The following is a 56,653-nucleotide window of genomic DNA, read 5'->3' on the forward strand; positions in this document are numbered from 1 at the left end:
GTAAGCGTGCAGTGAGAACCGTATTGACGAAGTGAAGCTGGTCAGGCAGGCAGAGTAACCCGCCACGGGAGCAGAGCACCCACCCGGTTCACAGGCCAGTCGGCGATGACATCAAGTACATGATGCAGATAGCGTTCCGGATCCACGCCGTTTAATTTGCACGTCCCGATAAGACTGTACAGTGACGCACCGCGCTCACCACCATGATCCGAGCCGAAGAACAGCCAGTTTTTTCTCCCCAGACTGACCAGTCGTAGGGCGTTTTCGGCAATGTTATTATCCACCTCCACCCAGCCATCTTCTGCATAGCGGGTCAGCGCCGGCCACTGGTTCAGCGCATACCCGAACGCCTTCGCCAGTTCTGAGTGCCTTGAGAGGGTTTTCTGTTTCTCCCGCAGCCACCCCTCCAGTGACGCCAGCAGCGGCAGCACTTTTTGGTGCCGGACTGCCTGCCGTTCCTCTGCTCTTTTACCTCTGAGCTCCGACTCGATGGCATACAGCTCGCCGATCCGTTTCAGCGCCTCCTCCGTCAGGGCTGACGGGGTACGGACGTGAACATCGTGGATTTTTCGGCGGGCATGGGCCCAGCACGCGGCTTCCTTTATATGGCCGTCGCGGTAGAGCTCGTTGAACCCGGCGTAGGCATCAGCCTGCAGTACGCCACTGAAGCCTGCAAGATGGGTCTGAGGGTGGATACCTTTTCTGTCCGGGCTGTAAGCGAACCACACTGCGGGGGCCAGCGCTGATCCGGCGTTGCGGTCGTCTCGAACGTACGTCCATAAGCGCCCGGTCTTCGTCTTCTTATTGCCCGGCAACAGCACCGGGACAGGCGTATCGTCAGCATGGAGTTTGCCGTCGGTCAGGACATAGTGCTGAAGGGCTTCATCCAGCGGTGCCAGCAGACGACAACACGCATCCACCCAGCCCGACAGTACAGAACGACTCAACACTACACCCTGGCGGGCATAGATCTCCGACTGGCGATACAGCGGTGTGTGCTCTGCATACTTTGAGGTCAGCACTCGGGCCAGCAGCCCCGGTCCGGCGATCCCCCGTTCGATGGGGCGCGAAGGAGCCGGGGCCTGAACGATGCGATCGCACCGACGGCAGGCATGCTTTTCACGGACTGTCCGGATAACCCGGAAGGCGCTGCGCATCAGCTCCAGCTGTTCGGCGGCATCCTCACCCAGGTAACTCAGCGAACCACCGCACTCCGGGCAACACGGCTCAGTCGGCAGCAGCCGCTTCTCATCCCGTGGGAGTGACTCAGGGAACGGTTTGCGGGTGCGGGTCTGACGCAGCGGGCGCTGCACTGCCGGGTCATCCACCCGGCCGGTCAGCGTATCGCTTTCCTGCTGCAGCAGGTTCAGGTCAGCTTCCATTTGCGCGATACGGCGAGATACCTTTTCGGAACGACTGCCGAAGTTCATCCGGCGCAGCTTATCCAGTTGCGCCTGCAGATGGTCTATTTCGCGTTCCCGGTTGCTCAGCTTTTCCTGCAGGGCGTGGATCAACGCTTCCTGTTCGGCCAGGCGCTGTTTCAGCAGAAGGATGTCGTCAGAAGAGGTATCGTTCATAATCCTGTATTTTACCAGGCTTATTCTGCGACAACCAGGATAAAGAGCGCTACAACATGGTCAGGGATGTCAGTAACCGCTTTGGCTGTCGCCAGTCGATACCTTCCATCAGCATCGCCAGTTGCGCCGGCGTCAGGAACACTTTGCCATCGCGGGCTGAGGGCCAGGCGAAGCGACCACGTTCCAGTCGCTTTGTCAGCAGGCACAGACCATCGCCGGTGGACCAGAGCAGTTTTACCTGACTGCCGCTGCGTCCCCGGAAGATGAAGACGTGGCCGGACATCGGGTCATCTTTCAGCGCGGTCTGCACCTTTGCGGCGAGGCCATTGAAGCCGTTGCGCATATCGGTGATACCGGCAACCAGCCAGATTTTTGTGCCTGCGGGAAGATTTATCATACCGGCCCCCGCATCAGTTCGCGCAGGACAGTGCTCATGAGTTCAGCAGAGGGATGAGTCAGTGTTATTTCTCCTCCCCGACATTTTATGTGGCAGGTAGCGGGAGGAGAGCAGGATGGTAGTTCGAAGGTTGGGAGAGAAGAGCCCGCCTGAAGCTGCACGGGTATCAGGGCAGGAAGCGACGATGAGTTTTTTCGGGGCCGACAGACCCGCCCTTCACGCTGCCAGAGCCTTATCCATTTAAAGAGCAGGTTATCATTGACGTCATGTTTCCGGGCCAGTGCGGCAATACTGCCTTCTTCTTCAAGAGCCAGCCTGACCAGTTCCATTTTGAATTCAGGGGAATAGTGTTTCCGGGGAAGTCTTTCTTTAGCGCGCATGAGGTGTCCACCTGCAAAATAAGTGGGTGCTTAAGTTACAGGATCCTGGATTCGGGACCAGACGGTACTCAGACGACGCTTACTTTACGGCCAGGATAACCGCCGGAATATGTGTTGAATAAGCATTCTGATATTTGGGGTCCACCGATACCGCATCGCCACCAGTTATAGCCTTAAGCCCGGCGCCGTCGCCGCTCCACTTCTCCTGATCAGGCAGGCGAATAAGAGAAAAACCTATCAGAGCCGCACGTTCTCGCGGGGACTCCAGCGTTTCAATGGTCGCAGAGGTGGCGTTATCCTCTCCAGCAAGCATGGTCGCAATTTCAGCCAGAATACTTTTGCCACTTCCACCAGGGCCAGTCACTTCCAGAAAGAGCTGCCAGTCATAGCGATTCGCCAGCACCATAAATAACGCCGCAAGAATAATGTCGCGTTTTTCTGGCTTGTGTCCGGCAGCCCGGTCCAGCCAGCGCCAGAATGCCGGGGCATGAGTTTCAAGCGTTTCCCCCTCTACCGGTGGCGTGAAATCGACTTCACACAGGGTACGCAGCCAGTTCTCTTTACAGTGCGGACTAAACAGCCCTGTTCGCGTATCGAGGACGCCATTACGAAAACCGATCAGATGACGTGCCGGATTTTGCTGCTGCGGAACAATTAACTTTAATGTTTCCACCAGTGAAGCAATTTTTCCTGAGGAAAACGGTGCACCGAGGCGCTGGAAAAGGGCTGCGACATCTCGGGCAAAATCTGACTGAGAAATCACTTTCCACGCTCCAGACTCGTAGCGGGATAAAAGCTGCCCGTTCGGATCAACCGCCAGTGCATCCCTGTAATGCTCCCGAACCCTCTGAGCTTTTTCGCTGACACTCATCGCTGTGAATTCTGCTTCACTCATTGTGTCGAAAGGACTGGCGTTATGTGGCTTCAAAGCCTCAAGAATTGCCTTCCGGGTGGATTCCTCTCCGTATTGGGTAAGCGCATCATTCCAGTCACCAAAAACCGGTGGCAGCACAATGTCACACTGACACGCTTTTGCAGCAGTTTCAGCCCTGTTCTGGCCTGAACCATTCAGATCGCGGTCCGCTGCAATAATTAACTGATATCCCGGATACTTGTTATGGGCAACGCTGGCCAGAGAAAGAAAGTTGACCGACGAAAATGCCACCATGACGGCTTCTCCTGTCAGATGACGAATGGTAAGCGCCGTGGCGTAACCTTCCGCAATCCACATCCTTCTTACAGAACTCCCGCCCCCTTCTATCAGATGATAGGCCTCCTTAACCTGACCTCCTTTAAGAAAACACTTGCTACCATTGCCACTGATAAGCTGAATATTCACCAGTTCCCCGTCAGCGTTATAGAGCGGGACGATCAAATCACCGGGGTGGAACATCACCCCACCGGTTTTATGACCTGAAGTCAGCTCATGGCAAATATGCTCCGGGAAACCTTTATGTGTAAGATAAGTATTTCCGGCAGATTCACGCGAGGCTTGCAGTAGTCGCGCGGCAAGTGCTGCTGCCGCCTGTTTCCCGCCATCTGTATCTGCGGTTGACGTCCAGACTCCAGAAGAGGCTGAAGACAGACTATGTGTCAGTCCATGTATCCTGTCTGCTGCTTCACTGATATCCACATTCAGTACCTTGCTGACAAGCGCTAAACCGTCCCCAGCCCCGCACTGGTTGCAGAACCATGTTCCACGTCCTTCCAGATCGTCGAAGCGAAAACGATCTTTACCGGCGCAGACCGGACAAGGCTGATGGCGATTTTTCAGTATGTTCATACCCAGCGCTGGCAAAATCCGCGCCCAGTGACCGCGGGCAGCCTTCACGGCCTGACTGACTTTCATTCCTGACATGATGCAGTTCTCCCTCAGTGTAAAACCGGCTTTATAATGTGACGGACGCATAACTCATCCATTACGGCTATTCCGAGCTGGGAGAGTGCGGGGCAGGACATTAGAGGACCGGATTCCATCAGGTCTGAAAGCAGGGCGCAGGCGATTTCCATGCCTTTTGTTTGCCCGTGCTGTCGCAGATAAAAACCTTCAAGCTCACGGGCAATGGCGGTTTCAATTTCATCCAGAGTGAGCTGCAGGTGGCGGTTGTGCTGATGGCAGATACTCAGCCAGGCGCAGGCAACCGCGCGGCGATATAACGCCAGCCGAAGTGAGAGGGGAAGAGTGCGTGATTTCATTGCACCACCTCCTTGTTCATCAGGTCATCCTGGCAACGCTGTACCACGCCATCAAGCTGTTCTGTCATCAGATAAATCAGGGAAACCAGTTGCTCACATTGAGCACCTGCAGGTTTTTCATAGCAGTCCTGAAGAACAGCCATTCCGGTGACAAATTCCCCCACGTTACGAAGATGCTTGAGGCGGACAATATCGTCATAAGAAATTGCGGCGTGATTCATCACATCACCTCCCCGGCAGGCAGCCGTGCAGAAAGGGAGAGCACATAATCACGGACCAGCGAAAGGCGTGCAAAGCGCTCATCGCAGGCCACGGTGCGAAGCATACAGATGCGGGGTTGAGTGTCAGCACGGCGGATTGCGGCAAGCACAAAGACATATTGCGGGTAAAACGGGGTGAGGGTTGTAGCCATGATGGCAGCCTCCATTGAGTAGCGGTTATTGCTACCACCGGAAACGCCAATTTCACTGGTGGCAGCCCGAACGGGGTTGGCGTAACCGGCCTCAATGGATACCGGCCAGCCCGAAGGCTGCCCCGCCCGGACTGCCATTATCTCGAAAGAACCACGGTGTACGCATAAACACCACAGCCTGGAAAATGGGTGTGCCAGAGCTTCGACGAAAAAAAAGACGCTTGGCGCGTCTGGTGTCGCCATTGAGTTTCGCGGAACGCCAATTCCGGCTGCCGATTTTGCGGCAGCGGAAAAACTATACCTGGAAATGACTGCAGGATGCAAGCCAGAAAAATGGGGATTAATGCGTTCAGGCATCATTATGCATCACATCCCCGTCCGCGGGCACTTATACGATCCGCCATCCATGCGCTTACCTCTGACTGTGCCCAGGCAACATTTTTACCACCAAGCGGGATCTGCTTCGGGAAAGCATCGCGGCTTATCAGGTCGTATATAGTTGAGCGGGACAAGCCGCATAAATGCATCACCTCGGGAAGACGTAAAAATCGCTCATGCTGGTTCAGCACAGGAAATAATGGCGCAGCCGGAGCTGGCGCAGAAACAGAAATATCATGCATTTATCTACCCTCTTTAATTCCTTCATCAGTCCGGATAAATCCCCCCGGATTCAGGTAGTTCCTTATTATGTATATATTTCTCGCTTACGCACCCATTATTTATTTAGCGTCACATATTGATTTAATGGAATTTAAAACTATATCAAACCACATAAAATGGCATGATAGATATTATGTCTGCGAACTATAAATACAGGGACATTAATAGGAACTAACTTTCATCCAGGGGTTACTACCCCATAAGTCATAGAACTTAATGGTACTGAAACCGCAACCCATTCAGCAGGGATGCACAATTTCTACATATGGCTTTACATTGCAAACCTAACTTCAGGATATACTCATGAATTGCATCAAGCTCAGAAGAATTAGAACCGCATAAAATCAATAACCACGCATTCTTAACCTAAAAATATATCCAAATAAATTCATAAAAGACCGAGCAGTTCTAGTTTTATAAAAATCAGATTGAAATGCAACACCAGGGAAAGGGGGGAATCATGTTATTTCCCGGCAAAGAAAAATCGTCTATTTCATCATCTGTTGAATACTACTGAAGAGTGGTGAATAGTTGTGAGGAACAATAATGAAATAATCATTCGGAATAAAAATTTCACTTTTGATGAAAAAAAATCATAAATCACGCTACCTTCCGATGAACACTCATGAACAGTCACTGAATACTGCCTTGTCAACCCTTCACCTCTTAACTAGCTGTATTATCAATTTTTTTATCAAAGTGAACAGTAGTGAATAGTATTTATTAAAGGAAAGTTGAAGATCAGACATGACACATTTCTCTGGCTAGCCAGAACAAGGTCATTGTTCTGTCACTGACACAATCCCCCTCGGTAGTGCGCTTGTATGGGCATCGGCACAATTGACACGACAACAAAACACTACCGGAGCATTCATGACTACTGTTAACCAGATCTCTGATGCAAACATTACATCCTCCCTCCCGCCGAAAATTCGCGAAGCGGTGGAAAAAGTTAAGGCAGCAAAAGCTGTCTGGCAGGAAGAACGGCGAAAACAAACTGAAGCTGCTGCAATGATTGAAACTATCCGTAAACGTCAGGAAGATACAAAAACGGAAACGCAGGCGCTTAATGATGAATGGCGAAACCTGTTTCGTGAGAATCAGGGAAATATGACACCACGCATGAAAAAACTGCGGGCAGAAATCGCCCTCGGACGCGAAACATTGGATGAGTTCGAAGATTTGCTGGCAGCTCAGGTGGCAGAAAATGAATTCCTGCCCTGGAAAACTGCGGATGCTGCAAACCACTACATCAGCGAACATAATCGCCTGATTGAAACTCATGCAGTGTGGCTCTGGAATGAGTTTATGAAGGAACACGGCCAGAAACTTATTCAGATCCTTGGACTGTTGAAAATGACTCTGGGCCGAAGCGCTTCTGCTGTTATCGGTGTAGTTCATACCGTAAACGACCCCGAAAGTGTGCTGAAGCAATTTATCAGCGAGCAACTCACCACTCCGGCACTGTCCTGTAACGTATCTTCAACGGATGATATTACCCTGCCGGGGATCAGCATTTATGCGGACGATAAAGCCATCCAGGATGCCAGACAATCCCCCAGCCCTGCAGCGCGTTCACGGATGCTTAAACAGCGTGACATGGTTAAAGGGGGCGAGAAGAAATGAATGCCGGAACCATTACTCAGGAAGCTCTCAACGATTACCGCTCGGCGATAAAAAGCTGGCTGACACTACGTAATACGCAAAGTACCTACCAGCTTCGTCTGGCGGCTCTGCTGAATACTGAAGAAAAACCGGCAGCATATGCCAGCCAGCTTGAGGAGCTTCGTGAGCGTCTTGCTGTCCTCGAATGGCAGATTAACTGTGCTGCACGGGATGGTCTTTATGCTCACCAGATTGTGCTGGAGAGTTGTGTTACAAGCGCAACGGAAAACTTCATGAGCGAGCATGGTGATGCACTCACTGACGCACTGGCTCCTTTTCTTTGCGCTCCATACGGGCTTGAGGCGGCAATGAAAATATTACGAACCGCTGTAGCCCGACAAACGGAAGTGCGTACTCCGGTAATTTCAGCAGCATACAAGAGCATTATCGACGAAACCGGATTAACGGTGGATGCATCAATGTACGCTGATGCTTCAACCAGTTTCACCCCGGCACAACATAAAGTTTTCCTGGCCCGCCTTAACCGACTTAATGAAAAAGGAGGGTACTGATATGGCCCTGAAGTGTCCTGAATGTGGGACGGTCGCTCACGCCAGAACCAGCGCCTATGAAGCTCCATCGGTTAAACGCTCATGGTATCAGTGCCAGAATCTGGAATGTTCCTGCACATTTACCGCTCTGGAAAGCGTGGATACGATAATTATGAAGCCTTGGCGCAATGAACAGGAATCAGACAAAGAACAAATGCCAGAAAAACAACAGCAAACTCTCAACCGCTATGGCTCCGCGTCAAAGCTGTCAAGCCGTCAGCTAATTCCTGTCTGATTAGCAAAATACGCCCACGTAGTCCCGGTCCAGTACCGGGATTTTTTACGCCTTTTCCCTGGCTGGCCTGAAGGCGTATGAGTGCATATCTATAGCGCATGAAAACGCATGAGTCTCATGCGCCATTTTTGACGCGAAAGCCCTTGTGTGGTGGCTTCTGAGACGATTTACGGGGTGCATGAAAACCAGTCTGTTAAGCGAAGCGGGCAGGCGGGCGGGGCAGCGCACGCTGTGTATGGTCAAAGTAACTTTTAACTTTCAATGAGTACCTGATTGAAAGAATCGTTTATCACGTTAAAGCGATAACAATGATTTTAAGCAGCGAGTGTGGTGTAAGTATCATTGTCGAGTAAAAATGTTGCAAGCTATTGAAATAAGTATATATTGCAAATGATGAGGAAAATAAAATATGCAAGGACCTACTCATGGATGCACTGCATGTCGCGCTTGAAAATCTGATTAGAGATGATGGTCAAACACTAAATAGTTATTTTAGTGAAGTTAAAGTTAATTCATTGATTGAAAATACAAATGCAACTTGTCATTTTCATTGCCTTAATCTTGATGGCAATGGACGTCCTCGGGTAGACGCGTTAATCCAATTCTTGAACGATAAAGTAGTTGATTATGCTATTCCAAGGAAAAAAATCAATGAGGCAGTGCAATATTTTAATGAAACACAATCAACAGCGAAAATAACAAAATTAGCAAATCAAGCAAAAAAATTATTTACTAGGCTTGCAAATAGTGGCGAAGGCGGTGAATTTATTCTTTTTTTATTTGCAGAGCAATTCCTTAGATTTCCACAAATTATTTGCAAAATGAGCCTGAAAACGAGTTCTCAAATGCATTACCATGGTGCAGATGGAATACATATAGGCGTAGATAAAGATAATAAAAAATTATGTTTATACTGGGGCGAGTCTAAACTCTATTCCAATCTGAGCAAAGGTATTTCTGAGTGTATGGATAGTATAGCTCCATTACTTCAAAGTTCTATGGGAATAGAAGGCGCTGAGACACGTGATATGCAGTTGCTGGAGTCGCACTTAAATGTTGATGATATAGAACTAGAACAAGCGTTGAAAAGATTCTTAGATCCTGATAGCCCGGATTTTAATAAATTGGAATACAGAGGAATATGCTTAGTTGGGTTTGATCTTAAAGATTATCCACAAGGGCCCAGTTCAATTGATATCAGTGAACTAGTTGCTTTGATTAATACTAAAGTCGGGAAATGGTCAACTAGTGTGCAAGGTGGTATAGTTAATAAAAAACTTGATCGCTTTGCTATGCATGTTTTTATTCTTCCTTTTCCTTCAGTAAAAGCATTTAGGGCTAGTTTAATTAAAGCATTGGAGAGTTGAAATGTCGTTGCGAGATTTATCTGGGTGGTTGATTAAGAATCAAGGATTCTTAAGAAAATATCAGGCATTAGTCGCTAACTCGATAAAAGATCAATTTCCAGAGTTAAAATCAGATGTAATCCCACAGATTAGTTCTGAGGATGTCGGCTATCTTTTAACATGTGCTAGTTCTTTGGCTTTCTCAAGTGATGAGAAATGCCAAGATGCAGCCTTAAGGATTGCACAGTATTGCTTATTGAATGAAAAAAGTGAAGCAAGAAAAGATAGTGCTGCATTAATTCTTGATTCATTATCTAATAATCCAGCAATACAACTTGCTGAAAATAGGGGGTATCTTAACCCTGATTTCGAAGAAAGATTACCCTTAAAGGCTCAGTTAGAACTAACTAAAAGAAAAATTCTATATACAATTGAAATAGATGCTGATAAGCATATTTATGCTAATAGGTTTCAATCAGAGTTTTGGGATGCGGTACAAGAAAACTCATGGGTTAGTGTCTCTGCTCCTACCTCTGTAGGAAAATCATTTATCCTGGAATCTTGGGTGGAGCAGTTTGTAAAAAGAAATAAGAATTGCTTAGTTATTTATATCGTACCAACAAGGGCATTGATTTCAGAAGTATATTCTGAGTTGCAAAAACGTTTGGATCCTAATTTAACAAATATAGTTAATATTCAGACACTACCATTGAGTAATGTATACCAGAGCGAAAAATCTAATGTCTTCATATTTACACAGGAAAGATTAAATTTATTCTACAATCATTTCTCACAAATTCCAAAGATAGACGTCTTAGTTGTTGATGAAGCACACAAGATCGGTGATGGTGGAAGAGGTGTTATTCTTCAACATGTAATTGAACTGACTTGTCTAAATAACCCTGATTCAAAAGTTATCTTTGCAAGTCCTTTCACCTTAAATCCTGAAATATTGCTCAGTGATGCTCCAATATTAAAAAACAAAAGAACTATAAAAAGTGACTATGTTACAGTTAATCAAAATTTAATATGGGTAGAACAAAAACCACGCAAGACCAAAGATTGGTTGATGTATTATTTTGCAAACGGTGAAAAACGCGAGTTAGGAAACTTTTCTTTAGAAAATGCACCATCTCCTGAAAGTAAAAGATTGCCTTTTGTAGCTCTTTGTTTAGGTAAGGGGGCTTCTGGTAACGTAGTTTACGTAAATGGAGCCGCTGAAGCAGAATCTACTTCCAAGCTAATATCTGCAAGTATAGAAAATGAGACTGAGGATGAAGAAATTTTAGCTCTCGTTGAGCTTAGTGAGACAATTATACATAAAAATTTCGCATTAAATCGCACTCTAAAAAAGAGAGTCGCTTTTCATTATGGCAACATGCCTTTAATAATAAAGGGCGAGATTGAACGATTGTTTAGTAAAGGTAAGATTGATTTTTTAATTTGTACCTCAACTTTAGTTGAGGGCGTAAACATGGCTTGTAAAAATATTTTTATAAGAGGCCCTAAAAAGGGTAATTCAACCCCGATGCGAGAAGAGGATTTTTGGAATCTTGCTGGCAGAGCTGGTCGTTGGGGAAAAGAATTCCAAGGTAATGTCATCTGCATCGATAGCGACAATGAAAAAATTTGGAATGGAGAGCCTCCAAAAACCAAAAAAAATATATTTATAACTCGCGCCACGGATGCTATTTCCCATGACATGGATAAGTTGGTTTCCTATATTTTTTCAGAGCATCATTTTGGTATGTCTGAGCGGAATCCTAATCTCCAGAGTCTATTTAGTTATTTATGTTCATCATTTTATTTTTATAATGGCTTGGATAATAATCCTTACATGGAAAAGTACAATATAAAAAATATCGATGTTTTAAATGAAGCAATATTTGATGTTTTTGATTCTTTAACTTTTCCACACGAATTGGTTGTGCGGCATCCTGGTATAAGCCCGCTTTTAATGCAAAACCTTTGGGATAGATTTTCGCGGGATACAAACAAACCTGTAGAGAGATTACTGCTTTCTGAACCTGGTAGTAATGATGCGTTAGATTCATATGTATCCGCATTCTCTAGAATTAGTGATACTCTGAGTAAGAAGCTAGGTTATAATTCAAAAGGAGCTTACGTACAGGCCTTGTTAGTTTCCAAGTGGATGAAAGGTTATCCCCTAGCAAGATTGATCTCGGATAGAATAAGATATAACAAAAAGAAAAATATTGTTTTCAAAGAAGCGACTTTAATACGAGGGGTTATGAAGGATGTTGAAGAGATCGCTCGCTATCAAGCTCCAAGGCTTTTAGGATGTTATAATGATTTATTAAAAAGCTTTTATCTTTCGATAGATCGCACAGACTTAGCAAAAGATGTTGAAGATATCGGTGTTTATTTAGAACTGGGTGTAAGTTTAAAAACTCAGATTTCACTAATAGGGCTTGGCTTTTCAAGAACTGCTGCTGTAATGATTTCAGAGCTTATTCCTAATGATAGTTTAGATGAGGAAGAATGCATTAATTGGATTAAGGACAATAAAGTTGACATGGAAGAACTGCCACAATTAGTTCAAAACGAAATACATAATATATTTCGTAACTTTTGGGTACAATAGTCTTATTTAGACGATTTTTTAAACAATCAATAGAGAAGTTTTTGAATTTTATCATTCTTCCAGTAACAAAAACTTCTCTTTTATAACACCGCTCAGGCTATTCCAGAATAGGCTTTGCTTACTTCACTATGCCTTGTGCCGCAATGCCTCAAAATAACAAGGCCATGTTGCAGTAACGCCTCACTACGTTCAGGTTCAAACCATTTCCCGTTAAATTTTCCTCCGTGAAAAAGATTGTTTCTTACACGGCGGATTAACAAAAAAAGAAATTTTGCTAAATCTTTTTCTTGTGGTAAAGAATCATCCCAAACTAAAGAGTCATCTTCTATGATTTGTTTTTTGGGTGGGTGTTCTTTAAAGTAGGTGATAGCAGCAATTAGCTCTGGATCAGTTGTGTTATTTATGATTTCAGAAACTTGCTTTGCATACTCATCCCAGTTCGCTTTAGCATCTTTTATTTTATGATGAAGTCCACATGCCTTAAGGCAATATTCATAACGTGAAAACTCTCTAAAGAATTCATAACATAAATTATCTAGATTATTCTCCATGAACTATATCTCCATGTATAACAAGTTAACTAATATTGATTGCGCTCGTACACTTTTTGGCCCCACCAATTCATAAGTCCTATTCGTTGCTCAAGGTAAGTTGAACGATTATATGCTCTGCGCACTTCATTTTTATCACTATGTGCAAGAGCAGCCTCAATTACATCTGCATTAAAACCCGCTTCATTTAATGCGGTGCTGGCAATTGAACGCAATCCATGAGCAACCAATCTACCACCAAATCCAATCCTTTTTAAAGCAGCATTTGCCGTCTGGCTATTCATTGGTTGCTTTGGGTCATTCCGACTCGGGAAAACATGTTCACGATGGGCACTGATTAGCTTCATCACATCAAGAATCTCTAATGCCTGAGGAGATAGAGGGACTATGTGTTCCCGCTTAGCCTTCATTCGTTCAGCTGGGATAGTCCAGAGCTTTGCATCGAGATCGAGCTCAGCCCACCTAGCACCGGAAGCCTCAGAAGGACGAACTAGAGTCAGGAGTTGCCACTCAATGAGGCAGCGAGTCGGAACAGACAAATTTGACATGACGAGAGAACGCATCAGCATAGGCAATTCTTCTGGGCGCAACGTAGGCATATTTTGTTTTTTTGGCTTCTCAAAGGCCATTCCAATGCCTGATGCTGGATTGGCATCAATAAGACCAGTATTTACGGCATAAATCATTATCTCGTTAACACGCTGCACCAACCGGCGCACCGTCTCCAGCGCCCCACGAGCTTTGATCGGTTCAAGGGCTTCAACCAGTGTTCGGGCTTTGATTTGCTGGACAGGGATCTCCCCGATGGTGGGGAATACGTCTTTTTCCAGTGAACGCCATATATCTTTAGCGTAATCATGGGTAACGCTTTTGCTTTTGAGCTGGAACCAGTTAGCGGCGACCGTCGAAAAAATACTGTCCAGAGCGATTTGCTGCTGTTCCTCTGCAACTTCAGCTTGAATTTGCGGGTCGATTCCGTTGGCTAATAGGGCAAGGTAATCTGCTCTTAACCCTCGGGCATCAGCAAGAGAAAGGGCAGGAAAAGCACCAAGTCCCATCATAGTCCGCTGTTTTGTTGCTGGGCGTTGATAGCGAAAGCGCCAGAGTTTCTTGCCGCTAGTTTTCACTATCAGGAAAAGCCCATCGCCATCATGCAGCGTTAGATCCTTCTCTAACGCTTTCGCGCGCAGAACTTCGGTGTTGGTCAGGGGGCGTGTTGTCCGTGCCACTGTGGCCGCTCCTTCATGAATTGGTATACGCTTTTAGGTATACATCCTACCGTATACCGAAACGTATACCAATAATCATCGGATTTAGCCGGATGTTCTCGGACAACGACAAACACAAAAAAGCCCGCAGGGCTTGTGCCATGCGGGCTTTCTGTACTTCACCGGACGTATCCGGATCATTATTTGGTGGAGCTGGCGGGAGTTGAACCCGCGTCCGAAATTCCTACATCCTCGGTACTACATGCTTAGTCAGTCTTTACATTCGCCTGGCACCTGCGGATTGACACGCCACTACCAGACTAGCCTGATTAGTTTTAACGCTTCAACCCCAGGCAGGGCATCCACGCGATCTCTTTTGGGTTTGACCTCTCTTTGATCCCCGTCTTAAGAGCGGAAGCTAGGGAGAGAGGGCTCAGAGCAGGTTATTAAGCTGCTAAAGCGTAGTTTTCGTCGTTTGCGACTATTTTTTGCGGCTTTTTACGAGGCCAACCGCCCCTCGGCATGCACCTTGGGTTTCGCAAATCCCGTCGAATCCAGAATCAGCCCCAATGTGTTAAGACAAGTATAACAGACTTGTGACAGCCCTTGCCACCCCCAATCATCAGGCATTTACCGCTCGCGCAGCGCTTCTTTGGCTCGGTTGAACGGTTTGATTAAATAGTCGACGATGCTTTTTTCACCTGTTTTTATATCCACTGTCGCGATCATGCCCGGTACGATGGAAAAACGGCGTCCCAGCTTGTTTTGCAGATAGTCCTGATGGGTACGAATGAAAACGCGGTAGTAGAAGATTTCCGGCTTCACTTTGTCCTGAATGGTATCCGGCGAAATGGTTTCGACAACACCTTCCAGTCCGCCGTAAATGGCGTAATCGTAGGCGGTGATTTTCACCAGCGCGCGCTGGCCGGGGTGGATAAAAGCGATGTCGCGCGGCGACAGACGCGTTTCAATCAGCAGATGATCGTCAACCGGTACGATCTCCATCATCTCGCCGTTTGGCGGGATCACGCCGCCGATGGTCGTGACCTGAATGTTCTTCACTATGCCGCGAACCGGTGAGCGAACGGTCAGGCGGGTCACCGAATCTTCGCGTCCCTTAATGATGGCGGAGAGCATTGCCACTTCGGCGTTGGCTTTAGACAGCGCCTCGCGCGCCTGGACGTAATATTGCGAGCGCAAATCCGTGAGCTTCAGACCAATATCGCTTTTTTGCCGTTGCAAACGCAGCACCTCGACGTGGCTGGCGGCGCCGCTTTTTGCCAGCCGCTCGGTGATCGCCAGCTCTTTATTCACCAGCGCCAGCGCCTCGTTCAGTTCGGATTGCGCGTCGGCGAGTTGCGCGCGGCGACTGGTGTAAAGCCGCGTTTCCGAGGCGACCAGATCCGGCCAGGCGTTCAGTTCGTCAGAGAAGACCAGCGGCTTGTCGCTAACCTCAGCCGTCAGGCGCTGACTGGAGGCCAGCGAGGCGCGATAGCGGGCGGCGCTTTCGCCGACGTTAGACTCCGAGCGCGTCGGGTCCAGTCGCGCCAGTACCTGTCCCGCCTGGACCTGATCGCCTTCATGCACCATCAGTTCTGCGAGGATCCCCCCGTCGAGCGACTGCAATACCTGCTCGCGCGAACTGGGGATCACCTTGCCGGTGCCCGTCGAGACCTCATCAAGAATGCCGAACCACGCCCACACCGCGAGGATCAGACACAAGATCCCGGTAAGCCAGATGATGCGGCTGGCACCTGAGAATTCTCGCTCGCGGCTGTCGTCGAGCGCGTCGTGGGTCGCGTCAGGCTGACTGGTTTTCATTTTTCCACTCCCGTGTGTTGGCCTGCGCGGCCATTCGACTTTGTCCCAGCGCCTGCGCTTTCGGCGCGTCCATCACCAGTTGCCCCTCTTTAAGCACCACCACCCGTTCGACCAGCTCCAGTACCGGTACGCGATGGGTGGCGACGATCAGAGTGCGGTTGCCGAGCCACTGTCCCAGTCGTTGAATAAACTCGCGTTCGGAATGCTCATCCAGCGAGGCGGTGGGCTCATCGAGCAGGACGATATTGGGGGCGCGCAGCAGCATGCGGGCGAGCATGATGGACTGTCGCTGACCGCCGGATAACCCGCTGCCGCCTTCCATAATCGGATGATCGAGCCCTTTCGGCAGCCGTTTCACGAAGTTGGCCGCACCGCAAATCTCCAGCACGGTAAATATCTCGTCGTCGCTGGCATGCGGGGCGCCGAGCGTCAGGTTCTCGCGCAGGGTGCCAAAAAACAGGCGCGCGTTCTGGCTCAGTAGACCGACGTTGCGGCGCAAATCGGCCATATCGATGTGCGGTAGGCTGAGGTTATCGAGACGGGCGTCGCCCTCGACCAGATCCACGCCGCCTGCCAGCGCCTGCAACAGCGTGGATTTGCCCGCGCCGTTGCGCCCGAGCACTGCGATGCGTTCGCCGGCGGCGATCTCCAGTCGGTTAATGCGCAGTGGCACCCGCTGGTCTTCACTGTGATAGCGAAACTGTGCGTTCTCGAACAGATAATGACCGTGAAAGATCTCCTGATGCACCCGCGTTTCGTCACGCTGGGTCTCGGTGGGAAGTTCCATAATGCTGTCCAGCCCCTTTTTAGCGGCTTTCACCTGCTGCCAGCGTGCCAGCACGCCGCACAGATTACCCATCGGGGCGATCATCCTTGAGCCAAGCATGGAGGCAGCAACCACCGAGCCGGTCGTCAGCGTGCCTTCAATCACCAGCGGAGCGCCAAACATCACCATTGCCGCATAAACCAGCCCCTGGACGGTCACCCCCCAGTTGATTAGCCCTTGCGACAGTTCGCGGGTGCGCAGTCCGGACTCGGCGGTGATGCGGATATAGCTGTTCCACTGTTGCAGAAACCGGTTCTCCGCCTGCATCAGCTTGATGTCCTCCAGCCCCTGAACGCTTTCGACCAGCACGGCGTTACGCAGCGTGGCCTCGTGCGCTGACTGATTCGCCAGCTCCGCGAGCTTTTTTTGCAACAGTAGACCGGGAAGGATCATCAGCAGCGCGGCGACCGGGGCGATCCAGGCGAGCGGCGGGGCGATGATCGCCAGCACCACGATGAACAGGAAAAAGAAGGGCAGATCCACAATGGTGGAGATCGTGGAAGAGGTCACCATCTCGCGGATCTGTTCCAGCTCGCGTAGCTGCGAAATAAAGCTGCCGGTGGAGCGAGGGATCGCGCTATTACGCAGGCGCAGAGCGTGGCTGAACACGCGATCCGACACCCGCATATCGGCGCGCTTACCCAACAGATCCATCACATGACCACGGGCGAGTCGCAGCAGAAAACCAAACAACATGGCGATCAAAACGCCGACGGCGAGGACATACAGCGACGGCCACGATTGCGCGGGGATCACCCGGTCATACACCTGCATCGAGAAGACGATCCCGGAAAGCGACAGGATGTTGATCAGCAATGCTGCCAGCATCACCGGGCCGTAAGGATGTAGATCTTTCAGCACCAGGCTTTTCAGCCAGTCGGGTTTGAAACGCGAGATATAGGTATCCACCCGGCGGTCTTTCACGACGGAAAGCGGACGTAACGCGATAATGAAACGGACCGTCGGCAGCAGGTCACGCAGGGCGATCCGGTTGCGCTGGAGTTCGCCGTTGATAAAACAGACGTCAAGCTGGTCTTCGCCGTCGAACTGTTCAACCAGTACCAGTTCACCCTCCTGGAGCTGGATCACCACCGGCAGACGCCAGCGGGTGAGCGACTGTTCGCTGGGAGCCAGCGGCTGAAAAGAGAGTCCGGCCTGGCGGGCCAGTTGGCTGAGCGCCTGCGGCATCGGTTTATCCTGGAACCACGGGGCGCTGGCCTGTAACGCGCCGGGAGAACAGGCAATACGATAATGGGTGGCGATATGGCTCATTGCCCGCGCCCAGTTGGCCAGCGCCGGTGCGGTGATGCGCTCGTCGCCAGGAATGTCGGCGTGAGTCATGGCTGAATCTCCACTGACTGAATGGTGCGGTTTTCCAGACCAAAGGCCTGGCGCATCTGACCGGTGTTGTACAGGCAGTTAAGCTGCAGTTGATGCAACTGACTCTCTGTCTGTAACTGTGCGAAGCGCGCCTGATAGACCTCCTGTTCAGCGTTAAGCACATCGAGAAGCGGTCGGGAACCAAGGTCGAGATACTGTTGCTGGTACAGCTCGCGCGTCCGTTCACTCAACGTCTCCTGACGCTTCTGGATCTGCAAGGAGGTCACCAGGTTCATCGCTTCACTGCGATCCGCAAGCAGCTTCTTGCGAACGTCCAGCCGGGTGCGCTGGATGGCTGACTGGGCGGATTCCACCGCGTGGCTGGCGGCGTTGCGCCGGGCGGTTAAGCCGCCGCCCTGATAAATGGGCATCTCCACTTTGACCCACGCCGAATACTGAGTGCGGTCAACGGACTCATGCCCGGCATAATTATCATTGAGATAGTGGCGAACCTCCGGCTCCAGCGAAACCGTCGGCGTCATCTGCGCGTTGGCGTAGTCGAGATTAGCCTGGGCGACGTTGGCCTGCGCCCAGGCGGCAAGAACGGCGGGTACCAGCTTGTCATCCGGCTTTGCCCGTTCGCAACTGCGGCCCAGCTTTTGCGGGAAGTCGTTGCTGATGGTGTTAAGGTTTTTCCAGCCCAGCCAGGTCATGAGCGTCGCCTGAGAGCTCTCAAGATTGGCCTGATACTGTACGAGTTGGGAGCGGGCGCCCTCAATGCGCGCATCGGTCTGCACCACGTCCGACAGCGAGCTGGCGCCTTCATCGTTGCGCTGATTCGCCAGCCTGCCAATGGCGCTCAGGGCATCCAGTTGCTCCTTTGCCACCGCCACCATCTGCTGCCAGGTCTGCACCTGTACAATAGCGGTTGCCGTTTCATGGCTGACGGTATCAATGCTGAGCAGCACGTTGGCCTGCTCCTGCGCCACGCCGGCGTTTTCTGCCCGCACCTGGCTTGCGACTTTTCCAAAGTCATAGAGCATTTGCGACAGTGACAGTACCAGCGACGGGCTGAATCCGCTGTCGGAATAGCTGTTGGTATAGCCGTTATTCATCCCGGCGTTAACCTGCGGATAGTATTTGGCTTTTGCAACATCGACCTGCTGAATTTGGGCATACAGTTTACCGACCACTTCCGCGATCGATGGATGCCAGGTGACAGCGCGATTGACCGCCTGAGAGAGGGTCAGTTCACCGGGCGCGGCGCTGTCGCCGCTTTGCGGCATCGGGCCATCAAGCGCGGGCAGTTCCTGCTGTTCAACCCACTGCTGCGGGGCGATGCGGGGCATTTCCACGGCAGCGATAGCGGGCGCAGCGCACAGATTGCCCGCCAGCCACCAGAAAGTAAGCTGTCGTTTTCCCATTTTCTTCCCTAATTGAGCGTTGTTTTTTGCCCCGGGCGAGCGTGCGCCCGGGGTCGTTGTGTTGTCGTGCTACTGGCCTTTATCAGGTCACAATATGGTTTTGTTCGATAAGCTCCGTCAGCGTGGTTTGTACATTCTCCAGGGTTACCAGTTGCGTGGAGTGGTAAGTGCTGCCCGCCCCGTCACGGTCAATAGAGAGAGTGGTATTGCCGCCGCTGGTGCTGACGCTGAGATAGTTGCCCAGCGAGGCGGTTTGCCCGTTCCAGCCCACCAGCAAATCGCCGATGTCAATTTTGTCGCCCTGCGCCAGCGAGAAGTTTCTCCATGTGTCAGTCCCGTTGCCGCCCGTGGCATCGCTGGCGTTGAGCAGGTTGTAGATCAGCGTGTCGCCATATACCGATCCCACCAGCACGTCGCTTTGCGCGGTACTGCTCACCTGCGGGGCGATATCCACCGTCAGCGTGGCGGTATCGGTATGACCGTGGGTGTCATTGAGCGTGTAAGTGAATGTCTCCTTCGTGGTGATGGACGAGAGCGCCACACCGTTGTTGAGCGTGTAGGTGTACGAACCGTCGGTGCGAATTTGCAGAGAACCGTAGTGGCCCTGAATGGTTGTAGTGGCGCTGGAGTAAGGATCCAGCGTGGCGGTACTGCCGTTGTAACCGGTAATGGTCAGGCGCGTATCGACGGTATTCAACTGGTCCATCGCACCGCCGGAGTCGCTGCCGTCAAAGATATTGCCGCTGACGGTGTGCGTGCCGGAGGTTTCGAAGTTATCCAGATCGACCGTCGTCCCGGTGATTTTCGGCGTAATGGTCGCTGCGCCCGCCAGGGTGTTATTGCCGGTGAAATTCAGCGTGTAGGTGCCGCCATCCAGCTCCAGCCCGCTCAGATTGACGGTCACGGTGGCGCCGCCGAGCGTGATATTGGCGACCGGCACGGTACCGGAGCGAACGACCACGCCGTTTTCCAGTATTGACCAGCTAATGGTCAGATTGCCCAGCGTCACCAGCGTCGAGACATCAAAGACGATGGACGCGCCTTTCAGAATGGTGCCTGCCGCGACGTCAAAGGTTCCGCTGCCGCTACCGGTTCTGCCAAGGACTCCCCAACTGGCACTCCCGACGGTGGAATCCAGATAACTCGTGGTGTCCTGTACGGACGGGGCCAACAGGGTATCGCTGACATCGTTCACGGCATCCAGCGGACGGGCAGTCGGCTGGATATTGAGCGAGGCGGTATCGGTATCCCCGTTTGGCGCTTTCACCGTGTAGATGAAGCTGTCCGGTGTTTTGGTGCCGTCCGCACCTACGCCGCTTTTCAGGGTGTAGGTGTAGTTCCCTTTCGCATCAATGGTTAACGTGCCGTAGGTGCCGACAATAGTCGTCGGGCCGGTAGCGGCAACCGCCACACCGTTTACCTGGGTGACCAGCGTGCCGGCGGGGGCGATATCATCGCTCAACACATTGCCCTGGGTGCTGGTGGTCAGGCTGTCAACGCTGTAAACATGATCCTCCAGCACGTTCAGGGTATAGCCGGTCAACGCCGTGACGCCAAATGCCGGGTTCAGCAGGAACAGGTATTCGCCGCCCGGCAGATTCAGCGTCAGCTTGTCGGACTGACCGCCCAGCAGCGGTGCGTTCAGCCAGTTTTTCTCCACTTGCCACTGTTCAAATTTCTGGGTGACGTCGTTGAAGCGATAGATGTACAGATCGAAACTGGACGCCACCGCCACGCCGCCAATGGAGGATTGCAGCGTCATGGTGCGCGTAGAACCCTGCTCAACGTCGAAAATAATCGGGTTGCTCAGTTTGTCCAGTACGCCCAGATCCAGCACGTTGCCCAGACTGACGTTCACCACCGTAAAGCCGCCCTGCGAGGACGCCCCGTTGTTGATCGCCTCCACATGCGTGTCATAGGGCAGGGTGGAGACGTTATCGACGGCGGTTACGCTGCTGACCGGAGCGTCATTGCCCAGAGTAATCACCAGCTTCGCCGAGGCGCTGTTGCCGCCGCCGTTGATGGTGTAGGTGAAGCTCTCCGTGCGGCCAATCACTGAGGCCGGACTGTTCGGGTTCAGCGCATAGCTGTAGCTACCGTCCTGATTAATCGTCAGCGTGCCATAGACGCCCTGAATGACGTTACTGCCAGCGTTAAGCGTAAAGACTTGTCCGTTGGCGTTAGTGACTGTGGTGACAAGAGTATCCTGCGGCGCGCTGTCGTTATTCAGCACGTTGCCAGTCTGCGGCGTAGTGGTAGTGATGGTACCGGCACTGGTCTCTTCGACGCTGACGTTCAGTGCGGTATAAGAGCCGGTTGCCAGCAGCGCGGTGTTATAGGTCAGAACCCGATAAGTACCGCCCTCCAGTCCGGACACGTTCACCGTGACGCCGCTGCTGCCGAGCGTCAGTAAATTGGCAAACTGTGCCTGCGCGGTGTCGATGACCGTGGTCCACGAGTTAGTCGCGGCATCATATTTCTGGATCGCCACCTCCTGCGTATTCAGCAACGAGAGCACAACCCCGGTAGCGCTGGCGTCTATCACCAGACTGGCGCTGCCGCCGTCCTGAATGGTGAACTCCACGGCTGCCGTATCGTTACCTAACACGTTCGCCACGTTGCCCAGCGCGCCAACCAGCAGCAAACCATAGTCGCTCAGTTGCTCGGTTGTGACGGTGGCACTGGAGGTTAACTCCAGATTTTCAACGTTATCGCTGGCCGAGATGGGCAGCGTTGGCGCGGTGACCTGCGTCGGGGTCGAGGCGTTGCCGACGGCGTCCGTGGCGCTGACGCTGATGTTCTCGCCGCTGGTCTGTTTGCGATCGAAGGTATAGGTGTAATTGCCGCTGCTGTTGGCGGTCGTGGTCACCGTTAAGCCCGTGCTAAGCGTGATGCTCACCGTACTGCCCGCTTCAGCGGTGCCGCTGATGCTGGCGCCGTCGGCGCTCACGGTGCCCGTTAGCGCGGCCGTGACCGTATCCACCGTGACGGTATAACCGGATGACAGCGTACTGGTGCCGTTGGTGTTAGTGGCTGTGGCGGTGAGGATGTGCGTTCCGTCGGCGATGTTGGCCTGCGGGGTCAGCGACCAGTTACCTTGCGCATCCACGCTGGTGCTGCCAATAGAAACGCCGTCGCTGTACACCGTGATGGTGGAGAACGGCTGACCCGTCCCGTTTAACAACGGTCTGGCGTCATTGGTGCCCTGACCGTTGGCCACCAGGCCGGTGATAGAGCCCACATCGTCCGTCAACGAGGCGATCACCGGGGCACCAGGCAGACCACTGAACGGCGCAATGACGCTGCCGGAGGTCCCGGTATTACCCGCTTTGTCCTGGGCGACTACCTGCAACGTCTCTCCACCGACCTGCGCAGGGGTAATCAGAATGTTAAAGCTGCCAGTGGTGCCGTCCGCAACGCCGGTACCCAGCACCGTGCCATTGCTGCTGGTGATAGTGACCGTGCTGCCGGCCTCTGCCGTACCGGTGACGTGACTGCCGTTGGTGACCACCGCCAGATTGGTCGGCGTGCCGGGCGGCGTGGTATCCACCACGATGGTCGATGTCGCCGACGATGCGCTGACATTGCCCGCGGCGTCGGTGGCTTTGGCGGTAAAGGTATGCGCACCCTCCGTCAGTGCGGTGGTAGGCGTAAAGCTCCACGCGCCGTTGGCATCCGCCTGAATCGGGGTTGGCGTGAGTAACGTTGCGCCGTCATAGAGTGTGATGAATGCGCCCGGCTCGCTGGTGCCACGCAGCTCTGGCAGGGTGTCATTGGTGCTTTGTCCGCTGCCGACGGGACCGATGATATTGCTGACATCATCAAGAATGGTGGTAATCACCGGCGCGGTTGGCGCCAGCGTATCCACCGTGACGGCGAAACTGGCCGCCGGACCGACGTTGCCCGCGGCGTCAGTCGCGGTCACAGCAAGGGTATGCGCGCCGTTAGTCAGGGCGGTGGTTGGTGTGAAGGTCCAGTTGCCGTCCGTACCGACAACGAGGCTGCCAATGACCGTGCCGTTATCGGTAAAGGTTAGCGTGGTGCCAGGCTCTGCCGTGCCGTTAAGCGTTGGGCGAGTGTCATTGGTGCTCTGATTGGGCGACAGATTGCCGGTTTGCGGCGCGCTGTCATCGACCACAGAAGTGATTACCGGTGCCAGCGGTGCGGCGGTATCTATCGTGACGGTGAAACTGGCAGAAGGACCGACGTTACCGGCGGCATCCGTTGCGGTGAAGGTTAACGGATGATTCCCCTGGCCCAGATCGCTGGTGGGGGTAAAGGTCCAGCTCCCGTTCGCCTCAACCGTCACGCTGGCGAGGGGAACGCCGTTGTCCGCGATGCTGATTGTGGTCCCCGGTTCACCGGTGCCGGTGAAAACAGGACGCGCATCGTTGGTGGTTTGACCGCTGCTCAGACTGCCGGTGACTGGGCCAACGTCATCCTGCACATTACTGATTATTGGCGCGCCGGGCGAAACGGTATCGACCGTCAGCGTAAAATTCGCTGATGCCGGGCCGGTATTGCCCGCGCTGTCGGTGGCGGTGACCCTCAGCGAGTGGCCCCCCTGGGACAATCCGTCCGGTCGGTAGCTCCAGCTCCCGCCTTCGGTCACGGTGGCGGTGCCAAGCAGAACGTTGCCATCGTAGACGTTAATGGTGCTACCGGGTTCACCGGTTCCGGTCATGATCGGGCGGGTATCATTGGTGCTTTGCCCGCTGGTGAGCGCACCGGTTCCTGGCGTCACGTTATCGGTGACGCTGACGATGGTGGGAGCCGGAGGGGCAACCGTATCGACGACCACAGTAAAGGTAGCGCCAGGGCTGACGTTACCGGCCGCGTCTGTGGCGGTTACGTTGAACGTGTGTGAGCCATTGCCCAGCGCGGTGGTGGGCGTAAAGGTCCATGCGCCTGTACCGTTGGCCTGCACGGAGCCTAGCAGCGTGGTGCCGTCAAAAATGCTGACGGTGCTGTTCGCTTCGGCGGTTCCGGTCAGCGTTGGCCGCGTGTCGTTGGCGCTTTGTCCGTTGTTCAGCGAACCACTATTCGGGGCGACATCATCACTGACGGAACTGATGACAGGAGCCGATGGCGCCTGTGTGTCCACGGTCAGAGTGAACGCGGCGGACGGGCCTTCGTTGCCTGCCGCGTCTGTGGCCGTGACGGTCAGATTGTGTGGGCCGCTGCCTAATGGGGTATCCGGTGAGAGCGACCAGCTTCCATCGGTGCCCACCACCACGCTGCCCACGGCGAGTCCGCCGTCATACAGCGTAACAGTGGCGCCCGGCTCCGCCGTTCCCTGGAAGGTTGGCTGAGTATCATTGGTGCTTTGTCCGTTCGCCAGTACGCCGGTTGACGGGGTGGTGTCATCGGTGACGCTTTGAATCACCGGTACCCGTGGCGCGGTGGTATCGACGTTCACCGTGTACGCGGTGGAAGGCGCGCTGACGTTACCCATCGCATCGGTGGCGGTGACGGTAATCGCATGTGAGCCTGTGGCAAGCGTCGGAGAGGTAAAACTCCAGCTACCGTTGGTGACCTGCGTGGTGCCGATTTTCACGCCATTGTCATAGAGGGTAATCGTACTGCCTTCTTCACCGCTGCCGGTAAAGGCGGGTGTGGTGTCATTGGTGCTGCCACCGTTACTGATGACGCCTGTTTGCGGCTCGCTGTTATCCGTGGCGCTGGTAAGGGTTGGCGCTACTGGCGGCGTGGTATCCACCACCACGACAAATGCTTCCGACGCGACGCTGGTATTCCCTGCCGCATCGGTGGCAGTGATGGTCAGATTGTGGCTGCCTTCCCCCAGACCGGTGGAAGGCGTAAAACTCCACGTGCCGTTGACGACCTGTACCTGACCGATTGGCGTATTGCCATCGTAAATCGTGATGGTTTCGCCGTTGGTGCCGCTGCCGCTCAGGGTGGGACGGGTATCGTTGGTCGTCTGCCCGCTGGTCAGTGTTCCCGTACCCGGGGCGACATCATCTGTCACGCTGCCAATCGACGGTTGTGCCGGTGGAGTGAGATCGACGGTGATGTTGACCAAGGCTGACGCTTTGCTGCCATCCACAGTATCGATAACCTCGAAGGTGTGCAGGCCTTCGGCTAACGTGGCGGTGGATGTCCAGTTCCAGTTGCCGTTCTCGTCAACCGGGACGTTTGACGCGACAACGATGCCGTCGACCAGAATATCGACGGTTGAGTTCGGTGTGGAAACGCCGCGCAGTCCCGGTTGCGTATCGTCAGTGGTTTGTCCGCTCTTCAGATCGCCCTGAATGGTGCCGGTGTCATCGACTATCGCGCTGATGACCGGCAGCCCGGTGCCGGAGCCGGTAAAGTTAGTGGGATCGCTGGTGTTACCGGCTGCATCCTGCGCCGTAGCGGTCAGCGAATTGACGCCCGTTTGCGCTGGTGTGACCTGAATCTGGAACGTGCCGTCCGTTGCCACGCCCGTACCAATCACATTGCCATCGGTATCGCGGATCGTCACCGTGCTGCCGGTTTCCGCCGTGCCGCTGACCGTCGCGCCATCGGCTGTGATCGTTACCTCCTCCGGGGACGCCGGTTTAGTCAGATCGACGTTCAGCGAGACGGAGGCAGAAGGCGTGCTGACGTTACCCGCCGGATCGATGGCCGTTGCCGTCAACGTGTAATTGCCTTCGGTGAGCGGCGAATCCGGGGTGATCGTCCAGTTTCCTGCGGAATCGACTTCAGCCGTGCCAATCACCGTGCTGCCATTCGACAGGGTGATGGTGCTGCCGGGTTCGCCGGTACCGCTAATGGGTAACCCGGGCTGATTGGTGACTGCCGGACTGCCCAGCGAGGTGATAAACGGCGCGTCGGGTGCCTGGGTATCAATGATGATGCCAGTCGCCTCCGACGGCTGACTGGTGTTACCTGCGGCATCTTTTGCCGTCACGCTAAAGTTGTAATGGCCTTCGACCAGGGCGCTATCCGGGGTAAAGCTCCAGACGCCATCAATGACCTCGGCAGTGCCAATCTCCACGCCGTTATTCAGAATGGTGACAATGCTACCCGTCTCGCCCGTCCCACTCAGCGTTGGGGTGGTATCGTTGGTTTGCGCTCCGGCGTTCAACGCCCCGTCATCATCGCTCACAGCCAGCGTTGGCGTGCCAGGCGCCTGGGTATCCACGCGAACAATGCGATCCGGCGAGGTGCTGCTGTTACCGGCGGGATCGGTCGCGGTGACCTTGATGATATGGTCGCCCTGCGCCAGCAGTGGCGACGGGACGCTCCAGTTCCCGGAATTGTCAATCACCAGCGATGGCAGCGCGACGCCATCCAGCGTGATAGTGATCGTGTCGCCTGGCGCACCACTTCCGCTCAGCAGCGGTCGCGTATCATCGGTGTACTGACCGTTATCGAGAGTGCCGGTCTGATTGCCGACTCGGTCAGTGACGGTCAGGTTGGGCACGGCGGGTGGGGTGGTATCTACCACAATGCCGATCGGCGCGGAGGGTTCACTGATATTGCCCGCCGGATCGGTGCTGGTGAGGGTAAAAACATGGTTGCCTTCATCAAGGGCATCCGACGTGTAGCTCCAGACGCCGTTAGTCACCGTGACGGTGGTAACCAGATCGCCATTGTCGTAAATGCTGATGATATCGCCATCTGTTCCCGTACCGCTCAGAACCGGCTGGGTTTCCCGGGTCGCCTGACCGTCGGTGAGTGGGCCATTTGCGCCATCCGTCAGTGTCAGCGCCGGAGTGTCGGGGGCGGTGGTATCCACCGTAATGGTTATCGGGGAGGATTTCTCGCTGGTGTTGCCCAGAGGATCGCTGGCGGTGACGCGCAGCGTATGGTCGCCTTCGCCCAGCGCGGGAGTCGGGGTAAAGCTCCAGCTCCCGTTTTCCGCAACTTTTGTCGTGCCAATGATCGCCGTTCCGTCATACACCGTAATGGTGTCTCCGGCGGTGCCGCTTCCACTTAACACCGGTTGCGTGGTGTCGGTCACGTCGTTGTCCGTCAGTTCACCTACGTTGCTGCCAGTGTTGTCAGTCAGGGTCACGATCGGAACGACTGGCGGCGTGGTATCGACGGTAATCGTGATGGGTGCAGAAGGTGTGCTGGTCTGGTTTTCCGCATCGGTCGCGGTGACGGTGAAGGTATGGTCGCCGTCGCCCAGCACCGGTGTGGTGAGCGTCCAGTTGCCGTTGCTGTCCACGGTGGTGGTTCCCGCAAGCGGGGTCCCTCCGTCCAGAATGGTGATGGTTGCGCCGGGTTCACCGGTACCGTTTAAGGTCAACGTGTTGTCGTCCGTGCGCTGGCTGTTACTCAGATTGCCTTTCTGCGCGCCGGCATCATCGATAATCGCACTGATGATGGGGGCGTCTGGCGCTGTGATATCCGGGGCCGTAACGTCAGTTGGCTGGCTGGTATTGCTCGCGGCGTCGGTGGCGGTGATGCTCAGCGTTTCACCGTTGGCCTGCGGCGGGTTAAGGGTGATCACCAGCGTTCCGCTCTCCGGTACCGGACCGGTTTCCGCCAGCGTATTGCCGTCACTGTCTTTAATTGTAATCGTACTGCCGGGTTCGGCGGTGGCGGTCAGGGTGGTGCCGTCTGTTGAAATAACCGCCGTAGGTGGCTGCGGCGCGGTGGTATCCGGCGCGGTAACGTTGGCTGGCGTGCTGTTCTGATTTGCCGGATCGGTCACTGTGGCAGTAAGCGTTTCACCATTGGTTTGCGGCGTGTCCAGCGTGACGGTGAAATTCCCCTCGCCGTCGGTTTGACCCTGGCCAATCGGGTTACCGTCCGGATCGCGAATCGTCACCGTGCTACCGGGTTCCGCTGTCCCCGTTACGGTGGTGCCATCATCCGAGACGTCCAGGTTTCCGGCGGGCTGCGGCGGGGTCGTGTCGGGGGCGAGAGCGATCGCCGGAGGACTGGTCAGATTCGCCGGATCCTTGACGATGGCGGTTAAAATTTCTCCGTTGGTTTGTGGTGGGTTCAGTGTGACGGTGAATGAGCCGTCGGGTTGAACCTGTTCAGATCCCAGCGGGGTGTTGTCGCTGCCGTAAATAGTCACCGTCGTGCCAGGCTCGGCGGTACCGGTTACGGTTGTCCCATCATCGGAAACATCCAGATCACCGGCCGCCTGCGGAGGCGTTATATCAGGAGCGGTTGCGTTGGCTGGCGAGCTGTCATTTCCCGCTTTATCCGTGGCGATGGCGGTCAGAACTTCCCCGTTTAGCCGTGGCGGATTGAGCGGGAAGCTGAATTTCCCTTCGCTGTCTGTGGTCACGGTGCCGAGCGTGGTGCCGCTGGCGTCAGCAATGGTGACTTTACTTCCCGCCTCGGCGTTGCCGGTCAGCACGGTTCCGTTTTGCGAGACGCGCAGATCGTCGGGAGCCTCCGGTGGGGTAGTATCCACGGTGACCGCAAATTCTATCGTATTGCCGCTGACGCCGTCCTCTGTGGTCTGTGTGGCCGTGTAGTTGTGCAACCCTTCAGGCACATCTGTCAGATCGAACGTCCATGTGCCATCGTTGGCACTCGCCGTGCCGATCGCGATACCATTTTCATAAATGGTCACGACTGCGCCAGGCAACGCGGTACCTGTAAGGGTGGGGGTGGTGTCCTTGGTAAACTGACCGCTGCCTAACGTCACCGCGGTGGGTTGCGTGTCATCAATGATGCCGGTAATGGTGGGGGCATCAGGAAAACCTGAGTCGGAACCGAGAAAGGCGGCTTCGTCACCTTCGTTACCCGCAGCGTCAGAAATATCGGCATACAGCTGTTCGGAATCGGTTTGCGCTGAAGTGAGGCGAACGGTAAACCGGCCAGTGTCATCGACCTGAACCGAGGCCAGGACATTGTGCTGGTTGTCGAAAATCGTGACGACACAACCCGCTTCTGCGATCCCTGAAACCCAGAGCCCATCTTCAGAAATCGCTAACCCGGAGACCTCATCAGGGGCAATCGTGTCGACGGTAAAGGTGAAATCACCGGAGATGGCGCTGGTATTACCGTTTTCGTCCGTCGCGGTCGCGGTCAGTACGTGTTCGCCTTCGGAAAGCGGGAGGTCGGGTTTATAGCTCCAGTTTCCTTGTTCATCGACGATAACGATCCCCATGACCTGCCCATTGTCATAGAGGGTGATGACGGAGCCAGCTTCACCTGTACCGGCAATCATCGGCTGGCTGTCGTTGGTGCTCTGGTTTTCCTGAATCGCCCCCGTAATGGCGGAGACGGCATCTGTTGCGCTGGTAATCACAGGGGCCGTCGGTGGTGTGGAATTTTCCCCGCCCGGAAGGTTCGTGTTGTTATCGCCGCCGCTGTTATTTCCACCCGCATCCCCCGGCGTGCCGCCGTTCCCGGAACCATCATCAGGATTACCATTGTCGTTATCATGATGGTGACTGCCGCCACCTCCCGAGGATGCGATGGCCACGATTCCACCGGCAGCAACCGCGCCACCCAGAAGCCATGGCCAGAGTGCTCCGCCTTCGTGAGATTCGCCGGCAGTAACCAGTAAATCGTCAATGGTTGAAATTTGTTCAAAATGCAGACCGTTTTCCGGGTTTTCCACCCACCACAGAGCACCGTGACTGTCTTCCAGCACCAGTTGGCTGGCCCCCTGGTTGTTCGCCACATAGAAATTTTTAACGGTCAGTTTTTCACCGGACGTAAAGGTGATCACCAGATCCTGATTCACACGAGCCAGTTGGCTGATGTCGCTACGCTCTGCGGATAATTTCACAATGGAAGGGGCATTAAGTGTGACTTCAGAGGCTTCAACATTGGTGGAAACGCCCGTCAACCTGGATATAACGGCGAGATGACGCATATGATCACTCCTGATGGCTAGCTCTGTGCATAAATTCGTTAAAACTACCGGGCAGGGAAAAGTACAGACGAGCGATCCCGTTCATCATGTGGATGAATTCTTGCCGGTGATGACAATGTTATGGCCGTGCAGATGATGGTTTCTGTTGCGTTGAATAACCCTTTGTTTTTTTGATCCACTGGTACTTTCGTATTAGATGATATAGTCAGAAAGAACTCATTCTGCAAATTAACGTATATTTGCGATTTGTTTAGTGGCGGTAAAATATATACAGTTTTGCACCGATTGGCGACGTGAAACGGTACGGTGCGGAAAGCGAGTGTGATTTATCTCATTGTATTGAAATTAATTTTATGATTTCTGCTAGCCGGATAGGTATTGATTTCTTACATAAATTGTATTGGTATTTTTGACTATTAAAATGTCAAAAAAAATTATTTGAAGTATTAGATTATTGGACTATGTACGTAATATGAATAGGGTTGAAGATATATTCTTATCAGTTTTACGTTTCGGGGAAATAGAAATAATAAAGGAGAGAATATATTTTTGGAGATTCAACAGGTAAATAATGATGACCTACCTCAAATGCGAGGCAGGTCACATAATAACATCGTTAGCGTCCGGCATTTTTCATAATGCGCGCTTTATCCAGTTGCCATTCACGTTCTTTCAGGTCGGAACGTTTGTCGTGCTGTTTCTTACCCTTCGCTACGCCAATTTTGACCTTGCACCAGGCATTCTTCCAGTACAGAGAAAGGGCGACAACAGTGTAGCCTTCACGATTCACGCGACCATACAGGGAATCAAGTTCACGCTGATTCAACAGCAGTTTACGGGTGCGAGTGGGATCGCACACCACGTGCGTGGAGGCCACCGCCATCGGCGTAAAGTTAGCGCCGAACAGGTACGCTTCGCCGTCTTTCAGGATCACATAGCTGTCGCTGATGTTGGCTTTACCGGCGCGCAGGGATTTCACTTCCCACCCTTGCAGAGCGAGTCCCGCTTCGAACTCTTCTTCGATAAAGTATTCGTGTCGCGCGCGCTTGTTGAGCGCGATGGTGGCTGAGCCAGGTTTGTGTGCTTTTTTCTTCGTCATAGTGCCGCTCAGTATAGGTAATCTGGAATCGAAAAACACCCCATTTCATCCTTTGGGGCGCAAGGAGATATCTTAACATGAACGTGGTTGTACCCTGTTGTGGGATAGCGTTTTTTTTACCTTGTGATAAATGGTATTATTTGTTCGATTTTTGTTGATGGAAAGAGCTATGCCGCAGATTAGTCGAACCGCGTTAGTCCCTTACAGTGCGGAACAGATGTATCAGTTAGTGAATGATGTTCAGTCCTATCCCCAGTTTTTACCGGGTTGTACCGGCAGCCGTGTTCTCGAGTCTACGCCAGGACAGATGACGGCCGCAGTGGATGTCTCTAAGGCGGGGATCAGCAAGACGTTCACCACGCGAAATCAGTTAACCAGTAACCAGAGTATCTTGATGCATCTGGTCGACGGTCCGTTCAAAAAATTGATTGGTGGCTGGAAATTTACGCCGCTGAGTACGGATGCCTGCCGCATTGAGTTTCATCTCGATTTCGAGTTTACCAATAAGCTGATCGAGCTGGCGTTTGGCCGTATATTCAAAGAGCTGGCATCCAATATGGTGCAGGCTTTTACGGTTCGAGCCAAAGAGGTCTACCGTGTCGCCTAAGATTGTCGTTGAGGTGGCCTATGCGCTGCCTGAGAAACAGTACCTGCAACCGGTGACGTTGCAGCCGGGGGCAACGGTCGAAGAGGCTATCCGCGCGTCGGGGCTGCTGGAATTGCGAACCGATATCGACCTGACGAAAAACAAAGTCGGTATTTACAGCCGTCCGGTCAAGCTGGCGGATGTATTACAGGATGGCGATCGGGTAGAAATTTACCGACCACTGATTGCCGATCCGAAAGAGTTGCGCAGACAGCGGGCAGAGAAATCGGCAAAAAAATAGCAGATAACAAAAAAGGTGCTCTCAGAGCACCTTTTTTGTTATCTGAAGACAAGCTTACGGGTTGTTGGTCAACGAAGGCTTGTTATCGATATTGGTCAATACACCGCTGCTGTTGAAGGTTAACGTCAGCGTTTGCTGCGTAACACCTTCATGGCCCGGCTGTTGACGGAACACATAGAACCAGGTGTTGGTGCCAAACGGATCAGACATCATCGGCGTACCCAGCGCATAGGCAACCTGTTGTTGCGTCATGCCCACACGAATTTTGGCTACATCGTTCGCGGTCAGATAGTTCCCCTGGTTGATATCAGGGCGGTAAACCACTCGCTCCAGAGTGGAACAGCCTGCGGTCAACATCAATAATACTGCTGCGGCAGCAGTCAGCGTTTTACAGCGCATAGTGATTTGATTCCTTTTCGGGCCCGAGCAGTACGTGGCTCATATGTAATATGCCGATGATAATAGACCTTTCACCACTTTAAAACCTTTTGCTTACGGGTCCGACGGCGTTTTTGTTGTCTACTCTGACCGTTAAGGTGCAAAAAAGTTTACGCTGCCAGCAGTTCTTTCGCATTTGCTAGGGTGTTGCGCGTTACTTCGCTGCCGCCCAGCAGGCGCGCCAGCTCCTGCAACCGTGCGCGTTTATCCAGTGGTTGCATGTGCGTTTCGGTCATTTCGCCGTCGGTCTCTTTACTGACAAAAAAGTGCTGATGACCGCATCCCGCCACTTGTGGAAGGTGCGTGACGCACATCACTTGTGTTGACTCACCGAGCTGACGCAGCAATTTCCCGACCACTGCGGCTGTTGGACCACTGATGCCGACATCGACTTCATCGAAAATCAGCGCTGGGGTTTCCATCTTACGTGCGGTAATCACCTGAATGGCGAGAGCAATACGCGACAGTTCCCCACCGGAGGCCACTTTGGCAATCGGCTGCATCGGCTGGCCTGGGTTAGTTGTCACTTTAAACTCGACGCGGTCTGCGCCGTCCTGGCTCAGATGGTGCTCATCAAACGCCACGTCGATAGTGAAACGGCCGTGTGGCATAGAGAGTGAGTGCATACTCTCGGTAATGAGGGTACTCAGTTCCTGGGCATAGTGCTGACGTTGCTCATGCAGCGCTTTCGCTGCTTCCAGCGCCTGCTGGCGGTGTTTGTTCACGGCCAGAGTCAACGTTTCCAGCGAGTCGGCCTGATCGTCTAGCTGCTGTTGTTCCTCCAGTAACGACTGGTAATACTGTGGCAGCGCTTCCGGACTGACGTGGTGTTTACGGCCCAGCGAAATTTGCTTCGAGATACGCTGTTCCAGTTCGAACAGGCGATTAGGGTCTAAATCCAGGCGATCGCAATAGTGGCGTAGTTCGTCACTGGCTTCCGTGAGTTGAATCGTTGCCTCTTCCAGCATATCAAGAATGCCTGAGAGCTTACCGTCCATACCGACCAGTTCACTAACCAGTTGCTTTGCGGTATAGAGCTGACTTTGTAGGTTAACGTCTTCACCGTCTGCCATCAGCGACAGCGCATTCTGGCTGGTGGAGAGAAGCTGGCCGCTGTTGGCCAGGCGCTTGTACTCTTCATCAATCTGTTCAAACTCACCCGGCTGCGGGTTAAATTCATTCAGCTCTTTAAGCTGATATTGCAGCAGTTCCGCACGAGCGGCACGTTCCTGACTCAGCTGCTGGTGATGTGCTAAATCACGGCAGCTCTGGTGCCAGAGTTGGTAACGCGCAGCCATATCCTGCACCCGCACGGATTCATTCGCGTAGCCATCAAGCAAGGATTTTTGGTGTTCAGCTTTGGTCAGCAACTGATGCGCGTGCTGGCCGTGAATTTGAATGAGCAGTTGTCCCAGTTCGCGAAGCTGAGAGAGGGGAACCGCAGTCCCGTTGATAAAACCACGGGAGCGCCCGTCGCTGCTGATCACGCGGCGAAGTAAACACTCACGTCCTTCTTCAAGCTGGTTTTCTTCCAGCCAGCGCAGGGCGGCAGGGGTATCCTTCAGCGAAAAACGGGCGCACAGGTCAGCACGGCTGGCGCCGGCCCGGACCATGTCGGCTTCAGCACGGCCACCAAGGCACAAGCCGAGCGCATCAATTGCAATAGATTTACCCGCCCCGGTTTCACCGGTGATGACGGTCATTCCGCTCTGAAAATCGATCTCAAGTTCACGAACGATAGCAAAATTGCTGATGGTCAGTTGTGCCAACATAATCGTTTTCCTGTATGAAAAACCATAACTGTAATTACATACAGTATAAACTGGTTTTTTATACAGTAAAGAGGTTGGTGTTAAATTAGAATAATTTTTTTGACCAGCCTAATTTGGTACTTAATGTATTGAAATAACTATAATCTTTAGGGTGGATGAGATTCAGGTGATAGTCACAGCGGCGGATCAGTACATCTTCACCTTCCTGGATCGGCAACGCGATCTGACTGTCACAACTGATTTCGAGATCGTTACGGCGGTGCGAGAAGCGCAACCGAATAGTGCTGCTGCTGTTGATGACCAGCGGGCGCGCAGAAAGGGTGTGCGGGAACATCGGCACCAGCGTGATGGCATCAAGCGACGGGGTCAGAATCGGCCCGCCGGCGGAGAGGGAATAGGCGGTGGAACCGGTAGGCGTTGAGATGATCAGGCCATCGGAACGCTGAGAGAAGGCAAAGCTTTCGTCAATATAGACTTCAAACTCAATCATATGCGCGACTTTGCCGGGATGCAGCACCACTTCGTTAATGGCGGTACTGATACGCTTCTGGCAGTCCTTCTGACACACCTGTGCTTCCAGCAGAAAGCGTTTTTCCGCGACGTAATGACCTTCCAGCACGTCGGCGAGCTGTTGCTGCGCGTTATCGGGGTCAAGGTCAGTCAGAAAGCCGAGGTTCCCACGGTTGATACCGATCACTTTGATATCGTATCGCGCCAGCGTTCGCGCCGCACCCAGCATATTGCCATCACCGCCGACAACCACCGCGAGGTCTGCCTGCTGGCCAATCTCCGCCAGGGTGCCAATTTTCACATTCTTCAACTGCAACTCGTGAGCGATTTGTTGCTCAACAATGACCTCATACCCTTTCGTGCATAACCAGCGGTAGAGCATTTCATGTGTCGTGAGTGCCGTGGGGTGACGAGGGTGTCCCACAATGCCGATACACTTGAAATGATTATTCATTTTTTCGAGGTCCTTGTGACGAAGATTGATGACAATGTGAGTGCTTCCCTTGAAACCCTGAATCTGATCCCCATAATAAGCGAAGTTAGCGAGATGAATGCGAAAAAAACGCGGAGAAATTCATGAGTAGTAAAGAACAGAAAACGCCTGAGGGGCAAGCCCCGGAAGAAATTATCATGGATCAGCACGAAGAAGTTGAGGCGGTTGAATCAGACGCTTCTGCTGAGCAGGTGGATCCGCGCGATGAAAAAATTGCGAATCTGGAAGCGCAGCTTACTGAAGCTCAGACCCGTGAACGTGATGCGGTGTTGCGCATAAAAGCGGAAATGGAAAACCTGCGTCGCCGTACCGAACTGGACGTTGAGAAGGCACACAAGTTCGCGCTGGAGAAATTCGTCAATGAACTGCTGCCGGTGATTGATAGCCTGGATCGCGCGCTGGAAGTGGCGGACAAAGCCAATCCGGATATGAAGCCTATGGTGGAAGGGATCGAACTGACCCTGAAATCGATGCTGGATGTGGTGCGCAAGTTTGGCGTTGAAGTGATTGCTGAGACGAACGTTGCGCTGGATCCGAACGTGCATCAGGCGATTGCGATGGTCGAGTCTGAAGACATCGCGCCGGGCAACGTGCTGGGTATTATGCAGAAAGGCTATACGCTAAACGGTCGTACGATCCGCGCGGCGATGGTGACCGTTGCGAAAGCGAAAGGTTAATCTTTCGGCTATTTATATTGCCGGATGGCGCTGATGTTTATCCGGCCTACGGCCCACTGGAAAACCGGTGGGCCGTTTTCATTACTCCGCGACACTCTCCCGCAGCGGTTTAACGGGCAACACTTTGACCTGTTTAATCATATTCTCCTGGACGTCGAGAATATCGATATCATATTGACCGATGCGCACGCGAGTGCCCGCAATCGGGATCTCTTCCAGTGCTTCCAGAATCACGCCATTTACCGTACGCGCGTCGTCTTCCGGCAGATGCCAGTTAAACGCTTTGTTAATTTCCCGCACGTTGGCGCTGCCATCGATAATCACCGAACCGTCATTTTGCGGCGTCACTTCCTCAGCCAGCGTAGGTGACATCGAGGTGGTAAAGTCGCCGACAATCTCTTCAAGAATATCTTCCACCGTGACCAGCCCCTGAATATCGCCATATTCATTGACCACCAGGCCGACTTTCTTTTTATTACGCTGAAATTTGATGAGCTGTGTGCTGAGTGGCGTGCCCTCCGGGACGAAGTAAATCTCATCGGCGGCGCGCAGCATGGTCTCTTTGGTGAACTCTTTCTTTTCCGACATTAACCGCCAGGCTTCGCGAACGCGCAGCATGCTGATAGCGTCATCCAGCGAGTCACGGTACAACACAATACGCCCGTGCGGCGAGTGCGATAGCTGACGCACGATGGACTTCCAGTCGTCATTGATATCAATTCCCATAATTTCACTGCGCGGCACCATGATGTCATCCACGCTGACCTTTTCCAGATCGAGCACTGACAGCAGCATGTCCTGGTTGCGCCGGGAAATTTGCGAGCGGGATTCATTCACGAGGGTTCGTAACTCATCTTTACTCAACGAACCGCTGATGACGATATCGGTTTTAATGCCCATCATGCGCATCAGTAATCGGGTGATAGTGTTGAGCAACCAGACCAACGGCATCATCAGAATCTGTAACGGCGCCAACAGGAAGCTGCTGGGATAGGCCACCTTTTCCGGGTACAGCGCTGCAATGGTTTTTGGCAGAACTTCAGCAAACACCAGCACGACGAAGGTCAGCACGCCGGTGGCGATGGCAACGCCCGCATCGCCATACAAACGCATACCGACAATGGTGCCGATGGCCGAAGCAAGAATATTGACCAGGTTATTACCAATTAGTACCAGGCTTATCAGGCGATCGGGCTTACGCAGCAGCTTTTCAACACGCTTTGCCGGACGGTTCCCTTGTTTGGCAAGGTGGCGTAAGCGATAGCGATTCAGGGTCATCATTCCGGTTTCGGAACCGGAAAAATAAGCGGAGATAACCACCATGACGATCAATGTAACGATCAGCGTGGTGGTGGAGATGTGTTCCAGGGGGCGCCTCCTTTAAGGCTTAGCTGACAAACTGCTGCAATATCCGGCTACCGAAATAAGCCAGCGTCAGGATCCCGGCGCCTGCGACGTTAAACCACACAACACGACGACCACGCCAGCCTTCATGATAATGTCCCCACAACAGAACAATATAGACAAACCATGCGATGATCGAGAGCACCGCTTTGTCGATATTTTCCATGCTGAACAGATTGTGCATGTAAAACAGGCCGGTACACAGGGTGAGCGTCAGCAGGACCACGCCAATCTGCGTGATGTGGAACATCTTGCGTTCGATGCTCATCAGCGGCGGCATTTCATTATTGAATGCCAGCTTTTTGTTTTTAAGCTGATAGTCGATCCACGCCAGTTGCAGCGCGTACAGTGCGGCGATAATGAGTGTCGCATAAGAGAACAGCGACAACCCGATGTGGACCATCATTCCCGGCGTGGCTTCAAGGTGGGTGATGAACTCGTTCGGCATAAAGGTCGCGAAGGCCAGATTGATCAGCGCGAAGGCATACACCACTGGCAACAGTAGCCAGCCACGGTTGCGCGAGGCGACAATCGTCATCACCGTACAGATCATCAGGCTGACCAGCGAACCGACGTTCAGCAGGCTCAGGTTTTGTCCGCTATCACCACCCGGCAGAATGCGGGCTTCAAGCGCAATGGCGTGACACACCAGCGCGACAACCGCAGAAAGAATGGCCATACGCCGCCAGCCGCTGTTTTTTTGCAGCAGAGCGGGGACGATCAGCGCGAGGCTGACGGAATAGGCGACAAGGGAGAGCAAAGCAAAAACGGGCATAGTGGTGTCGACAGTTGGCCAGTGAGAAAGAGAAGCAGTATAGCGTTACGTGACCGCGGCTCCAACCGTTGCATAACAACAAAGACGGCTTCATGTTATACTGCGACAAAATTCTGTTCATGTGTCGCTTGAGCGACCAACCGTTTCCACCCCAGGCGAGAGACAATGTTTGATAATTTAACCGATCGTTTGTCGCGCACGCTGCGCAATATCAGTGGCCGCGGACGCCTTACTGAAGACAACGTTAAAGAGACGCTGCGCGAAGTGCGCATGGCGCTGCTGGAGGCTGACGTTGCGCTGCCGGTAGTGCGAGAGTTTATCAATCGCGTAAAAGAGAAAGCGGTTGGGCATGAAGTTAACAAGAGCCTGACGCCAGGGCAGGAGTTCGTCAAGATTGTCCGTAACGAACTCGTGGCGGCGATGGGCGAAGAGAACCAGAGCCTGAATCTGGCTGCGCAGCCGCCAGCCGTGGTGCTGATGGCGGGCTTGCAGGGTGCGGGTAAAACCACCAGCGTCGGTAAGCTGGGTAAGTTCCTGCGCGAAAAGCACAAGAAGAAAGTGCTGGTCGTCTCCGCTGACGTATATCGCCCTGCGGCGATCAAACAACTGGAAACGCTGGCCGAGCAGGTTGGCGTTGATTTCTTCCCGTCGGATGTCGGCCAGAAGCCGGTCGATATCGTTAACGCGGCGCTGAAAGAAGCCAAACTCAAATTCTACGACGTGCTGCTGGTGGATACCGCCGGTCGTCTGCACGTTGATGAAGCGATGATGGACGAAATCAAGCAGGTCCATGCTTCTATCAATCCGGTAGAAACCCTGTTTGTGGTCGATGCGATGACCGGTCAGGATGCGGCGAATACCGCGAAGGCGTTCAATGAAGCGCTGCCGCTGACCGGCGTGGTGCTGACTAAAGTTGATGGTGACGCCCGTGGCGGTGCTGCGCTCTCTATTCGTCACATCACCGGCAAGCCGATCAAATTCCTCGGCGTTGGCGAGAAAACCGAGGCGCTGGAGCCGTTCCATCCGGATCGTATCGCGTCACGTATTCTCGGCATGGGCGACGTGCTGTCGCTGATCGAAGATATCGAAAGCAAAGTTGACCGCGCGCAGGCTGAGAAGCTGGCGACGAAACTGAAAAAGGGCGACGGTTTTGATCTGACCGACTTTCTGGAACAGCTGCGCCAGATGAAAAACATGGGCGGCATGGCGAGCCTGATGGGCAAGCTGCCGGGCATGGGGCAGATCCCGGACAACGTGAAGTCACAGATGGATGACAAAGTGCTGGTGCGCATGGAGGCGATCATCAACTCGATGACGCTGAAAGAGCGCGCGAAGCCGGAAATCATCAAAGGGTCCCGTAAACGCCGTATCGCACAAGGCTGCGGTATGCAGGTGCAGGACGTTAACCGCCTTCTGAAACAGTTCGACGACATGCAGCGCATGATGAAGAAGATGAAGAAGGGCGGAATGGCCAAAATGATGCGAAGTATGAAAGGGATGATGCCGCCAGGATTCCCTGGTCGCTAAAAACAAGGGTATAAGGCTATCTTGTTTGCCATTTTAGTTCCGGGGTGTGCTCGAAATGCTCACGTACTACGTGTACGCTCCGCTTTTTGCGCGCACGCCGGAACGAAACTGGCTTCACCGATATACATCTTCTATCCCTTGTTTACTGTCCAGCATCAAGATGCTGATTGCAATTTCCCCAGAAATCAGTAAAATTTTCGGGCTTTTAATATGACACCGGGCTCCGTTCCTCGATGGGGCCCGGTTGTTTTATTCACACAAGAGGATGTTATGGTAACTATTCGTTTAGCTCGTCACGGCGCTAAAAAGCGTCCGTTCTACCAGGTTGTTGTTACTGACAGCCGTAACGCACGTAACGGTCGCTTCATTGAGCGCGTTGGCTTCTTTAACCCAATCGCTAGCGAAAAAGAAGAAGGCACTCGCCTGGATCTGGATCGCATCGCTCACTGGGTTGGCCAGGGCGCGACCATTTCTGATCGCGTTGCTACGCTGATCAAAGAAGTAAGCAAAGCAGCTTAATCTGTCACGGTGGTCATGATGAGCAAGCAACTCACTGCGCAAGCACCCGTGGACCCGATTGTCTTAGGGAAAATGGGATCGTCTTACGGTATTCGTGGTTGGCTCAGAGTGTTTTCTTCCACTGAAGACGCCGAAAGCATTTTTGACTATCAGCCTTGGTTTATCCAGAAGGCGGGTCAGTGGCAGCAAGTACAGCTGGAAAGCTGGAAGCACCACAATCAGGATCTGATCATCAAGCTGAAAGGCGTTGAAGATCGGGATGCTGCGAATCTGTTGACCAATTGCGAAATTGTCGTGGATTCTACGCAACTGCCAAAACTGGAAGAAGGTGACTACTACTGGAAAGACCTGATGGGCTGCCAGGTAGTGACCACTGAAGGCTACGATCTCGGTAAAGTCGTCGACATGATGGAAACCGGATCGAATGACGTCATCGTCATTAAGGCAAACCTGAAAGATGCGTTTGGTATCAAGGAACGCCTCGTGCCGTTCCTCGATGGGCAGGTTATCAAGAAAGTCGATCTCACTACGCGGACTATCGAAGTAGATTGGGATCCTGGTTTTTAAACCACCGGATAAGCGGTAAATGACGGCGTGATGGGGATTGGCTTGTGTTTATAGGTATCGTTAGCCTGTTTCCAGAAATGTTTCGTGCAATTACCGATTACGGGGTAACTGGCCGGGCTGTTAAAAATGGCCTGCTGAACATCCAGAGCTGGAGTCCTCGTGACTTCACGCATGACCGGCACCGTACCGTGGACGATCGTCCTTACGGCGGCGGACCGGGGATGTTAATGATGGTACAACCCTTACGGGATGCCATTCATGCAGCAAAAAGCGCGGCGGGTGAAGGCGCTAAGGTGATTTATCTGTCACCTCAGGGACGCAAGCTTGATCAAGCAGGCGTCAGCGAACTGGCTACGAATCAAAAGCTGATTCTGGTCTGTGGTCGCTACGAAGGCATAGATGAGCGCGTGATCCAAACCGAAATTGACGAAGAATGGTCAATCGGCGATTACGTTCTCAGCGGTGGCGAGTTACCGGCAATGGTACTGATTGACTCCGTTTCCCGGTTTATTCCGGGGGTTCTGGGTCATGAGGCATCGGCAACGGAAGATTCCTTTGCGGATGGATTGCTGGACTGCCCGCACTATACCCGACCTGAAGTGTTAGAAGAGATGGACGTCCCGGCAGTGTTACTGTCAGGAAACCATGCTGAGATACGTCGCTGGCGTTTGAAACAGTCGCTGGGTCGCACCTGGCTTAGAAGACCTGAACTTCTGGAAAACCTGGCTCTGACTGAAGAGCAAGCAAGGTTGCTGGCGGAGTTCAAAACGGAACACGCGCAACAGCAACATAAACATGATGGGATGGCGTAAGCCCCCGATTATCAGTTTACCCAGGATAAGAGATTAAATTATGAGCAACATTATTAAGCAACTTGAACAAGAGCAGATGAAGCAGGACGTACCTTCCTTCCGTCCGGGTGATACCGTGGAAGTGAAAGTATGGGTTGTTGAAGGTTCCAAAAAACGTCTGCAGGCATTCGAGGGCGTGGTTATCGCTATTCGTAACCGCGGTCTGCACTCTGCATTCACTGTTCGTAAAATTTCCAACGGCGAAGGCGTTGAGCGTGTCTTCCAGACTCACTCTCCGGTTGTTGACAGCATTGCTGTTAAACGTCGTGGTGCCGTTCGTAAAGCTAAACTGTACTACCTGCGTGAGCGTACTGGTAAGGCTGCTCGTATCAAAGAGCGTCTTAACTAAGATATCGCTCAGGCGACATCCTGTTAGAAGGGCTGGCCAGTTGGCTGGCCCTTTTTTATCTCCGTAACACTCACAACGTTAACCTTCAGTTCATAAATCATTTACAATGCCCCTCGTTCTCTGCGGGAGGGACAGTGAATAACGGTAAATTTCGTCAGTCAGGTTTTCAGCGGCACGCGGCATGTCTCGCGTTGTTTGCGATCCTGCTGATTGTCATTGCCCCGCTAATCTCCGTTGCACTGCAAAAAGATCCAATGAGCGCGATGCCGGGTATGCATCATGAGATGAGTTCGATGGCGAAGCACACCGGGCATCACGGTGATTCACCTTCCGTTCCGATACCTGTCGATCACGGCGAAGCCTGTGGCTATTGTGTATTACTGGCTCATGTTCCAGGCCTTATCCTGGCGATGATGATTCTGCTCTGCGGCGTTCTGCTCAGAGTGCAATGTCAACCCACTCGTCCGACCGTAAAACACTGGTATTTCTTCCCCTGGCTGTATCCTGATACGCGCGCGCCGCCGCGCAGGTCCTCACTTTCCTGTTACTGAAAATAAGATTGACGCATAAGCGTCACGACACTCTTTTGCTTTTTCTGAGGAAAAGTATGACAACCTGCACACCGCGCGCGGCATGGATAACCCTGCTGCGACGCCTTCATTTCTACATCGGCCTGTTTGTCGGGCCATTTATCTTTGTTGCCGCACTGACCGGCACGTTGTATGTGGCGACGCCGCAACTTGAAGAGGCCATTTACGCTCAGGCACTTAACGGGACGACGCAGGGAGAGCCGCAATTACTGGCGGCACAGGTTGCGATTGCGCAGCAGGTGACCGGCGGGCACCTGCGCCTGCACGCCGTCCGCCCTGGACTGGAACCGGGTGATACAACGCGCGTCATGTTTGCCGACCCTGCGCTGGCGGCTTCTGAACATCGGGCCATTTTTATCGATCCGGTAACCCTGGCCGTGAAAGGCGATATGCCGGTGTACGGCACCAGCGGTATCCTGCCGCTGCGGCAGTGGATTGATTATGCCCACCGTTCGCTATTGTTGGGGGAGGTCGGGCGTCTCTACAGTGAACTGGCGGCATCCTGGATGTGGGTGGCGGCGCTGGGCGGTATTACACTCTGGTCAGTAACGCGACCCCGGCGCCGGTTGAACAATCCGGTTCAAAACCACCGTCGCTTGCACGTTACGCTGGGATGGCTGTTGTTAGTCGGAATGCTGCTGTTTTCAGCAACCGGACTGACCTGGTCGCAGTGGGCAGGCGGCAATGTGGATAAAATGCGCGCCGCGTTTGGCTGGCTGACGCCACAGCTTAACGCTCAACTTCATGGTGCTCGCCCGCTTCATGATGAGCACGCAGGCCACCATGGCGGCAGGGAGATGCCTGCGGCTCAGGTGAATATCCGTCAGTTCGATACCGTATTACAAACTGCGCAGACGGCTGGCCTCAATGCGCTTCGGATGGAAATTCGTCCGCCGAAGGATGCGCAGCACGGGTGGACGGTAACGGAAATCGATCGCCGATGGCCTACGCAGGTTGATGCCGTTGCCGTTGACCCGACGACGCTTCAGGTGACTGACCATACCCGATTTGCCGACTTCCCGCTGATGGCGAAGTTGACGCGCTGGGGCGTCGATTTTCATATGGGCATTCTGCTGGGATTGCCGAACCAATTACTGCTGATCGGTTTTGGCGTTGGCCTTTGCCTGATGATCGTGATTGGTTATCGGCTGTGGTGGATTCGCCGTCCTGCGGGCCCATCAGCCAGTCCGGCGCAGACGCTGGTTCAAAGCTGGCTCATGTTGAGCGTTTGGGGGCGTACAGGTGTTGGGTTACTGGCGATGACGCTCGGACTGGCAATGCCGGTGCTGGGGGGGAGTCTGCTGCTGTTTATGCTGGTCGACTGGCTGCGCTGGGTTCACGCGTCACGCGCGGTAATCGTGCAGCCAGCCGACTGAGGACTAAGGCGTGCTGATGACCACGGCGACACGGCGGTTTTCAGCGCGACCTTTCGCCGACTGGTTGCTGGCGATGGGGTATTTTTTCCCTAATCCCTGAGTGGTCAGATTGGTGCGCGGAATCTTCGCACCTTCTGACCACGCGTCCGCCACGACATTGGCGCGCTTGAGTGATAACGCCTCATTGTAGCTGTCCTCGCCATAGTTATCGGTATGCCCATCCATACGCGCATGATTCAGACCGACTGAAGCCAGACGAGCGGCCATCGACTGAATCTGCTGCTGGCTTTCCGCACGCAGTTTGTAGTCATTCTTATCAAACAGGATAGTGTCGGAAAGCCCCAGGGACCAGTCTCCCGCGGATTCAGTAAATCCGTACGATTGCATGGCTGCTATCTGCTCAGGGGTGAATTTGCCCTGTGGAGCCTGACAGCCTGCCAGCAGTAGTGTGGCAAGAATGAATGGGGATAAAAGACGCTTAAGCATGTGTGCATTCCTTTTTTATTTTATCGAGCGCACAGCGCGCTGATGTTTAGCCTGATACATATTACGATCGGCCAGTTCTTGTAATTTCTCGGCGGAAGCGTGCTCCCAGGTCAGCGCGTAACCCATACTCAGTGTCATACTGACTAAATGCCCGTTATGCAGGTCAAAAGGACGATTAAACTCTTGTGACAGCGCGGCGCTGATTCGCTGGACTTCATAGTCTGAATGGACGCCGTAAAGCACGACGGCAAACTCATCTCCGCCGAGGCGATAAGGAATATGGCGGTTGCCGCCAAATTCAGCCAGTCGTCTGGCGACTTCAATCAGCACGCGATCGCCTGCGGCATGTCCCCAGGTATCATTTATAAATTTGAAGTTATCGCCATCAAGAAACAGAAGCGCTGAGCTGCTACGGGCAGAATTGTCGTTCATCAGGGCGCTGATGCTGCTCCGGAACGCCGCCCGGTTTGCCAGCCCGGTCAGCGGATCGTGCAGCGCCGTTCGCAATAATTGTGCATTTTTGGCCTGCAAACGCAGCTGCCACTCTTCCATTTCATCCAGCAGGCTGTTGAAGTCCTGGGCAAAATTGTGGAACTCTTCAATCCGCTCTTCAGAGACGCGGCGGGAGAAGTTACGGTTGGTACGCACATCGTGCACCACCTCGGTGATATTTTGCAGCGCCTCAACCACACCACGGTGCAGGTGACGCGTCAGCAAAATGGCAATACCGGAGGCCAGCAGAATCGACCCGGTAAGTACCGCCAGAGAAAGCCAGATGAAGTGGCTGATTAAGCTGTCGCGTGCGGTAAGTCGAACTTCACCGATAATTTCACCACTGTGCCAGACGGGCTGGGCGACGGGGAAGGGAAAGAGCCAGTGACTAATAAAATCCCCTAGCTTATCGTCGTTCTCCAGCGCGTTGTAGCGCCAGGAGGCAATGACATTCTGATTATTGTCGCGAACCTCAGCGGCGGAAAATTGCCCCTGTTGGCCGAGCGCGGCCAGCGTTTCTGCGGCGGCGGCATCATCGGCGAATACCAGCGCAGCTTCCAGACTATGGGTCATTGTCGCCGCCGTGAGCTCGAGGTTCCTTTGCGCATACTGTTTTAACGTCAGCACCGAGGCCACACATAGCAGCAGCCAGATCAACGTCATGGTCACGATCACGCTGGTGATGTTGATGCGTCGCAACGCTCGCTTAAATGTGGGACGGGGGGTTAGGGAAAGATCCTTATCCATTTTTATTATTCCGTGCGAGCATCAATACATCCGGATTGACTCTTACGCCACTGCGTGACAAGGAATCCAGATTAACGGCGAATCTGACATCATTATTGTTAATAATCAGACAAAAGGTGCTGCCAATAATGCATTCGGCATTCTGTTCTGCAATTAATAACAACGCCTTAGACGGATATTTATTCGCTAATTCAACCTGAGCAGTGGGAGATTCGCTGCCGAAATAAACACCATCACAACGCGCAGTTAATGCTTCTTGTTCGGTGTAAATAATAACAGGTTGATAAGGCAGCGACGTATCACTGCTGTCTCCCAGGACGTTGACGAACCGGGAAGACGAGAAAATACACAGTCTGGGTGGCCCTGAGAGGGCAGGCCAGCGCGTATAGCTGACAATGCCAGAGACCATGGTGCGAACGTTCTTCGCCGCATCAGGGATGTCATTTGCAAAAACTGGCGATCCTGCCAGTAAGAGCACCAGCAGCATCAGGCATCGGTGAGAAGCGGACATAACGATTTCCTCACCAGCATCTTTTATCAGTCATCAAAATACATCCATGTTTTGTTTAAAGCAAAATAGCATTATTTTTGCGGAGCGTCATTATACCTTGTAGATTAACGTATACGCCTTAAGCTAAATCTGACTAAATATTAATTCAGACGTATTGAGCCAGCATTTTCATCGGCACCTTGTTGCCATGCTTCACGCAACTGGCTGGCATTTTCTACGGTATCGCAACTGGCAGGGAAGGTTTTCCCCGTTACGCCTCTGGCATAGACAAAATTTTGCTGACAGGTTTTACGCTGACCTTCTGCATAACCGTTGAGGTATTGCGAACGATCCACCTCCGGGTCGTTAAAGCTATCGGCCAGCGTTTCATTATCTTTAACCGCAACGCCGGAAATTGCATCTTCGATACCGGCGTCATACCAGTTGGTACTGGTCCATGTTGGCGCGTGGGTGTAAGGATCGATCTGGCAGCCACTAAGCAGAAAAATGACTGCGATACTGACTCTTCTCGTCATTGCTCGTTCTCCTGTTTTTCAAAGCATAGCGGACCGTACAATAACCGTGTGTAAATTATTATGTACGATGTGATGGGCTTTAAATCGAACAAATGTCGATTCTGTAACGTAATGTTTACGTATTTTGGATTGATATCTTTACTCGTTGTGTTATCGTTACGTCATCCTCACTGAGGAAAACTATCGCAAACGAGCTAAAACAGGATCGCCATCATGCAAAAAGACGCGCTTAACAACGTACATATTACCGACGAACAGGTTCTGATGACCCCGGAACAACTTAAAGCGGAATTCCCGCTGAGCCTGGCGCAAGAGGCGCAAATCGCCCAGTCCCGCAAAACCATTTCTAACATCATTGCCGGTCGCGATCCGCGTCTGTTAGTGGTGTGCGGTCCGTGCTCCATTCACGATCCTGAAACGGCCCTGGAATATGCTCGTCGATTTAAAGCCCTTGCCGCAGAGGTCAGCGATAGCCTCTATCTGGTGATGCGCGTCTATTTTGAAAAACCCCGTACTACCGTTGGCTGGAAAGGGTTAATTAACGATCCTCATATGGATGGCTCTTTTGACGTTGAAGCAGGTCTGAAAATTGCGCGTCAACTGCTGCTTGAACTGGTCAACATGGGACTGCCGCTGGCGACGGAAGCGCTGGATCCGAACAGCCCGCAGTACCTGGGCGATCTGTTTAGCTGGTCTGCGATTGGCGCGCGTACCACGGAATCGCAAACGCACCGTGAAATGGCATCGGGTCTGTCGATGCCGGTGGGCTTCAAAAACGGCACCGACGGCAGCCTGGCGACGGCGATCAATGCCATGCGCGCGGCGGCGCAATCGCACCGTTTTGTCGGTATTAACCAGGCAGGTCAGGTTGCGCTGTTGCAAACCCAGGGCAACCCGGACGGGCATGTGATCCTGCGCGGCGGCAAAGCGCCTAACTACAGCCCGGCAGATGTCGCCCAGTGCGAAAAAGAGATGGAACAGGCGGGACTGCGGCCGTCACTGATGGTAGATTGCAGTCATGGTAATTCCAATAAAGATTACCGTCGTCAGCCTGCCGTGGCGGAGTCGGTGGTTGCGCAAATTAAAGATGGCAACCGCTCAATCATCGGCCTGATGATTGAAAGTAATATTCACGAAGGCAACCAGTCCTCCGAGCAACCGCGCAGCGAAATGAAGTACGGCGTGTCCGTTACCGATGCCTGCATCAGTTGGGAAATGACGGACGCGTTACTGCGTGAAATTAACAAAGACTTGAACGGCCAGTTGGCGGCGCGCCAGGCTTAAGAGGTTCGTTATGGTTGCTGAATTGACCGCGTTACGCGATCAAATTGATGAAGTAGACAAGGCGCTGCTGGATTTGCTGGCGCGCCGTCTGGAACTGGTGGCAGAGGTCGGGGAAGTCAAAAGCCGCTTTGGCCTGCCGATTTATGTACCGGAACGCGAAGCCTCAATGCTGGCTTCGCGCCGAGCCGAAGCGGAAGCGCTCGGCGTACCGCCAGATCTGATTGAAGACGTACTGCGTCGAGTGATGCGTGAATCCTATTCCAGTGAGAACGATAAAGGGTTTAAGACGCTGTGTCCTTCGCTGCGCCCGGTGGTGATTGTCGGCGGTGGCGGTCAGATGGGACGGTTGTTCGAGAAAATGCTCACTCTGTCGGGTTATCAGGTGCGGATCCTCGAACAGCATGACTGGGATCGCGCGCAGGAGATCGTCGCGGATGCCGGCATGGTGATCGTGAGTGTCCCGATCCATCTGACGGAACAGGTGATCGCAACATTACCGCCGTTGCCCGCCGACTGTATCCTGGTCGATCTGGCGTCGGTGAAAAACGGTCCTTTACAGGCAATGCTGGCGACGCACGACGGGCCGGTACTCGGTCTGCACCCGATGTTTGGCCCGGACAGCGGCAGCCTGGCAAAGCAGGTGGTGGTCTGGTGCGATGGACGTCATCCGGAAGCTTATCAGTGGTTCCTGGAGCAGATTCAGGTCTGGGGCGCGCGGCTGCACCGTATTAGCGCCGTCGAGCACGATCAGAACATGGCGTTCATTCAGGCGCTTCGTCACTTTGCGACCTTTGCTTATGGTCTACATCTGGCAGAAGAAAACGTGCAGCTTGAACAGTTGCTGGCGCTCTCTTCTCCGATTTATCGCCTTGAACTGGCGATGGTGGGGCGGCTGTTTGCTCAGGACCCACAGCTTTACGCCGATATCATTATGGCGTCGGAGAGCAATCTGGCACTGATTAAGCGCTATTACAAACGTTTTGGCGAAGCGATCAGTTTGCTGGAGCAGGGAGATAAACAGGCGTTTATCGACAGCTTCCGCAAAGTGGAGCACTGGTTCGGTGACTACGCGAAGCGCTTCCAGAGCGAAAGTCGTACGCTGTTACGCCAGGCGAATGACAGTCGACAGTAATGGCAGGATTATGCCGGATAGCGCCGCTAAAGTGCCTTATCCAGCCTATGCAACATAAACAACAGGCCGGACAGGCATACGCCCTCCGGCCTTGTTGCACGTTAGCTCGGATCGACTGGCACCACGTTCTCACTGGGATAGCAACCCAACACCTTCATGGAGCGAGTAATCTCGCCCAACTCCTTGAGCGCCTTCTGCATCTGTGGGGATTCCAGATTGGCCTGGATGTCGAGATAAAACATCTCTTCCCACGGATTGCCGTGTATGGGGCGGGATTCCAGTTTGGTCATGATCAGATTGTGGTTACGCATCACCAGTAGCGCTTCCACCAGCGCGCCCGCCTGTTGTCCTGTCGCCATCAGCAGCGTTGTTTTGGCTGGCACCTGGTCAGAAACATTGATTGCTTTACGCGCCAGCACGATGAAACGCGTGATATTTTGCGTCTGATTCGCCTCGATACGTTCAAGAACCTGTAAGCCATGCAGCACGCCACCGGCTTCGCTTCCGAGCGCAGCAACGTGCGGAGAGTTCGCCTGAGCGACCTTTTCCATTGCGGCGGATGTGCTTTCGGTGTACTCAATTTTCCAGTGCGGATAACGACTGAGGAACTTGCTGCACTGCTGGAACGGCTGCGGGTGGCTGTACACCGTCTCAATGGTGTCGAGGTCCGTGGTACCGGAAACCAGCACGCAGTGATCGATAGCCACCGTCATCTCACCCACAATGGAGAGACTGGTGTGCTGGAGCAGATCGTAGACATCGTTAATCCCACCCGAGCTGGTGTTTTCAATCGGTACAACTGCGTAATCGGCCTGGCCGGTTTCAACCTGATTAAAGATATCGGCAAACTTTGTACAACCGCTCTCAATAAACTGCTCAAAGTGACGGGCAGCGTACTGACGTGCCGCAAGATGTGAGTAAGAGCCTTTTGGTCCCAGGAACGCCACGCGCGCAGAATGCGGGTTGATCTTATTCAGATGTTGCTGGAGCAGCGCCTGCTGGGTGAGAACGGAGTCTTCGATGATGAGTTGAAAAAGGCGGGTGATGTAGTGCGCATCCAGATGATGGGCTTTGCCAAGCGTAATCAATCTGTCCAGGAGATCGCGCTCGCGGTCGATATCCCGTACCGGGCGATGGGATTCGAGCTTGGCTTTGCCGACTTCAACTGCCAGCCCACGTCGCTCGGCCAGTAACGCCAGTAATTTTGCATCCAGCGCGCTGATTTTATCGCGCAGCGCCAGTAATGGGTTTTCCGATGTCATAGTGTTGCCTTTATTGTTATCAATAAAAAAGGCCCCCCGGTGTGGGAGGCCTTATTGTTCGTCTTCGCATTCTTTTTCACACGACGAAAGCCTCCCATTCAGGGGAAGGTAAAAAAGAATGCGAAGAAGAACGGAGTGTGTTTCATATCAGTTTCCTTAAGTGATGTCAGTAAAGTACCCGTACTGTTTTCACCCTGTCAACAAAAAACGCGCCCGAAGGCGCGTTGGCGATACACTCAATGTAAGGGACTACTCTTCTTCTGCTTCGACGAAGTTGGCGTCTTTTACTGAAGTTGTTGCACGACGGGCTTCGCCTTTGTGCTGCACTTTATTGAGCTGCCGTTCCAGCTTGTTGATCAAATCGTTAATAGCGGTATACATATCTTCGTGTTTTGCGCTGGCGACCAGATGTCCGTTCGGTGTATTGATGGTGGCATCAGCAATGAAACCCTGTGGCTCCTTGGACAGAATAATATGTGGATTAATGAGATGGGTTTGCCATTTTTCAAGTTTGGCGAGACGGTCTGCGACATGTTGGCGAATTGCCGGAGTAATTTCCATTTGTTTACTGGTAATGTTCATTGTCATAAATTTTACCTCTTGTCTTTCCCGTCTTGGTGATTCCAGCATACCGTTCCTAATGTCAAAATGTGTGATTTAAATCACATTATTTTGTCACTTTTTGTCAAGGGTACCTTTTTGTGAGTTATCGCAGGAAGAGGTGATTTTTAACTTGAGGAAAGCCAGAAAGCAGGCCATATTTGATGAGTTGCGTCACGCAAAAGTCATCAGCGCCACGACGCGAAACGGATAAAAAAACGGCAGCTCAGCGCTGCCGTTTTTGCATCTGAAAATCGATCAGGTGTTGCTGCTGTTAGCGGCGATAATCTTCGCCACTTTGTCAGCCTGCGCCGTCATCTGCATTTCGCGATAGGCATTTTCCATCAACGGCAGGGCATCACGCGTTGCCTGCGTATCCGGGAAATCGCGCAGCATACCTTCCACACGGTTAACCACGGCAACCCATGCACCGCGCTGAGTGTAATAATCCGCAACGGAGTACTCATATTTCGCCAGACGATCTTTCAGGAACACCAGACGTTTGGTGGCGTCGGTGGTGTACTGGCTGTTTGGATAACCGCGAACCAGTTTCGAAAAGTCATTGAACGCAGCTCGCGCATGCTGAGGGTCACGGTCGCTACGATCAACACCAAAGAACCCTTGTAATGCGCTGTCATCTAACGCCATATTGGTCAGGCCACGCATATACATGACATAATCAATGTTAGGATGAGTTGGATTCAGGCGGATAAAGCGATCGATGGCAGCCTGAGCAAGCGGCAGATCGGCGTTTTTGTAGTAGGCGTAGATGAGATCTAACTGCACCTGCTGAGAATAAGGACCAAATGGATAGCGGTTATCCAACGCTTCCAATTGCGTTATTGCCTGTTTCCAGTTACCGTCCTGCAGCTTTTGCTGAGCAGTCGCGTAGATTTCATTAGGCGGATTATCGGGCACCTCTTCCTTTGAACCAGAGCAACCCGCCAAAAACAGGCTCAACGTGGCTGCTGCCACCAGATATTTCATGCGCGTCATGACGTTTTGACTTTCCTCAAAATGTTTTACGGGAGATTCTCTGTTCCTGCTCCCGGTTAAGACCAGCTACAATAGCACACTATATTAAACGGCAAAGCCGTAAAACCCAACGTTAAACGAAGAAGCTGTATATGGCACAACGAGTACAACTCACCGCAACGGTATCCGAAAATCAACTCGGTCAACGCTTAGATCAAGCTTTGGCCGAAATGTTCCCTGATTATTCGCGATCGCGCATAAAAGATTGGATTCTTGATCGGCGCGTGCTGGTCAACGGTAAACTTTGCGACAAACCAAAAGAAAAAGTGTTAGGCGGAGAACGGGTCGCCATCGATGCTGAAATCGATGAAGAAATCCGCTTCGAGCCTCAGGATATCCCACTGGATATCGTTTATGAAGATGATGACATCATTGTTATCAACAAGCCACGCGATCTGGTTGTTCATCCTGGCGCGGGCAACCCGGACGGCACGGTTCTGAATGCATTACTGCATTATTATCCGCCAATTGCTGATGTTCCACGCGCAGGTATTGTCCATCGCCTGGATAAAGACACCACCGGGCTGATGGTGGTTGCGAAAACCGTTCCGGCGCAAACGCGGCTGGTGGAAGCGCTGCAACTGCGTGAGATTACCCGTGAATACGAAGCGGTAGCGATCGGTCATATGACGGCTGGCGGCACGGTGGAAGAACCTATCAGCCGTCACCCGACGAAGCGTACTCATATGGCGGTGCATCCGATGGGTAAACCAGCGGTCACGCACTATCGCATCATGGAACACTTCCGTGTGCACACGCGTCTGCGCTTGCGTCTGGAGACCGGACGTACGCACCAGATCCGCGTGCATATGGCGCATATTACCCATCCGCTGGTGGGCGATCAGGTATACGGTGGCCGTCCGCGTCCGCCGAAAGGCGCGTCGGAGGCATTTATCTCGACATTGCGTAAATTCGACCGTCAAGCGCTACATGCCACCATGCTGCGTCTGTATCACCCGATTTCCGGTATCGAAATGGAATGGCATGCGCCGATCCCACAGGATATGGTGGAACTGATTGACGCGATGCGTGCGGATTTCGAAGAGCATAAGGATGATGTGGCCTGGCTATGAGTGAGCTTATTGTCCCGCAGTGGCCTCTGCCGAACGGTGTGGCGGCCTGCAGTTCGACCCGTACCGGTGGTGTGAGTTTGCCGCCGTATGATGCCTTAAACCTGGGCGCCCACTGTGGCGATAACCCGGAGCATGTCGAAGAGAACCGCAGACGCCTGTTTGCTGCGGGCAATCTGCCTTCAAAACCGGTCTGGCTGGAACAGGTGCATGGAAAAGACGTCCTGAAGCTGACCGGCGAGCCTTACGCCTCTAAACGGGCGGATGCGTCATACAGTAATACGCCGGGTACCGTTTGTGCGGTAATGACGGCAGACTGTCTGCCCGTACTCTTTTGTAATCGGGCAGGAACGGAGGTGGCGGCAGCCCATGCGGGCTGGCGTGGATTATGTGAAGGCGTACTGGAAGAGACGGTGGCCTGCTTTGCTGATAAGCCTGAAAATATTCTTGCCTGGTTAGGCCCGGCGATTGGTCCTGCAGCGTTCGAAGTCGGACCTGAGGTGCACGAGGCGTTTATCGCCAAAGAGGCTAATGCGCATGAAGCCTTTGAGCCTCACGGCGAAAAATATCTGGCGAATATTTATCAGCTTGCCCGTCAGCGCCTGGCAAATGTCGGCGTTGAGCAAATTTATGGCGGCGACCGCTGTACTTTTAGTGAAAATGAGACTTTCTTCTCTTATCGTCGCGACAAGACCACGGGGCGTATGGCAAGTTTTATTTGGCTGATATAACCTAAAGAATCAAGACGATCCGGTACGTGTAATTTTCTTTTCACATAATTCAGGTCAATAACCTTGAATAATTGAGGGATGACCTCATTTAATCTCCAGTAGCAAATTTGACCTGTTATGGGAGGAGTTATGCGTCTGGATCGTCTTACTAACAAATTCCAGCTTGCTCTTGCCGATGCCCAGTCGCTCGCACTGGGGCACGACAACCAATTCATCGAACCTCTTCATTTAATGAGCGCCTTGCTGAATCAGGAAGGGGGATCGGTACGTCCTTTATTAACCTCTGCCGGTATTAATGCCGGACAGTTACGCACCGCCATCGATCAGGCGCTGAGTCGTTTACCGCAGGTGGAAGGCACTGGCGGCGACGTCCAGCCCTCTCAGGATCTGATGCGTGTTCTGAATCTTTGCGACAAGCTGGCGCAAAAGCGAGGGGACAACTTTATTTCGTCAGAACTGTTCGTTCTGGCGGCGCTTGAGTCGCGTGGCACACTGCCCGATTTACTGAAATCGGCTGGCGCAACGACCGCGAATATTACTCAGGCAATTGAACAAATGCGTGGAGGTGAAAGCGTGAACGACCAGGGGGCTGAAGACCAACGTCAGGCCTTGAAAAAATACACTGTCGATCTGACTGAGCGTGCCGAGCAGGGCAAACTTGACCCGGTTATCGGCCGTGATGAAGAGATCCGCCGGACCATTCAGGTTCTGCAGCGTCGTACAAAAAATAACCCGGTGTTAATCGGTGAGCCTGGCGTCGGTAAAACGGCGATTGTTGAAGGACTGGCACAGCGAATCATTAATGGTGAAGTCCCTGAAGGGTTAAAAGGCCGTCGCGTACTGGCGCTGGATATGGGCGCACTGGTGGCAGGGGCAAAATACCGTGGTGAATTTGAAGAACGCTTAAAAGGCGTACTCAATGATCTCGCCAAACAGGAAGGGAATGTCATCCTGTTTATCGACGAATTGCACACCATGGTGGGCGCAGGTAAAGCGGATGGCGCAATGGATGCCGGGAACATGCTGAAACCGGCGCTGGCGCGTGGGGAACTGCACTGCGTAGGGGCGACTACGCTCGACGAGTATCGGCAGTACATCGAAAAAGATGCAGCGCTGGAACGTCGTTTCCAGAAAGTGTTCGTGGCTGAGCCGTCAGTGGAAGATACCATTGCGATACTGCGTGGTCTGAAAGAACGTTATGAACTGCATCACCATGTGCAGATTACTGACCCGGCAATCGTCGCGGCCGCCACGCTGTCTCATCGTTACATTGCCGATCGCCAGTTGCCGGATAAAGCCATCGACCTGATCGATGAAGCGGCATCCAGCATCCGTATGCAGATTGACTCTAAGCCGGAAGAACTGGACAGACTCGACCGCCGTATTATCCAGCTCAAGCTGGAGCAGCAGGCGTTAATGAAAGAGTCTGATGAGGCGAGTAAAAAACGCCTCGATATGCTTAACGAAGAGCTGGATGACAAAGAGCGTCAGTACTCTGAATTAGAAGAAGAGTGGAAAGCGGAAAAAGCGTCGCTCTCCGGAACACAAACGATCAAAGCCGAGCTGGAACAGGCGAAGATTGCTATTGAACAGGCGCGTCGTGTTGGCGATCTGGCGCGGATGTCAGAACTGCAATACGGTAAAATTCCTGAGCTGGAAAAACAGCTGGAAGCCGCGACGCAGTCGGAAGGTAAAACCATGCGTCTGTTGCGTAATAAAGTGACGGATGCGGAAATTGCCGAAGTGCTAGCGCGCTGGACCGGTATTCCGGTCGCGAGAATGCTGGAAGGCGAGCGCGAAAAACTGTTGCGTATGGAGCAAGAGTTACATAGCCGTGTGATCGGTCAGAATGAAGCGGTCGAAGCCGTATCGAATGCGATTCGTCGTAGCCGTGCCGGTCTTGCCGATCCAAACCGCCCGATTGGCTCGTTCTTGTTCCTCGGCCCAACCGGGGTCGGTAAAACCGAGCTGTGTAAGGCGCTGGCAAACTTTATGTTTGACAGTGATGATGCGATGGTGCGGATCGACATGTCCGAGTTTATGGAGAAACACTCCGTATCACGTCTGGTGGGTGCGCCTCCGGGATATGTCGGTTATGAAGAGGGTGGCTACCTGACAGAAGCGGTTCGTCGTCGTCCTTATTCCGTTATTCTGCTTGATGAAGTTGAGAAAGCGCATCCTGATGTGTTCAACATTCTTCTGCAGGTACTGGATGATGGTCGTCTGACCGATGGACAGGGGAGAACGGTCGACTTCCGTAATACGGTGGTCATTATGACCTCTAACCTGGGTTCCGATTTGATTCAGGAACGCTTTGGCGATCTCGACTACAGCCATATGAAAGATCTGGTGTTAGGTGTGGTGAGTCACAACTTCCGCCCGGAATTCATCAACCGTATAGATGAGGTTGTGGTATTCCATCCGTTGGGTGAACAACACATCGCGTCTATTGCGCAGATCCAACTGCAGCGTCTGTACAAACGTCTGGAAGAGCGTGGCTATGAAATCCACATCTCTGATGAAGCGCTGAAACTGCTGAGCGCAAATGGTTATGATCCGGTGTATGGGGCGCGTCCGTTGAAACGTGCAATCCAGCAGCAGATCGAAAACCCGCTGGCGCAGCAAATCCTGTCTGGAGAGTTAATTCCAGGCAAAACGATTCGTCTTGAGGTAAACGACGATCGGATTGTCGCAGTACAGTAATTCTTGATGAAATAATTAATGGGCTCTTCGGAGCCCATTTTTGTTTAAAAAACAGGCTAAAATGATGGTTTATAGAGTGGTTTGCCTGGAAAGTGAGCAGTCGATAAGTTTTTTGTATTTTTGACTTGTCAGCCAGAAATAACTCCCTATAATGCGCCTCCACTGACACGGAACAACGGCACGCAAGCCGCCTGGTCAGCAGGGTTCTCCGGTGAAAACCAGTGATGAACACCGACAGAGAAAAGCGAAATAAATGCTTGACTCTGAAGCGGG

The 56,653-nt window shown here is 52.9% G+C and carries 47 protein-coding genes, 1 other RNA gene, 1 pseudogene and 1 other annotated feature; of the genes and pseudogenes, 20 read left to right on the forward strand and 29 right to left on the reverse strand.

What is annotated here, in order from left to right; all coding sequences use genetic code 11:
- Positions 1–41: 41 nt before the first annotated feature.
- From tnpC to OGW13_RS15780, 8 genes and pseudogenes are all read right to left on the reverse strand, one after another.
- The gene (tnpC, locus tag OGW13_RS15750) at positions 42–1,577 is read right to left on the reverse strand and encodes an IS66 family transposase (protein WP_001000406.1); all 1,536 of its coding nucleotides are present in this window, start codon (positions 1,575–1,577) and stop codon (positions 42–44) included.
- A gap of 49 nt (positions 1,578–1,626) precedes the next feature.
- Entirely contained in the window at positions 1,627–1,974 is a 348-nt protein-coding gene (gene tnpB, locus OGW13_RS15755) for an IS66 family insertion sequence element accessory protein TnpB (RefSeq protein ID WP_000609174.1), read from the reverse strand.
- Complete coding sequence (gene tnpA / locus OGW13_RS25755) at positions 1,971–2,354, reverse strand: IS66-like element accessory protein TnpA (protein ID WP_001201739.1); 384 nt, start codon at positions 2,352–2,354, stop codon at positions 1,971–1,973. The genes tnpB and tnpA overlap by 4 nt, the downstream gene beginning before the upstream one ends.
- 85 nt (positions 2,355–2,439) lie before the next feature.
- Positions 2,440–4,212, reverse strand: a pseudogene (locus OGW13_RS15760) (primase-helicase zinc-binding domain-containing protein); the annotation flags it as partial.
- 14 nt (positions 4,213–4,226) lie between these two features.
- Positions 4,227–4,550 carry a DUF5375 family protein gene (locus OGW13_RS15765; RefSeq protein ID WP_016809712.1) on the reverse strand — a complete coding sequence of 108 codons (324 nt, stop codon included), beginning with the start codon at positions 4,548–4,550 and terminating at the stop codon, positions 4,227–4,229.
- Positions 4,547–4,771, reverse strand: coding sequence for a hypothetical protein (locus OGW13_RS15770; protein ID WP_016809713.1), 225 nt, complete (start codon positions 4,769–4,771; stop codon positions 4,547–4,549). Before OGW13_RS15770 ends, OGW13_RS15765 begins: the two co-directional genes overlap by 4 nt.
- Complete coding sequence (locus OGW13_RS15775; RefSeq protein ID WP_021526083.1) at positions 4,771–5,322, reverse strand: host cell division inhibitor Icd-like protein; 552 nt, start codon at positions 5,320–5,322, stop codon at positions 4,771–4,773. Before OGW13_RS15775 ends, OGW13_RS15770 begins: the two co-directional genes overlap by 1 nt.
- Positions 5,322–5,582 (reverse strand): helix-turn-helix transcriptional regulator, encoded by a 261-nt coding sequence (locus OGW13_RS15780; protein WP_000543726.1) that lies wholly within the window; start codon positions 5,580–5,582, stop codon positions 5,322–5,324. Before OGW13_RS15780 ends, OGW13_RS15775 begins: the two co-directional genes overlap by 1 nt.
- A 913-nt stretch (positions 5,583–6,495) precedes the next feature.
- Here OGW13_RS15780 and OGW13_RS15785 point away from each other — a divergent pair.
- The 5 genes from OGW13_RS15785 (at position 6,496) to OGW13_RS15805 (ending at position 12,024) form a co-directional block, all read left to right on the forward strand.
- Complete coding sequence (locus tag OGW13_RS15785; protein WP_021526084.1) at positions 6,496–7,248, forward strand: phage polarity suppression protein; 753 nt, start codon at positions 6,496–6,498, stop codon at positions 7,246–7,248.
- On the forward strand, positions 7,245–7,799 hold the full coding sequence (locus OGW13_RS15790) for a phage polarity suppression protein (RefSeq protein WP_016809716.1): 555 nt from the start codon (positions 7,245–7,247) through the stop codon (positions 7,797–7,799). The genes OGW13_RS15785 and OGW13_RS15790 overlap by 4 nt, the downstream gene beginning before the upstream one ends.
- Before the next feature lies 1 nt (position 7,800).
- The gene (locus OGW13_RS15795; RefSeq protein WP_016809717.1) at positions 7,801–8,073 is read left to right on the forward strand and encodes an ogr/Delta-like zinc finger family protein; all 273 of its coding nucleotides are present in this window, start codon (positions 7,801–7,803) and stop codon (positions 8,071–8,073) included.
- Positions 8,074–8,498: 425 nt separating this feature from the next.
- Positions 8,499–9,440, forward strand: coding sequence for a HamA C-terminal domain-containing protein (locus OGW13_RS15800; protein WP_016809718.1), 942 nt, complete (start codon positions 8,499–8,501; stop codon positions 9,438–9,440).
- A 1-nt stretch (position 9,441) separates the two neighbouring features.
- A complete protein-coding gene (locus tag OGW13_RS15805; RefSeq protein WP_016809719.1) occupies positions 9,442–12,024 on the forward strand; it encodes a DEAD/DEAH box helicase in 2,583 nt (860 codons plus the stop codon).
- Positions 12,025–12,116: 92 nt separating this feature from the next.
- Here the strand turns inward: OGW13_RS15805 and OGW13_RS15810 are convergent, their stop codons facing one another.
- From OGW13_RS15810 to smpB, 8 genes are all read right to left on the reverse strand, one after another.
- Positions 12,117–12,575, reverse strand: a complete 459-nt coding sequence (locus tag OGW13_RS15810; protein WP_016809720.1) for a hypothetical protein — start codon at positions 12,573–12,575, stop codon at positions 12,117–12,119.
- 29 nt (positions 12,576–12,604) lie between these two features.
- Positions 12,605–13,804 carry an integrase domain-containing protein gene (locus tag OGW13_RS15815; protein ID WP_021552398.1) on the reverse strand — a complete coding sequence of 400 codons (1,200 nt, stop codon included), beginning with the start codon at positions 13,802–13,804 and terminating at the stop codon, positions 12,605–12,607.
- 184 nt (positions 13,805–13,988) lie between these two features.
- Positions 13,989–14,351, reverse strand: a transfer-messenger RNA (tmRNA) gene (gene ssrA / locus OGW13_RS15820).
- A gap of 62 nt (positions 14,352–14,413) precedes the next feature.
- Positions 14,414–15,604 (reverse strand): beta-barrel domain-containing protein, encoded by a 1,191-nt coding sequence (locus tag OGW13_RS15825; RefSeq protein ID WP_044328264.1) that lies wholly within the window; start codon positions 15,602–15,604, stop codon positions 14,414–14,416.
- Complete coding sequence (locus tag OGW13_RS15830; protein WP_044266544.1) at positions 15,585–17,771, reverse strand: type I secretion system permease/ATPase; 2,187 nt, start codon at positions 17,769–17,771, stop codon at positions 15,585–15,587. The genes OGW13_RS15825 and OGW13_RS15830 overlap by 20 nt, the downstream gene beginning before the upstream one ends.
- Entirely contained in the window at positions 17,768–19,174 is a 1,407-nt protein-coding gene (locus tag OGW13_RS15835) for a TolC family outer membrane protein (protein WP_109740571.1), read from the reverse strand. The genes OGW13_RS15830 and OGW13_RS15835 overlap by 4 nt, the downstream gene beginning before the upstream one ends.
- A gap of 82 nt (positions 19,175–19,256) precedes the next feature.
- On the reverse strand, positions 19,257–29,978 hold the full coding sequence (locus tag OGW13_RS15840) for a BapA/Bap/LapF family large adhesin (protein WP_287116271.1): 10,722 nt from the start codon (positions 29,976–29,978) through the stop codon (positions 19,257–19,259).
- Positions 29,979–30,594: 616 nt separating this feature from the next.
- Positions 30,595–31,077 (reverse strand): SsrA-binding protein SmpB, encoded by a 483-nt coding sequence (gene smpB, locus OGW13_RS15845; RefSeq protein ID WP_090048647.1) that lies wholly within the window; start codon positions 31,075–31,077, stop codon positions 30,595–30,597.
- Between the two features lie 130 nt (positions 31,078–31,207).
- On the opposite strand from smpB, the gene OGW13_RS15850 reads away from it, so the two are divergent.
- Complete coding sequence (locus OGW13_RS15850; RefSeq protein WP_042999680.1) at positions 31,208–31,684, forward strand: type II toxin-antitoxin system RatA family toxin; 477 nt, start codon at positions 31,208–31,210, stop codon at positions 31,682–31,684.
- On the forward strand, positions 31,674–31,964 hold the full coding sequence (locus OGW13_RS15855; RefSeq protein ID WP_042999681.1) for an RnfH family protein: 291 nt from the start codon (positions 31,674–31,676) through the stop codon (positions 31,962–31,964). Before OGW13_RS15850 ends, OGW13_RS15855 begins: the two co-directional genes overlap by 11 nt.
- Before the next feature lie 54 nt (positions 31,965–32,018).
- On the opposite strand, the gene bamE is transcribed toward OGW13_RS15855, so the two are convergent.
- The 3 genes from bamE to nadK form a co-directional block, all read right to left on the reverse strand.
- On the reverse strand, positions 32,019–32,363 hold the full coding sequence (gene bamE, locus OGW13_RS15860; RefSeq protein WP_044255202.1) for an outer membrane protein assembly factor BamE: 345 nt from the start codon (positions 32,361–32,363) through the stop codon (positions 32,019–32,021).
- A gap of 149 nt (positions 32,364–32,512) precedes the next feature.
- The gene (gene recN / locus OGW13_RS15865) at positions 32,513–34,174 is read right to left on the reverse strand and encodes a DNA repair protein RecN (RefSeq protein ID WP_287116272.1); all 1,662 of its coding nucleotides are present in this window, start codon (positions 34,172–34,174) and stop codon (positions 32,513–32,515) included.
- A gap of 85 nt (positions 34,175–34,259) precedes the next feature.
- Positions 34,260–35,138, reverse strand: a complete 879-nt coding sequence (gene nadK / locus OGW13_RS15870) for an NAD(+) kinase (protein ID WP_042325929.1) — start codon at positions 35,136–35,138, stop codon at positions 34,260–34,262.
- A 122-nt stretch (positions 35,139–35,260) separates the two neighbouring features.
- On the opposite strand from nadK, the gene grpE reads away from it, so the two are divergent.
- Complete coding sequence (gene grpE / locus OGW13_RS15875; RefSeq protein WP_042999685.1) at positions 35,261–35,854, forward strand: nucleotide exchange factor GrpE; 594 nt, start codon at positions 35,261–35,263, stop codon at positions 35,852–35,854.
- A gap of 81 nt (positions 35,855–35,935) precedes the next feature.
- On the opposite strand, the gene OGW13_RS15880 is transcribed toward grpE, so the two are convergent.
- Both OGW13_RS15880 and OGW13_RS15885 read right to left on the reverse strand, forming a co-directional pair.
- On the reverse strand, positions 35,936–37,222 hold the full coding sequence (locus OGW13_RS15880; RefSeq protein ID WP_042999686.1) for an HlyC/CorC family transporter: 1,287 nt from the start codon (positions 37,220–37,222) through the stop codon (positions 35,936–35,938).
- Positions 37,223–37,241: 19 nt separating this feature from the next.
- Positions 37,242–38,033 (reverse strand): cytochrome C assembly family protein, encoded by a 792-nt coding sequence (locus OGW13_RS15885; RefSeq protein WP_287116274.1) that lies wholly within the window; start codon positions 38,031–38,033, stop codon positions 37,242–37,244.
- 165 nt (positions 38,034–38,198) lie between these two features.
- Between OGW13_RS15885 and ffh the strand changes: the two genes are divergently transcribed.
- The 7 genes from ffh (at position 38,199) to OGW13_RS15920 (ending at position 43,812) form a co-directional block, all read left to right on the forward strand.
- Positions 38,199–39,560 (forward strand): signal recognition particle protein, encoded by a 1,362-nt coding sequence (gene ffh / locus OGW13_RS15890; protein WP_042325920.1) that lies wholly within the window; start codon positions 38,199–38,201, stop codon positions 39,558–39,560.
- Positions 39,561–39,830: 270 nt separating this feature from the next.
- Positions 39,831–40,079, forward strand: a complete 249-nt coding sequence (rpsP, locus tag OGW13_RS15895; protein ID WP_042325918.1) for a 30S ribosomal protein S16 — start codon at positions 39,831–39,833, stop codon at positions 40,077–40,079.
- Positions 40,080–40,097: 18 nt separating this feature from the next.
- Complete coding sequence (gene rimM, locus OGW13_RS15900) at positions 40,098–40,646, forward strand: ribosome maturation factor RimM (protein ID WP_042325915.1); 549 nt, start codon at positions 40,098–40,100, stop codon at positions 40,644–40,646.
- Between the two features lie 44 nt (positions 40,647–40,690).
- A complete protein-coding gene (trmD, locus tag OGW13_RS15905; RefSeq protein WP_042999689.1) occupies positions 40,691–41,458 on the forward strand; it encodes a tRNA (guanosine(37)-N1)-methyltransferase TrmD in 768 nt (255 codons plus the stop codon).
- A 40-nt stretch (positions 41,459–41,498) separates the two neighbouring features.
- Complete coding sequence (rplS, locus tag OGW13_RS15910) at positions 41,499–41,846, forward strand: 50S ribosomal protein L19 (RefSeq protein ID WP_012134695.1); 348 nt, start codon at positions 41,499–41,501, stop codon at positions 41,844–41,846.
- 134 nt (positions 41,847–41,980) lie between these two features.
- Positions 41,981–42,397 (forward strand): DUF2946 domain-containing protein, encoded by a 417-nt coding sequence (locus tag OGW13_RS15915; RefSeq protein WP_287116275.1) that lies wholly within the window; start codon positions 41,981–41,983, stop codon positions 42,395–42,397.
- A gap of 56 nt (positions 42,398–42,453) precedes the next feature.
- Positions 42,454–43,812, forward strand: a complete 1,359-nt coding sequence (locus tag OGW13_RS15920; RefSeq protein ID WP_287116276.1) for a PepSY-associated TM helix domain-containing protein — start codon at positions 42,454–42,456, stop codon at positions 43,810–43,812.
- Positions 43,813–43,815: 3 nt separating this feature from the next.
- Here OGW13_RS15920 and OGW13_RS15925 read toward each other — a convergent pair whose 3' ends face one another.
- The 4 genes from OGW13_RS15925 to OGW13_RS15940 all read right to left on the reverse strand — a co-directional run bounded on the left by OGW13_RS15925 (position 43,816) and on the right by OGW13_RS15940 (position 46,563).
- Positions 43,816–44,298, reverse strand: coding sequence for an OmpA family protein (locus OGW13_RS15925; RefSeq protein ID WP_042999692.1), 483 nt, complete (start codon positions 44,296–44,298; stop codon positions 43,816–43,818).
- A 15-nt stretch (positions 44,299–44,313) separates the two neighbouring features.
- Positions 44,314–45,537 (reverse strand): diguanylate cyclase DgcN/YfiN, encoded by a 1,224-nt coding sequence (dgcN, locus tag OGW13_RS15930; RefSeq protein ID WP_042999693.1) that lies wholly within the window; start codon positions 45,535–45,537, stop codon positions 44,314–44,316.
- A complete protein-coding gene (yfiR, locus tag OGW13_RS15935) occupies positions 45,530–46,048 on the reverse strand; it encodes a regulatory sequestration protein YfiR (protein WP_044255216.1) in 519 nt (172 codons plus the stop codon). The genes dgcN and yfiR overlap by 8 nt, the downstream gene beginning before the upstream one ends.
- Positions 46,049–46,188: 140 nt before the next feature.
- On the reverse strand, positions 46,189–46,563 hold the full coding sequence (locus OGW13_RS15940) for a DUF2799 domain-containing protein (RefSeq protein ID WP_042999695.1): 375 nt from the start codon (positions 46,561–46,563) through the stop codon (positions 46,189–46,191).
- A gap of 213 nt (positions 46,564–46,776) precedes the next feature.
- On the opposite strand from OGW13_RS15940, the gene aroF reads away from it, so the two are divergent.
- Positions 46,777–47,847 carry a 3-deoxy-7-phosphoheptulonate synthase AroF gene (gene aroF, locus OGW13_RS15945; protein WP_042999696.1) on the forward strand — a complete coding sequence of 357 codons (1,071 nt, stop codon included), beginning with the start codon at positions 46,777–46,779 and terminating at the stop codon, positions 47,845–47,847.
- A gap of 10 nt (positions 47,848–47,857) precedes the next feature.
- Positions 47,858–48,979, forward strand: a complete 1,122-nt coding sequence (tyrA, locus tag OGW13_RS15950; RefSeq protein WP_109740568.1) for a bifunctional chorismate mutase/prephenate dehydrogenase — start codon at positions 47,858–47,860, stop codon at positions 48,977–48,979.
- A 101-nt stretch (positions 48,980–49,080) separates the two neighbouring features.
- Here tyrA and pheA read toward each other — a convergent pair whose 3' ends face one another.
- From pheA to bamD, 4 genes are all read right to left on the reverse strand, one after another.
- Positions 49,081–50,241, reverse strand: a complete 1,161-nt coding sequence (gene pheA / locus OGW13_RS15955) for a bifunctional chorismate mutase/prephenate dehydratase (RefSeq protein ID WP_044255225.1) — start codon at positions 50,239–50,241, stop codon at positions 49,081–49,083.
- Positions 50,242–50,263: 22 nt separating this feature from the next.
- Positions 50,264–50,388, reverse strand: a sequence feature (Phe leader region).
- Entirely contained in the window at positions 50,340–50,387 is a 48-nt protein-coding gene (gene pheL / locus OGW13_RS15960; protein ID WP_001386991.1) for a pheA operon leader peptide PheL, read from the reverse strand. It overlaps the preceding feature by 48 nt.
- Before the next feature lie 102 nt (positions 50,389–50,490).
- Entirely contained in the window at positions 50,491–50,829 is a 339-nt protein-coding gene (gene raiA, locus OGW13_RS15965) for a ribosome-associated translation inhibitor RaiA (protein ID WP_003031244.1), read from the reverse strand.
- Positions 50,830–51,099: 270 nt separating this feature from the next.
- Entirely contained in the window at positions 51,100–51,837 is a 738-nt protein-coding gene (gene bamD, locus OGW13_RS15970) for an outer membrane protein assembly factor BamD (protein WP_044255229.1), read from the reverse strand.
- Between the two features lie 131 nt (positions 51,838–51,968).
- On the opposite strand from bamD, the gene rluD reads away from it, so the two are divergent.
- The 3 genes from rluD (at position 51,969) to clpB (ending at position 56,380) form a co-directional block, all read left to right on the forward strand.
- Positions 51,969–52,949 carry a 23S rRNA pseudouridine(1911/1915/1917) synthase RluD gene (gene rluD / locus OGW13_RS15975; protein ID WP_042999700.1) on the forward strand — a complete coding sequence of 327 codons (981 nt, stop codon included), beginning with the start codon at positions 51,969–51,971 and terminating at the stop codon, positions 52,947–52,949.
- A complete protein-coding gene (gene yfiH / locus OGW13_RS15980) occupies positions 52,946–53,677 on the forward strand; it encodes a purine nucleoside phosphorylase YfiH (protein ID WP_044328069.1) in 732 nt (243 codons plus the stop codon). The genes rluD and yfiH overlap by 4 nt, the downstream gene beginning before the upstream one ends.
- A 129-nt stretch (positions 53,678–53,806) precedes the next feature.
- The gene (gene clpB / locus OGW13_RS15985) at positions 53,807–56,380 is read left to right on the forward strand and encodes an ATP-dependent chaperone ClpB (RefSeq protein ID WP_044255236.1); all 2,574 of its coding nucleotides are present in this window, start codon (positions 53,807–53,809) and stop codon (positions 56,378–56,380) included.
- Positions 56,381–56,653 lie beyond the last annotated feature (273 nt).

Origin of the sequence: Citrobacter sp. Ca225, assembly GCF_030337175.1 — a bacterium.
In the GTDB taxonomy this organism is placed as follows: domain Bacteria; phylum Pseudomonadota; class Gammaproteobacteria; order Enterobacterales; family Enterobacteriaceae; genus Citrobacter_A; species Citrobacter_A amalonaticus.

Bases quoted from the DNA above. Each gene is read 5' to 3' on its own strand.
- OGW13_RS15785 (WP_021526084.1), top strand. From the start codon at position 6,496: ATGACTACTGTTAACCAGATCTCTGATGCAAACATTACATCCTCCCTC.
- rplS (WP_012134695.1), top strand. From the start codon at position 41,499: ATGAGCAACATTATTAAGCAACTTGAACAAGAGCAGATGAAGCAGGAC.
- bamE (WP_044255202.1), bottom strand. From the start codon at position 32,363: ATGCGCTGTAAAACGCTGACTGCTGCCGCAGCAGTATTATTGATGTTG.
- OGW13_RS15775 (WP_021526083.1), bottom strand. From the start codon at position 5,322: ATGATGCCTGAACGCATTAATCCCCATTTTTCTGGCTTGCATCCTGCA.
- OGW13_RS15920 (WP_287116276.1), top strand. From the start codon at position 42,454: ATGACAACCTGCACACCGCGCGCGGCATGGATAACCCTGCTGCGACGC.
- recN (WP_287116272.1), bottom strand. From the start codon at position 34,174: ATGTTGGCACAACTGACCATCAGCAATTTTGCTATCGTTCGTGAACTT.
- tnpC (WP_001000406.1), bottom strand. From the start codon at position 1,577: ATGAACGATACCTCTTCTGACGACATCCTTCTGCTGAAACAGCGCCTG.
- OGW13_RS15940 (WP_042999695.1), bottom strand. From the start codon at position 46,563: ATGACGAGAAGAGTCAGTATCGCAGTCATTTTTCTGCTTAGTGGCTGC.
- OGW13_RS15850 (WP_042999680.1), top strand. From the start codon at position 31,208: ATGGTATTATTTGTTCGATTTTTGTTGATGGAAAGAGCTATGCCGCAG.
- grpE (WP_042999685.1), top strand. From the start codon at position 35,261: ATGAGTAGTAAAGAACAGAAAACGCCTGAGGGGCAAGCCCCGGAAGAA.
- OGW13_RS15830 (WP_044266544.1), bottom strand. From the start codon at position 17,771: ATGACTCACGCCGACATTCCTGGCGACGAGCGCATCACCGCACCGGCG.
- nadK (WP_042325929.1), bottom strand. From the start codon at position 35,138: ATGAATAATCATTTCAAGTGTATCGGCATTGTGGGACACCCTCGTCAC.
- rimM (WP_042325915.1), top strand. From the start codon at position 40,098: ATGAGCAAGCAACTCACTGCGCAAGCACCCGTGGACCCGATTGTCTTA.
- OGW13_RS15805 (WP_016809719.1), top strand. From the start codon at position 9,442: ATGTCGTTGCGAGATTTATCTGGGTGGTTGATTAAGAATCAAGGATTC.
- tyrA (WP_109740568.1), top strand. From the start codon at position 47,858: ATGGTTGCTGAATTGACCGCGTTACGCGATCAAATTGATGAAGTAGAC.
- ffh (WP_042325920.1), top strand. From the start codon at position 38,199: ATGTTTGATAATTTAACCGATCGTTTGTCGCGCACGCTGCGCAATATC.
- pheA (WP_044255225.1), bottom strand. From the start codon at position 50,241: ATGACATCGGAAAACCCATTACTGGCGCTGCGCGATAAAATCAGCGCG.
- dgcN (WP_042999693.1), bottom strand. From the start codon at position 45,537: ATGGATAAGGATCTTTCCCTAACCCCCCGTCCCACATTTAAGCGAGCG.
- OGW13_RS15795 (WP_016809717.1), top strand. From the start codon at position 7,801: ATGGCCCTGAAGTGTCCTGAATGTGGGACGGTCGCTCACGCCAGAACC.
- OGW13_RS15765 (WP_016809712.1), bottom strand. From the start codon at position 4,550: ATGAAATCACGCACTCTTCCCCTCTCACTTCGGCTGGCGTTATATCGC.
- OGW13_RS15810 (WP_016809720.1), bottom strand. From the start codon at position 12,575: ATGGAGAATAATCTAGATAATTTATGTTATGAATTCTTTAGAGAGTTT.
- yfiH (WP_044328069.1), top strand. From the start codon at position 52,946: ATGAGTGAGCTTATTGTCCCGCAGTGGCCTCTGCCGAACGGTGTGGCG.
- yfiR (WP_044255216.1), bottom strand. From the start codon at position 46,048: ATGTCCGCTTCTCACCGATGCCTGATGCTGCTGGTGCTCTTACTGGCA.
- OGW13_RS15885 (WP_287116274.1), bottom strand. From the start codon at position 38,033: ATGCCCGTTTTTGCTTTGCTCTCCCTTGTCGCCTATTCCGTCAGCCTC.
- OGW13_RS15840 (WP_287116271.1), bottom strand. From the start codon at position 29,978: ATGCGTCATCTCGCCGTTATATCCAGGTTGACGGGCGTTTCCACCAAT.
- OGW13_RS15800 (WP_016809718.1), top strand. From the start codon at position 8,499: ATGGATGCACTGCATGTCGCGCTTGAAAATCTGATTAGAGATGATGGT.
- OGW13_RS15825 (WP_044328264.1), bottom strand. From the start codon at position 15,604: ATGAAAACCAGTCAGCCTGACGCGACCCACGACGCGCTCGACGACAGC.
- tnpA (WP_001201739.1), bottom strand. From the start codon at position 2,354: ATGCGCGCTAAAGAAAGACTTCCCCGGAAACACTATTCCCCTGAATTC.
- tnpB (WP_000609174.1), bottom strand. From the start codon at position 1,974: ATGATAAATCTTCCCGCAGGCACAAAAATCTGGCTGGTTGCCGGTATC.
- smpB (WP_090048647.1), bottom strand. From the start codon at position 31,077: ATGACGAAGAAAAAAGCACACAAACCTGGCTCAGCCACCATCGCGCTC.
- clpB (WP_044255236.1), top strand. From the start codon at position 53,807: ATGCGTCTGGATCGTCTTACTAACAAATTCCAGCTTGCTCTTGCCGAT.
- OGW13_RS15770 (WP_016809713.1), bottom strand. From the start codon at position 4,771: ATGAATCACGCCGCAATTTCTTATGACGATATTGTCCGCCTCAAGCAT.
- OGW13_RS15780 (WP_000543726.1), bottom strand. From the start codon at position 5,582: ATGCATGATATTTCTGTTTCTGCGCCAGCTCCGGCTGCGCCATTATTT.
- rluD (WP_042999700.1), top strand. From the start codon at position 51,969: ATGGCACAACGAGTACAACTCACCGCAACGGTATCCGAAAATCAACTC.
- rpsP (WP_042325918.1), top strand. From the start codon at position 39,831: ATGGTAACTATTCGTTTAGCTCGTCACGGCGCTAAAAAGCGTCCGTTC.
- OGW13_RS15835 (WP_109740571.1), bottom strand. From the start codon at position 19,174: ATGGGAAAACGACAGCTTACTTTCTGGTGGCTGGCGGGCAATCTGTGC.
- OGW13_RS15790 (WP_016809716.1), top strand. From the start codon at position 7,245: ATGAATGCCGGAACCATTACTCAGGAAGCTCTCAACGATTACCGCTCG.
- OGW13_RS15925 (WP_042999692.1), bottom strand. From the start codon at position 44,298: ATGCTTAAGCGTCTTTTATCCCCATTCATTCTTGCCACACTACTGCTG.
- bamD (WP_044255229.1), bottom strand. From the start codon at position 51,837: ATGACGCGCATGAAATATCTGGTGGCAGCAGCCACGTTGAGCCTGTTT.
- raiA (WP_003031244.1), bottom strand. From the start codon at position 50,829: ATGACAATGAACATTACCAGTAAACAAATGGAAATTACTCCGGCAATT.
- aroF (WP_042999696.1), top strand. From the start codon at position 46,777: ATGCAAAAAGACGCGCTTAACAACGTACATATTACCGACGAACAGGTT.